Below are 49,450 nucleotides of genomic sequence, written 5' to 3'. Positions count from 1 at the left end.
AAGGCGTTGGTGCCGCCCGAAAACGAGGTGTTGCGGTAGGCGCCCGACAGGCGGTAGGTCTTGTCGTAGAGGCCGGTTTGTGCCGGGTTGAGCAGCAGCGGGGTGTTGTGCAGCTGCGAGAGCTGGGCGTCCTGGGCGGCCGCCGACAGGGTGCCGGCGCTCAGGATCGATATGGCAAGAAGTTTTTTCATGTTCGTGTTTTTACGCATTACTCATTGATCATTACTCGTTAACGAAGCAGGCTTACATGACCCGTCTTCTTCATCGGGTTGCCTTTCTGGTCGTAACCATCGGCCACCCAAACGTAGATGTCGGAGGGAGCATTCTTGCCGTTGATAGTTCCGTCCCAGCCTGGGTTGATCGTGGTGCTGTTGAACACCTCGCGGCCCATGCGGTCGTATACGCGGAAGCTGCGGAGCGTGGACAGACCGACCAGCATCGGGCGCAGGCGGTCGTTCACACCGTCGCCGTCGGGCGAGAAGGCGGTCGGAACGAAGATGTCGTAGTCGCGGAAGATGCGCACCAGCAGGGTATCCACGGTGATGCAACCGGAGGCTTTGGTCGTCGTGATCGTGTACAGCTGCTCGCGCTGGGCGGTGATGACCGGGTTGCGCACGGTAGCCGAAGAGATCATGACCGGGGGATCCCAGATGTAAACGGAGCCGGGACCGAGATCGCGGGCGAAGATCTGCGTAGGCTCGTTGAACTTCACGTTTACGGTCTCCAGTTGAGTACCGGGGGTGAAGGTCTCGATGCGGATGGGGTGCGTAACCGAGTCGGCCAGTACGGCGCAGCCGCCGGGAGTAGCCACCAGCTTCACATTGTAGCTGCCGGTGTCGGCGTAGGTAAACGTCGCCGTGGACCCGGTAGCATTGAGCGCGCCCGGCACACCGAAGTTATAGCTGTAGCTGACGTTGTTGCCGGCTGTATTGGTGGTTTGGCTGGTGAAGGTCACCGGCTTGCCCTGGCAGTAGGTGTTGAATGTGAAGGCAGCCGTGGGGCGCGACAGCGCCGTCAGCACGATACTGTTGGTGGATGCCTGCTGGCAGCCGCCGGCGCCCGTAGCCGTTACGGTGTAGGTACCGGGCTGCGTAGCGGCGTAGGTAGTGCCGGTGGCGTTGTTGATCGGGTTTCCGTTGAGGTTCCACTGGTAAGCTGTGCCTGTGCCCGTAACCGTGAGGTTCGTGGGCGTGCCGGGGCAGACGCCCGTGCTGGCCGGGGTGGCGATGGTAGCCTGCGCGCACACGTTGGTGGTGTAGCGGAAGGCGTCGATGCCTACGTAGTTGGAGTTGTTGCCGTTGCCGCCACCGTCGGTCACGAAGTACCGGAAGGCAAAGCGGCCGCTGACGCCGGCTGCGGGCAGGCCCGAAAGTGTCGCCGTGAACTGGGTCCACGTTTTCGGGAATACACCGGTGATGAGCGTCGGGTTGATGGATACGAGCAGCGTGGTGAAATCACCGACGGACGTTTCGCTGGAGCCTACATCGGTGCTCGTGCCGTTCTGGCTCAGGCGCAGCTCAATTCGGTCGGGGTATTCGGTGCCGGCGGGAATGCGGGAATAAAAGGTGATGACGTCGCCGTTGCGGAAGCTGCGGTTGGGCCCGATGAGCCAGTTGCTGATCGTACCAACGCCATTGGCATCCGTGCTCTGGAAGTTGACGCCGATGTAGGCGTTGCCCGCGCCGTTGAAGGCGGTGAACGACGCCGTGTTGCCCTGGAACCAGGAGCCGGTACCGAGCGGGTTACTGTTGTTTTTCATGGACCAGCCGTTGGCCGTAAGGGTAGTGATGTTGTCGAAGTCTTCCGAGATCGACTGGGCACCCGCAGGCAGATGCAGGGCCGAAGCCAGAAGAGCGACCATACCGGTTCTCTTCAGTAAAGGACTCAATAGCATGTTAGATGGTTTTAAAAGAAGTACGGACGCCGGGAGCATGGGCTGCCCATCGTGCGTGCTTCACTCCTCAATATTACCGATTTGACGATAGGCCGCCAAAAAAATGCAGGCCCGGAGCGGCTCCACGGCATTAAAAAAGGGCCCGAAGGCCCTTTCCTAAAACGGTATAAAATTATTCGGCGGGCGTGCCTTCGGGGCCTGTTTCCTCCGCCGCTCCTTCGAAGCGCTCGGGGCGCATCTGCGGGAAGAGAAGCACGTCCTGGATCGATACGCTGCCGGTGAGCAGCATGCACAGGCGGTCGATGCCGATGCCGATGCCGGCCGTGGGCGGCATGCCGTATTCGAGGGCACGCAGGAAGTCGTAGTCGATGAACATCGCTTCGTCGTCGCCGCGCTCCATCAGGCGCACCTGCTCCTCGAAGCGTTCGCGCTGGTCGATGGGGTCGTTGAGCTCGGAGTAGGCGTTGGCGATCTCCTTGCCGTTGATCATCAGCTCAAAACGCTCCACGAGGCCTGGCTTGCTGCGGTGCTTTTTCGTCAGCGGGCTCATCTCCACCGGGTAGTCGGTAATGAAGGTGGGCTGGATATAATGGTGCTCGCAGCGTTCGCCGAAGATCGTGTCGATCAGCTTTCCTTTGCCCATGGAGGGCGCCACTTCCAGGCCCAGCTTGCCGCACACGTCGCGCAGGCCCGCTTCGTCCATCTCGCTTACGTCGAAGCCCGTATGTTCTTTAATGGCGTCGTAGATGGGCACGCGCTTGAAGGGTGCCTTGAAGGAGATCGTCCGCTCGCCGATGACCGACTCGTCGGAGCCGTTCACGGCCACGCAGGTGCGTTCGAGCAGCTGCTCGGTCACGTTCATCATCCAGAAATAATCTTTATAGGCCGTATACCATTCCAGGATGGTAAACTCGGGGTTGTGCGTGCGGTCCATGCCTTCGTTGCGGAAGTTGCGGCTGAACTCGTACACCCAGTCGAAGCCGCCCACGATGAGGCGCTTCAGGTACAGCTCGTTGGCGATGCGCAGGTAGAAGGGAACGTCGAGCGCATTGTGGTGGGTGATGAACGGGCGCGCAGCGGCACCGCCGGGGATGGCCTGCAGCACCGGCGTGTCTACCTCGAGGGCACCGTGCTCGTTGAGGAAGTCGCGGATGGCGTTGATCATCTTCGTGCGCTTCAGGAAGGTCTCCTTTACGGTGGGGTTCACCACGAGGTCGGCATAGCGCTGGCGGTATTTGAATTCCGGATCGGTCACGGCATCGAACACCTTGCCTTCGGCTTCGCGCACCACGGGCAGCGGCTTCAGCGACTTGGCCAGGAAGGTGAGCTCCTGCACGTGCACGGAGATCTCGCCCATCTTGGTGCGGAACACAAAGCCTTTCACGCCCACGATGTCGCCGAGGTCGATCATCTTTTTCCAGACGGTATCGTAGAGCGTCGTGTCGCCGTCTTTGGCGATGTCGTCGCGGCGCACGTAGATCTGGATGCGGCCTTCGGCGTCCTGCAGCTCTGCGAAGGCGGCCTTGCCCATGTCGCGCACGCTCATGATGCGGCCGGCGAGGCACACGGCGGCGAAGGCTTCTTTATGTTCGTCGGTAAAAGTCGCCTTGATGGCTGTCGAGTGATGACTTACGGGGTAGAGCTCGGCGGGATACGGATCGATGCCCAGGCGCTGCAGCTCGGCGAGCTTCTCGCGGCGGATCAGCTCCTGCTCGGAAAGGTGTTGTGTACTCATGATGGGAAAAGTGCCGCAAAGGTACGGGCGGCAAGCGGGAATCGGCAATCGGCAATGGGTGCCCGGGGCCCGGGTTGGCACATTACGGCGGCGGCGGCTTATATTTAGCCGACAAAAACACTACGCATATGTCCATCATGAATTCCGGAAAGAAAGGCAACGACAAGCAAAGCGGCAATAGCAAGAACAAGCCGGGGGGCAATGGCTCCAAATTCATGAAGCCCAATTCGAAAGGCAACATTGTGAAGCCCGTGCGCTCTACCGGCGCTAACCGCGGCAGCTAGGCTTCGGCTGCGCTCAGCCCGACAGACTGCTTCAGGCAGCTTGAATAACATCTATGGAATATAGGTGCCCGGTTACCGGCACACGCGGGCTTCGATCCGCAGGGCGATCTCGCGGCAGGCGGGACCGCTGCGCCGCGTCCACGCCATCCAGGGATTGCGGAAATACATCGACCCGCCTGCGTGGGCCGCAAAGGCAAACCCGTATACCTCCGGAACCGCCTGCGGACTCGCATCCGGCGGCAACGATACGGGCCACCAGTAATCCGGCCCTGCATCAAATAACTCGAAGGCCACGAACACCCCCTCCGGCGGTAAGGGGATGCGCTGCGCTTCCAGCGCAACCGGGAACGCCCCGAAGCCGGCGGCGGCCACGACGATATCGTTGCGCCCCAGCTCCTCACCGGGCATCCCGTCGGCCCCGCGCGCAAAAAAGCGCAGCCGCACCGGCGTGTTGGCGTGCCCAAGGTATTTTTTGTTGTGGAAATAAGGATGTACCCCAAAGGTCAGGCTACGCATCCAGCCCGCCTTCCCGGTCGGGTTTTCAATCCAGTGCGCCATCTGTGCGCCGTCTACCGGCCCCGTCCAGCGCAGGTCCTGGTCGTCCACATCGATTCCTCCACGCAAGCGAATCTTCCGCTCCAGCTCGCCAGCCGCCGCCGTACCGATTGTGAGCGGTTGTGTGGCTGCGCAGCTTTGCACCAGCACCGGGCTAAGCGGCGGCAATGCCGCCAGCGCCACATCGCCGCCCCCGGTCAGGGGCAGCACTTTCGGGTAGTGACCAGCGAAAGTCAGGGTGAACACTTTTCCCTGCAGGCTGTCCGGGACGGTCATCCGCCCCAGCGAGTCGGCAAAGCGCAGCCAACGGGCTTCCGCGCACAGCACCGTGGCATATGGAAGCGGCGCGCCGGAAGCGCTGTCCACCACGCGCAACGGCAACTGCGCGAAGGCCGAAGGGGAGAAACAGGCAACCAGTAAGTGGAAGGAGAACCGGAGCATGGAAGTAGCTTAGAGATAAAGGCGGAGCGCCAGGGCCGCAAACGGTTGGCGCCCGGCCGGCGTAGCGCCGGTTTCACTTTTCAGCAGCACGGCGGCTTTGCGTTTGTTGCGCCCGGAGGCAAGGAACAGGGGTACGCTGCCCGCGATCAGGGCAAGGCCGCCGAAGGCGGCCACTTCGCTCCCGCTGGTGCTTTTGTCCGGCTTGCTGTTGCCCGACAGGTCGATGTCGAAATCACTGGCGGCGGTGGCCGCACCGATGACGGCTGCCAGCGTTCCCGCGCCCAGCATTACCCAGGCCGCCGTTTTCTGGTGCTTGCTCCGCTCCAGGTAGAATGCGCGCGTGTTGGGCGCCGGGCGGTCGTCGGGGAGCTCCTGGGCACAGAGGCCGGCGCCCAGCGCCAGCATCGGGATCAGCAAATAAAAGCGCATGATCTTACGGTTTGGTGTATCCTGAATGTACACCCTTACCAGGGATTTTCCAATGTCAGCAGCACCTGCCACGCGTCGTCTACGCGGCCTTCGTCCAGCAGGCGCGCGGCATAGAGATGCGTTTCCTTTTCCAGGTCGGCAGGGTTGAGCGAATAGTATTGCATGATCTGCTTCAGGTGGTCGTCGGCGAAGGAAGGCTGCAGCACCGGGGGCTCGTGCACGTTGGCCAGTGCGCCGAGGTGGTTGCCGCTGAGGTAGCGGCTGCAGCGGATGGCGGCCGGAAGAGCATCGATGCCGATACCGAGCTTCGTATTGGGCTTCGGCACCTGGAACAGGCTGTCGGCGGAGGCGCGGCAATACCAGTCGCCGCCGAGGCGGGCCACCAGGTCGAGGTCGGCCTGGTTGATCTTACGGTCGGCGTCGAGCAGGCGGTCGTCGATGTGCAGCACGAGCACCTCGCAAATCACCAGCTGCCCCGCACCGCCGCTTTCGCCGAGCGACTTCACCTCCAGCACGCGGCATTCCATCTTCGCGGGGCTTTCCTTCACCATTGGCGGGCGGACCTGCGTAGCGGCTTCTTTAGTAAAACCCGCTTTCAGAAATTCGTCGGTACCGCGCGGGTAGTCGCAGCTCGTGAGCGAGGCCTGCTGCACGATGTCGTACGACACCATGTTGATCACCACCTCGGGCACGGCCAGCACGTTCTCGAGCGTATGCTTCACGGTGTTGTCGCGCACACGGCGCGCCGGCGAGAACACCACGATCGGCGGCTGTGCCGAAAACAGGTTGAAAAAAGAAAACGGACTCAGGTTGGGAATCCCTTCCGCATCCACGGTCGATGCGAAGCAGATGGGGCGCGGCGCCACCACGTGCTGCAGGAAGTATTGCGTTTCGGAAGCCTTGAGCTCGGCCAGGTTGAGGATCATGTGGCAAAGATGCGGAAAAGAAAAAGCCGTCGCGGCCGCCCTTCATCCACATTACCGGCCGCTTATCCGAAAAGGCGACCCCATTGTAACAAGCGCTTGCCCCTTTCCGTCTTACGAAAGACTTCGTTTATTTTTAGAAACCATTAAACCGATTTGAAATGACGAGAACCCTCCTGCTGGCCGCCGCCCTTTTCGTAGCCGCGCCCGCCGCTTTTGCGCAAGACAATGAATCCATCACCGGCAACGGCAAAGTGGTCACCGCCAACGTGCCCGTGCAGCCCTTCGAATCGCTGGAGGCCAGCGGCGTATACGAGCTCAAGTTGAGCCAGGGCGATAAGGAATCCGTAAAGATCGAGGCCGACGAAAACCTGCAGGCCCTTTTCCACGTGCGCAACGAAGGCACGAAGCTGGTGATCGATATGGGCAAGCGCAAAAATTTCAACCTGAAGAAAAGCACGAAGCTGACGGTATACGTCACCTTCCGCAACCTGAAGCGCATGGACCTCCAGATGGTGGGCAGCGTGCGTTCGGAAGAAGCGCTTTCATTCACCGACATCAAGGTAAAGAACAACAGCGTGGGCAACGTAAGCCTGAAACTGACGGCCAACAGCTTTGACCTCGACAACAACGCCGTGGGCAACGTGACGCTCAGCGGCAAAGCACAGAACGCCGTATTCACCAGCAATGCCGTGGGCGCCCTCCGCGCCGGCGACTTCGTGGTGCAGACCGTCACGATCAACAACGAAGGCGTGGGCTCGGCCGAAGTGAACGCCGAAAAGTCGCTCAGGGTAAAAGACTCCTTCCTGGGCAAGGTGCACAACAAGGGCGCAGCGAAGGCAGCGAAGAAAGAAGTTATCTGAAGCCTTTTCGCATCTGGCGATGCGAAAACGAACGTGCAAACAATACAAACGTCCCGCCGATGGCGGGACGTTTTATTGCAATCAGAAATAGGTCTTATTGAAAAAAGAGACGCGCATCATGCGTCTCTACTTAGCGTACCAACTTCTTTTCTTCTTCTCTTCGCGGTTAAAAACCTTAGTTCCTTACTGCAGCTTTCTTCAGCTTCAGGATGCTCCAGTCCGTTTCCTCGGGCACCATCGTATTCTCCAGTTTTCCAAGGCCATCGATCTCCAGCACCACTTCGTCGTTGGGCTGCAGCCATTGTTCGGGGTAGGCCGGGTCGGAAAGTTTACCGGTGCCGTTGAGTTCGAGGAAGCAGCCGGTGCCTACCGTGCCCGAGCCGATGACATCGCCGGGGTGCAGGTCCACGCCGTAGGAGGCGCGCTCTACCAGCTCGGCGAAGGTCCAGTCCATATCGCCCAGGTTGCCGGCGCTCACCTGCTTTCCGTTGACGGTGCAGGTCATTTTCAGGTTCCAGTTCTTGCCCACGTGTCCTTCCTTGGCGGCGATCTCGAATGCCTGCAGCTCGTCGAGCGTCACCAGCCAGGGGCCGATGGTGGTGGCGAAGTCCTTCCCTTTGGCCGGGCCGAGGTTGAGCAGCATTTCCTCCATCTGGAGGCGGCGGGCGCTGAGGTCGTTCATGATCATCAGTCCACCGATGTATTCGTCGGCCTCCCCGGCTTTGATATTCCGCCCGTGCTTGCAAATAACGATGGCCGCCTCGAGCTCGAAGTCGAGCTTTTCAAAGTGGTCGGGCATGCAGCGTACGGGGCCGGGACCGTACACCGCGTGGTGGTTGGTCATGTAGAAGATGGGGTACTGGTCGAATTCGGGGATCATGTCCACCTTACGGTTGCGGCGGGCGGCGGCCACGTGCTGGCGAAAGGCGTAGCCGTCGCGGCAGGAAGTGGGGCGCGGCACCGGCGCCAGCAGCTCTACGGAATCAAGTGCGATGCCTTTCCCGGCGGCGATGCGGCCTTCGCGGATCATCGCTTCCCCGTGTTGCGCCACGGGCAGCAGGTCTTCCCAGTAAGCCAGGAACATATCCATCGAGTTGGGCAGGTCGGGGTGCAGCAGCTCCATGTCGTACACGAAGCCGTCGATGAGCACGGCCAGTTGGTCCTGGCCGTCCTTGAGGTAGGAAACGAGTTTCATATCACAGTTGTTGAGGGGCCAAAGATAGGCCGCCCGGGGAGCCGGTTGCCGGGCGGGTTTGTTTCGTATATTAGGGGACACCAAAACCTTAGCATATGGAATGGCAACCAGAGCAACTGCTGGCCGAGATCCGGCGCCTCGAGCTGCTGACGCAGGCGCTCAGCGCCCGCAACGGGGTCCTCGAATACCTGCTCCGGCAGCCGGGCATGGATGGGATGGCGCAGGCACCGCACCCACCCATGCCATTTTCAGACAGGAATACGCATCCTCATCCCACACCCATCCCGCCTTCAGACAGGCATACGGACCCCCTGCTCCTACCCATTCAAAAAACAGAGGGGCATCCGCAGGAGCCGGTCCTACCGCTCCAATTCCCGGATCGGCATACCCCACAGCTGCATCTTCCCACCCGGGTTTCGGACCGGGCGGCGGCGGAGGATCCCCGGCCGCTCCGGCCTAGCGACGGGCCGGAGCGGGAACGTCCGGCGCGGGCCGGCGGAGGGCTGGCGGCCTGCTCCGTGCGGGTGCTGGCACCGTCGGCGCCGTCGGGACCGCTCCCGGGCTGCGCGGAGCTGGTGGCGGTGCTCAAAAAGAACGGCATGGCCGGCACCAAGACGGGCGGCGTGATCCGCGCGGCCCGCCTGCTGCTGTTGGTGGCGGCCGGCGGCGGGCCGGTATCGACGCCGCGGATCTGCTCCGAGCTCGGCCTCAGCCCCAGCGGGGCCGCCAAGCTGCTGGCCTCCCTGCGCCGGCGGCACTGGCTGCTGCGCACCGGCACCTACGGCCTGATGCTCAGCACCGAAGCGAAGGCCTTGCTCGCCCTTGCCGCCCGCCCGACACAAACGCCGTCACATCAAGCGTTAAACGCTTAAATTTGCCCCGGAAACACCGTGTAGCATGAAATTCGAAAAGATCCATAATAAAGGGCAGGCCCAGCTGTTCCGCAACCCCGTGCTGGAAATGCTGACGAAAACCCACCCGCTGGTGATCTGGGGGATGTACCTCCCCGTGATCATCGGATTTCCCATTTGGGCCCACAACCAATACGGCTTCGACGCGGCGCGGATCGCGGCCCTTTTCCTGGCCGGCGCCTTTTCCTGGACCCTCTTCGAGTACATCGCCCACCGCTTTATGTTTCACGCCATCGCCGACAGCGAGCGCGCGCGCCGCGTGGTTTATGTGATGCACGGTAACCACCACCACTTTCCCCGCGACCGCCAGCGCCTGTTCATGCCGCCGGTACCGAGCCTGATCCTGGCCTCGGCCATCTTCGGGCTGCAGTACCTGGGCCTGCACGGCAATACGTTCGTGTTCTTCCCGGGCTTTATGCTCGGCTACCTGATGTACGGCACGATGCACTACGCCATCCACGCCTGGAACCCACCCTTCAAATGGATGAAGCCCCTGTGGCGCAACCACCACCTGCATCATTACAAAGATGAAGGCAAGGGCTATGGTGTGAGCACCACCATCTGGGACCGTGTATTCGGCACCATGTTCGACCTGAAGAAAGAGAAGGAAGACAAGGAGAAGGTGAAAGAATTAATGTTCCAGAAATAACGCTTCGACTACGCTCAGCGTGACAGTGGAGCAACCTCTTTTTTGACTCTTTTCTTCTCACCCGGTTGACGGCTTATGTCAGGCTGAGCGCAGCCGAAGCCACCCCATTACCCCATCAATCCCATGGGACATAAAAAGCTCATTCGCTTCGCAGAAATTGAAACCTTTCCCAACGTGCTGCAATACCCCGAGGGTATGGCCGGGAAATGGAAGGACTTCTTTCAAAACGAGCACCCGCTGACGCTGGAGCTGGCCTGCGGCAAGGGCGAATACACCCTGGGCCTCGCCCGCATGCACCCGGAGCGCAATTTTCTCGGCGTGGACCTGAAGGGGAACCGCATCTGGGCCGGCGCCCGCAAGGCCCTTGCGGAAGGATTGAAGAACGCCGCCTTCCTGCGCATCCTCATCGACGGCATCGAAGGCTTCTTCGCCCCTGCCGAAGTGAGCGAGATCTGGATCACCTTCCCCGACCCGCAGCTGCGCACCGGTAAGGCCAAAAAGCGCCTGACCCACCCGCGCTTCCTGCGCCGCTACCAGCAGATCCTCGCACCCGGCGGAAAGATCCACCTCAAGACCGACTCGCCCAACCTGTATGCCTTCACCCGGAAGGTGTGCGACCTATACGGGTGCACCGTGCTGGAGCATACCGACAACGTGTATGCCGAGCCCGACATAAAGCCGGAGCTGCAGATCAAGACCTACTACGAATCGCTCGACATCGCCGGTGCGGCCCGCGTGCACTACGTGTGCTTCACGCTGCCGGCCACGCTCCCCGGCACGGAACTGGATGCGCAACTCCAGCAACAATTGTTTGAAGATGAACAACCCGCTGGTTGAGGGCGAAGATTATTACTGGAATGAGCAGGGCTACGTGGTGCTTACCGAAAAGCACCACCTGAGGCGCGGCTACTGCTGCGGCATGGGCTGCAAGCATTGTCCCTACGAGTACGAATCCGTGCCCGAGCCCCGGCGCAGCGAGCTGCTGGCGGAGAAAAGGAAGCGTGAGGCGTGAGCCGTGAGCCGTGAGCCGTGAGGCGTGAGCCGTGAGCCGTGAGCGTGAGCGTGAGGCGTGAGGCGTGAGGCGCCGTTAGCCGGCAATACGATATAAAGAAAGGCTGCCAATGGCAGCCGTTCTTCGTTACGGGCGCCAGCATTGCCGATTGCCGACGGCGTCAGCATTCACGCCTCACGCCTCACGCCTCACGGCTCACGTACCCGAATGCCCTTACCTTTCCGGTATGAAAAAGACGCCGCTCAAAAAGGTCACACCTTCGGGTCAGACCGACAAGGAGTCGTTCTTTGCGCAGGTATACGACGTGGTGCGGCAGATACCCAAGGGCCGCGTAACTTCCTACGGCGCCATCGCCGCGGCCCTCGGCACGCGGGGCTCTTCGCGGATGGTGGGCTGGGCCATGAACAACTGCCACCACATCCGGCCCAAAGTGCCCGCGCACCGCGTGGTGAATCGCCTTGGGCTCCTCACCGGCAAGGCCCACTTCGGCGAACCCGACCGGATGCAGCAGTTGCTGGAAAAAGAAGGAGTCAACGTGGTGGACGACCAGGTGCAGGACTTCGCGCAAAAATTCTGGGATCCCGCCCAGGAGCTATAGGCCAACGGCTTCATCCGCAGCTGCCTTCGGTATTCAATCGTCCTTATTGGCTGGTCATTCCATAGAAAAGCCGCGAAAAGGGTCCTTGCACCATTTCTTGATCTATGTCAATGTTCTAACATTGAATTGCGTGTAGGTTTGCTTTCTTTTAAACAAACCACATGAAAAAACTGTTCGTAGCCGCCGCGCTTTTGCTGAGCACTTCCGGCCTCTTTGCCCAATCGACCTGGAACGTAGACCCCGTTCACTCCAACGTCCGCTTTACCGTTTCGCACCTCGTGATCTCCGAAGTGGAAGGATCCTTTAAGAAATTCAACGGTTCGCTGCAGAGCGCAAAGCCCGACTTCACCGACGCGAAGATCAACTTCAGCGTGGACGTCAACAGCATCAACACCGACAACGAAGGGCGCGACAAGCACCTGAAAGGCGACGACTTCTTCAATGCCGCCCAATACCCGGCCATGAACTTTACCGGCACCTCGTTCCGCAAAGTGTCGGGCAACCAGTATGAGCTGAAAGGCAACCTCAGCATCCGTAACGTGACCAAACCCGTCGTGTTCAAAGTCACCTATGGTGGCACCGTGAAAGATCCCTGGGGCAACATCAAGGCCGGCTTCAAGGCGTCGGGCACGATCAACCGGTTTGACTACGGCCTCAAATGGAACAGCCTCACCGAAGCTGGTGGCGCCGTAGTGGGCAACGAGATCGCCATCGACCTCCGCCTTGAGTTTGCACAAGCCAAATAATTAAGTACTTAAGTCGGAAGTCCGAAGTGGGAAGCAGAGCCAATGGTTCCGACTTCCCACTTCGGACTTTTTTACTTTCCCCGTAAGCCCGCCCTTACTTTTGCGCTAATACGGTACGCATGAAACTTTCCCACCTTTCCGAGACCCTGATCGGTTCCGAGATCGTCAAGCTTGGCGGCGAGATCCGCGAGCGCATCCGCCAGGGTGAGACCATCTACAACTTTACGGTCGGCGACTTCGACCCGCAGATCTTCCCGATCCCGCAGGAACTCGAAGACGGCATCGTGGAGGCGTATCGCCAGCATTTCACCAACTACCCGCTTGGCGAGGGCAACCTCGATCTGCGCGAATCGATCGCGGCGTTCAGCCGCCGTTTCCAGAACCTCGAATACGGCCTCGACGAGATCCTCGTCGCCTCGGGCGGACGCCCGCTGATCTACGCCCTGTACCGCGCCATCTGCGACAAAGGCGACAAGGTGATCTACGCCGTTCCGAGCTGGAACAACAACCACTATACGCACTTCGTGGGCGGCAATCACGTTATCGTGGAAGCCACCGCCGAAAACAACTTCATGCCGACGGCCGAAGACCTGCGGCCGCACCTTGCCGGCGCCGCGCTGCTGTCGCTCTGCTCGCCGCAAAACCCCACGGGCACGACGTTCCGTCGCGAGGAGCTGCAAGCCATCTGCGACCTGGTGGTGGAAGAAAACGCGCGTCGCGGCGCGCAGGAGAAGAAGCTCTATGTGCTGTTCGACCAGATGTACTGGCAGCTTACGTACGGCGACATCCGTCACTACAACCCGGTGTCGCTGCACCCGGGCATGCGCCCCTACACCGTGTTCGTGGATGCGGTGAGCAAAGTGTTTGCCGGCACGGGGGTGCGTGTGGGCTGGAGCCTCGGGCCCGCGCATATTCTCAATAAGATGAAGGCGATCCTGTCGCACGTGGGTGCCTGGGCGCCGATGGCCGAGCAGAAGGCCGTAGCCCGTTACCTCGTGCAGTTCGATGCCATCGAGCGTTACCTCGCGCATTTTAAAAAGGAGCTGGAAGAGCGGCTGCGGCGCATTTACGACGGCTTTATGCTGCTGCGCAGCGAGGGGCTGCCGGTGGATGCCGTAGCGCCCGAAGCGGCCATTTACCTCACCATCAAGATCGATGCGGCCGGACGCACGACTGCCGACGGCAATGTGCTGCAAAGCCAGTCGGATGTAACGTCGTATATTTTAAAGGAAGCGAAACTGGCAGTGGTGCCATTCTATGCATTCGGTGCGCCGCGTACGACCCCCTGGTATCGTCTGAGCGTGGGCACTTGCCGGAAAGAAGAGATCGATGAGATGATTGGAAAGCTGGGCGCTGCCCTGCGGGCGCTGCGCGCTTAATTCTTGTTGATCAGGAAATAGAAAGGTTTCAATTCAAAGGTCGCAACGGCCTTCAGGATCTTGCGCGGCTTTTGGGTGATGTGGTTGCGGGCAACGAGCTCGTGGGCTCCGCAAAAGACCTCGTTGCATTCTACCTGCGACAGGATCTTGTTGAGGCAATCCACGGTCCGATTCAGTGCTTGCTGGCTCTGATTCTGCTCCTTCAGAAGGACCAAGAGGTCTCGTTTACCGTTTTCCATATAGCATTCCCTTTATGTGTTACATTCCACGTTGACTCGGGCATCCGCACTTACTGCCGCGGCCACTACCTGAGTAATAATTCCGCTGGCAACTGGTCGTCACAGTAACCAATGTCAACAACAATGCCACATATACCGACAACTTTCTCATAGATTCGTTTGTAAACTAACTAAGTTAGGACCCTTTTGGTATGCGTTTCGGCCAAAGGCGTAAAATTTAACATGAGCTCCGATTCTGCATCGTCCGGACCCGCTATTCTCGTCGCACCACTGGATTGGGGGCTCGGTCACGCAACGCGTTGTTTTCCAATCATCCGCAACCTGCTGGCCCGCGGCCACGCCGTGCACCTCGGGGGCAGCGGCGCTTCGGGCCGGCTTCTCCGCGATGCCTTCCCGGACCTGCCTTACCACGAGCTGCCCGGCCATAACGTGCGCTATGCCCGCAGCCGCCGCGGCTGGCTGTGGAAAATAATGCGGCAACTGCCTCAGCTCCGCCACAGTGTCCGGGCCGAACACAGGTGGCTCACGGCCTTCCTGCGCCGGCAGCCGCTCGCAGCCGTTATTTCCGACAACCGCTATGGCCTGTATCACCCGCAGCTTCCCTGCGTCCTCATCACCCACCAGCTGGACATCCGCACGCCTTTTGGCGCCGCCGGCAACCGCGCCCTGCGCGCCCTGCATTACCGGCTCATCGAACGCTTTCGCAGCTGCTGGGTTCCCGATGGGGAACATTTCTCCCTCGCCGGCGCCCTGTCGCACCCCAGTGCCCTGCCTGCCGTACCCACCCAATACATAGGCCCGCTCTCGCGCTTTTCCGACTCCGCTGAAGCTTCGGCGGACGGGTCCGCTTCGAATACGCCGAACTACAAACAACAAACTTCAACCTACCAACTCGTTGTTTTGCTCTCCGGCCCCGAGCCGCAACGCTCCATCTGGGAAGCACAGTTGCTGGCCCAGTTGCACTTGGTGGAAGGCCCGGTGCTGCTGCTCCGCGGGCTTCCGGGCAACAGCAGCAACAACCCACCGGCGCCGCCGCAGGTTACGGTGCGCGCCCACCTTTCAGCCGAAGCGCTGGAAGCCGAGTTGCGCAACGCCCGCTTCGTGGTGGCGCGCTGCGGCTACAGCACCGTGATGGATCTCGCCGCCCTCCGTGCCCGCGGCATCCTGGTGCCCACGCCCGGGCAAACCGAACAGGAATACCTCGCCCGCCATGTAACGGAGCAAGGCATCGCCCCCTGCTACCGACAGGAGGACTTCGACCTGCGAGCCGCCCTCGCCGCCGCCGAAACTTTCCCGTATCGTTTTCCACCTGCTGGAGGTGCCGGGGCACTTGACACGGCAATCGACGAACTGGAAGGGGCCATTGCACAGGAAAAGCAACGGAGTTGAAAGAGCAGCAACCCCCGAGAGCATGAACGCAGATTTTTATGATTCGTACGATTGACGCAGATCAGACGCTTGGCTTAGTAAATACCACCGGTATGATTAGCGGTTCGATTAAGAGGTAACTTACGTACCCACATACTTCCGACTTCCGACTTATTTTGCGGCCCGATGCGTCCCCGAACCCTGGCACACCTCGCGGTGCTTGCCACTAACCTTTTCTTCGCCGCCAATTTTAGCTTTGTAAAGATGATCGCCCCGCGGCTGGTGCAGCCTTTCGGGCTCAACGTATTTCGCGTGGGCGGCTCGCTGCTGTTGTTCTGGGTGCTCTGGCTCTTTTCAAAACGAAAGACGAAGCTGCGCCGCGAAGACTGGGGCCGCGTGCTGGCCTGCGGCCTTGCGGGTGTAGCCATCAACCAGATGCTGTTCATCCGCGGGCTGACGCTCACCAGCGGCATCCACGCCGCCCTGCTGATGCTCACCACGCCGCTGCTCATCACGGTGTTTGCCCTGTGGGTGCTGAAAGAAAAGCTTCGTCCGCTGCAGCTCCCGGGCCTGGCCCTCGGTATCGGCGGCGCGGCCTGGCTCATCTCCGGCGGCGCCCGCAGCAGCAGCGCCAGCAACCCGCTGCTCGGCGACGTGCTCATCCTCGTCAACGCCATCTTCTATTCGATCTATTTCATCCTGGTAAAACCGCTGATGGAACGCTACCGCCCACTCGAAGTGGTACGCTGGGTATTTACCGCCGGCTTCCTGTTCATGCTGCCTTTCGGCTGGCGCGAAGCGATGGCCACGCCTTTCGATCAGTTTACGGCGGTCGACGGGGCCACGCTCGTTGCGGTCGTCTTCACCGGTACGTTTCTCGCCTATTGCTTCAATGCTTACGGAATCCGCCACCTCGGCGCGGGCACCACCGGGGCTTACATCTATACGCAACCGGTATTTGCGGTGCTCATTGCCACGATCATCCTGCACGAAAATTTTTCGTGGCAAAAGGCGCTGGCGGCAGCACTCATCTTCGCGGGCGTGGCCCTCGCTACGTGGAAGGGCACAAAAAAAACGGGCTGATTCTTTTTTTTCCGGAGAAATGCGTAGCTTGGTGCTTAATCCAATCCAACATGAAAACCGTACTCCGGCTTACGGCACTCCTGTGCCTGCCCCTCCTCTTCAGCTGCGGCCGCGAAGCGCAAGAGCAAAACGACAACCCCGTTCCTTACCTCACCCTCGGACAATGGAAAGTGCGTGAATGCAATGGCCCCTCTGTGCCCAACAACACGCTCTCCGGCTACGATGTGACGTTCACCGAGAACGGTGGCCTGACGCTGCGCTACAACGGCGCTTCCTTCAGCGGCAACTGGAGCCTGCACCAGAAAGTAGAAGGCAAGTCACTCACCCTGCGGGTTAATGGCGCCAACAGCGATGCGTCGGTGCTCAGCAACGAATGGGACCTCCAATATTTCGATCCCAATACGGTGAAGCTCGAACAGGGCAGCACGCACCTCAGCCTCGGCCGCCCCTAAGCGATCGGGTTCTTCGGGTAATCAAAAAACAGGAAACGCTTGTCCGCCGATGCAAAGGCGGACCAGCTTTTTTCGTCCGTAGCCACCGCAAACACAGCACCCGTGGGCATATCGTCGATGCGGACATTGGTGAGCAGGTTCACATATTCGGTGATGGCGGGATTGTGCGAGAAAAGCGCCACTACGTCCTTGTTGTCGGGAAGCGCGGCCACCGCGTCTACAAAGGCCTGCGGCGTGGGCTCGTAGAGCGGCTCCACCAGCACGAGGTCGTCCTTGCCGAAGCCGAAAGCTTCCGCGAATGCGCGCGCCGTCCGCTTCGCGCGCTTCGCCGGACTGGATACGAAATGCTCTACTTTTACTTTCTCTTTGACGCGCTCGGCCATTTCGGACGCGTCTTTTTTACCGCGCTCGGTGAGCGGCCGGTCGAAGTCCTTCATCGAAATGTCGTCCCAGGAAGCCTTGGCGTGGCGAATCAATAAGAGCACTTTCATGTGAACTGGTTTATTGGTTAATTGGTTTATTGGTAACAAAACACCTACCAACGACCCTTTTATCGTTGCTGATCACTCAATAGTTACGGCGATCGCAACCGAAGCTCATTTCCCTACTACCCCATTATCCCATCACCCCATTAATAACCGCGGGTATTTTTCCCTTCCATATAGTTCATAAAGGCCTTGTTGACCACGCGGTTGCCACCGGCTGTGGGGTAGTTGCCCGTAAAGTACCAGTCGCCGAGGTTGTTGGGGCAGGCCTCGTGCAGGTCTTCGATGGTCTGGAAGATCACCGACACCGGGATGTCGAGCTCGGGGGGCGTGATGAGCTCCGCGATCTTGTTGGTGATCTCGCCATTGGTAAAGGGCTTGTACACCTGCTTCACGAGGTTCACCGTATGCAGGTCGCCGCGCTCGTTGAGGGTCACGCATTCTTCGTACAGCTTCTGCAACAGTTCCTCGTGCCCGCGTTCTTTCAGCAGCGACACGGCGGCATTAAAGGCGATGAAGTCGCCGAGCTTGCTCATGTCGATGCCGTAGCAGTCGGGGTAGCGGATCTGCGGCGACGAGGATACGACGATGATCTTTTTCGGCTCGAGGCGCGCCAGCATGCGGATAATGCTTTCCTTGAGCGTGGTGCCGCGCACGATGGAGTCGTCGATCACCACCAGCGTATCCACGCCGGCGCGCACGGTGCCGTAAGTAATGTCGTACACGTGCTGCACCATCTCGCTGCGGCCGGTGTCGGCGGTGATGAAGGTGCGCATCTTCACATCCTTGATCGCGATCTTTTCCATCCGCACCTTGCGGCTGATCATCTCCGTAAGCTTCTCGGGGTCTACGTTATTGCCCCAGCTCCGGATGCGCTCGATCTTGATCTGGTTGAGGTAATCCTCGCAGCCTTTGAGCAGCCCGTAGAAGGCCACTTCGGCGGTGTTGGGAATAAAGGAAAAGATCGTGTTGCGCAGGTCGTAGTCGATGCATTCGAGCACGGGCTTGCTCAGGTTGTAGCCGAGGCGCTGGCGCTCCTTGTAGATCTTTTCGTCGGAACCGCGCGAGAAGTAGATGCGCTCGAAGGAACAGGCTTTCCGCTCCCTGGGCTCCGCTACCGCCTCGATCACGTAGCGGCCGTCGGGATAGACCACGATGGCGTGGCCGGGCATCAGTTCCTGCACCTCGTTCTCGCCTACGTTGAACGCCGTGCGGATGGCGGCGCGCTCCGAGGCGGCCACCACTACTTCTTCATTGATATAATAATAGGAAGGACGGATGCCGTGGGCGTCGCGGAACACGAAGCCGGTGCCGTTGCCGGTGATGCCGCCCACGTGGAAGCCTCCGTCGAAAAGGGGCACGGCCTTCCGCAGCGCCGACAGCACGTCGGCGCCCTGCGGCGCGGCTTCGTCGGCCTGCACCAGGAAGTAGTGCAGCACTTCCATCATTGCCGCCAGGTCGCTTTGCTTCTGGAAGGCGCCGGGATCGACGCCCACGAGCGAAAAGAGCTCCTCGGTGTTGACGAGGTTGAAGTTGCCCGCCAGCGCCAGGTTGCGCCCGGGTATGGTATGCTTCTTTACAAAGGGGTGGCAGAACTCCACGTTGTTCTTGCCCTGGGTGCCGTAGCGGAGGTGGCCCAGCAGCAGCTCGCCGAGAAACGACAGGTGTCCTTTGAGCAGGCCGGGATGGTGGACGATATCGGGATTGAATTTCTGGAGCTCGTTGTATTCCTCGCCGATCTGGCGAAAGAGGTCGGCGATGGCCTGCGGGTGACTGCTGCGGAGGCGGGCCAGGAAGGGATAACCGGGCTCTACGGAAAGCTTTACCGCCGCCACTCCCGCGCCATCCTGGCCGCGGTTGTGCTGCTTTTCCATCAGCAGGTAAAGCTTGTTGAGCCCCCAGAGCACAGACCCGTATTGTTGCTGGTACCAGGAGAAGGGCTTACGAAGGCGGACGAAAGCCAGGCCGCACTCGTGTTTGATGGCATCGCTCATAAAAGAGAATGAGCCGCAAAGGTAGGCGCCTGCGGCGCATTGAATAGTGAATAATGACTATTGAATATTGTATAAGGAGGGATAAGCCATTTATTCAATATCCAATATTCAATAATCATTATTCAATGGTTTCCGGCACGGAAACCGTCAGCGTACATCCTTTTCCGGGCGCGGAGTCGATGTGCAGGCTCCCGCCGAACATTTCGGCCCGATTGCGCATGCTGGTCAGGCCGAGGCCGCGGCGCACAGTGGCGGGGTCGAAGCCGACGCCGTCGTCGCGCACTTCCATCTGCACGCCCGGTGCTGCCTGGCGCAGCGTTACGGTCACCTTGCGGGCGGAGGCGTGCTTGGCGATGTTGTTCAACTGTTCCTGCAGGATGCGGAACAGCATCAGCTTCTGGTTGTCGGGCACCCGCTCCTCGTCGAAGCCGGCGGCGATGAAACGGATGTGGAGCTGCCGCGTGCGGGTGAAGGTGTGAATGAGATCGGTGACCGATTCTTCGAGACCGAGGTCGCCGAGGGTGGAGGGAATGAGGCTGCGGCAGAGCGCGCGGATCTCGTTGATGACGTCGGAGATGTTGCGGGTGGCCAGCGAGATCATCTCGGCCGTTTCCTCGTCGGCGGTGGAGCGCGCGAGGTCGAGGTACAGCTTGATGGTGGTCAGCTGCTGGCCGATGTTGTCGTGGAGCTCCTTGCCGATCTCGGTACGTTCTTTTTCGGAGGAGTCGATGGTGGCCTGCGTCAGCGCGCGCTGGTGGGCGATCCCTTCGGCCAGGAGGCGCTGCTCGAGGTCGCGGCGATAGGTGATGTCGGAGAAGGAGGCGATGATGTTGCGGAGGCCGCCGCGCTCGTCGAGCACGGGGTCGGCGTTGACCAGCAGCCAGATCCGGCGCCCGCTGCGGGGCTGCACGTGTCCCATCAGGAAGTCGCGCACCGGCTTGCCGTGCTGCAGCACCTGGAAGGCGGGCGTATCTTCCATACGCAGGGGTTGCCCGTTTTCAAAAACGGCCTGCCAGCGCTCGTGGGGCGCGCCGCTCTGCAGCAGGTCGCCCTCGCTGAGCTCCAGGATGCGCGTGGCCGCTTCGTTTACGTCCACCACGGTGCCGCTCGGGTCGAACATCATCACGCCTACCTGGATATTGCGCACCAGCATGCGGTAGCGCTGCTCGCTTTCGCGCAGGGCTTCGGCCGCATGCTTCCGCTGGCTGTCGTCGTGAAAGTAGATGGCGATGCCCCCCACCGCGGGGTTGGCCAACAGGTTGTGGCCGCGCACGAGGCACCAGCGCCATTCGCCGGTCTTGCACAGCAGGCGCACGGTAATGAACTTCACCTCCGGGTTTTCGTGCACCTCGAGCGCAAACGAATCCGCGGCCTTGAGCCGGTCGTCGGGGTGTACGAAAAGAAAGGCGTTTTGCCCCAGCAGCTCCTCGCCCTCGTAGCCCAGCACGTGCCGCACCGAAGGCGAGGCAAAGGTGATGAGGCCCTGGGGATCGAGCAGGAGGATGCCGTCGAGGGCGTCGGCGATGAGGCCGTGGAAGAAGCGCTCGCGGCGCAGCTGCGCTTCTTCGGCGTCGCGCGCGGCGGTTACGTCGCGGCCGATGGCGTAGAACCCGTCGGGCAGGCCGGCTCCCTGGGGCAGGCGCTGCAGGCGGAAGTGGTAGTAATAGTGGCGGCCCGAGCGGGTGGTGAAGCCGAGGGTTCCCTCCCATTGCCCCTCTGCCACCAGGAATTGCCGCAGGGCCTCGATGCCCTGCTCGCCGGGGTCGAAGCGAACGAGGTGGTCGATCCGCTGGCCGACGACCTCCGACTCGGTGAGCTCGAAGCAGCGCAAGGCCGCTTCGTTGATGGAACAAATGCGTTGATCGGTCGAGTCTGCCACCAGGACCATGTCCTGGATCTGCCCGATCAGGTACTGGTCGAGCCCGCTGTTGCCGGGAAGAATAGTGGGTTGGGAGGATATAGGATACACGATAGGAGGATTGTGGGATGGTCCCACCAAGATACAAAATTAGCGGGCGGCGGTGTGGGCACCGGCCGTCCAGCGCTGGAGCTGGCCGCAGTGATTCAGGTCGGGGTCGAGCATGATGTAGTGATCGGCGATGTGGCTGTTGAGCCACTTGTCGAGCGTCTGCATCTTTTTCTCTTCGAGGGCGGCCGTGGAAATACGGTTGAAGTCGTCCTTCAGGTTCATGCGGTGCGGCTCGGTGCGGGTTTTCAGGTAGATGATGCGCACGCCTTTGTCGCCCCGCTCGTTGGTGAAGGCGAAGGGCTGCGACAGGTCGCCGACACGCATGCGGGCCAGCTGGGGCACGATGTCTTTTTCAAGTTCGTCGATGGTTACGAAGTTGCCGTTGCGGCCCTGGATGAAGGGGCCGGTAAACTTGGAGGTTTCGTCGTCGCTGTAGCGGCCGGCGGCGGTGGCGAAGTCGATGGTGCCGGCTACGAGGCGCGAGCGCACGGAGTCGAGCTTGCGGGTGGCGCTGTTGATCTCTTCGTTCGTTACGGGCGCCTTCATCAGGATGTGGCGCACGAGGGCGTCGTCGCCGTTGCGCTGCAGCAACTGAATGAGGTGGAAGCCGAACTTGGAGCGGACCACGTTGGAGATCTCTCCTTCCTTGAGGCGGAAGGCGGCGGCAACGAAGGCCGGGTCCCAGCTCTTGTCGGTGCGGTTGATCTGGTACTGGCCACCGCGGTCTTTGGAGCCGGGGTCTTCCGACTTCTGGCGCACCACTTCTTCAAAGGTGATCTGCTTCGACTCGATCTGGCGCTTGAAGTTGTTCATCTCGCTCATCACGTAGGCTTCCAGGTCTTTGGAAGGCTTCGGGTAGATCACGATCTGGCCGATCTCCAGCTCGCTTTCGAACAGGGGGAGGCTATCGGCGGGGATGCGGTTGAAATAGGCGTTCACTTCGGTGGGCGTGATGCGCACGTTGTCGACGATCTTGCGCTGCATCTGCTGCGCCAGCTTCGTTTCGCGCACGGCCTCGCGGGCGTCGTCCTTGATCTGGTAAATGGTTTTGCCGGCGATGCGCTCCAGCTCGTCCTGCGAACCATACTGGCGCACGAAGTAGCGGATGCGCTGGTCGAGTTCCGATTCCACGTCCGACTCGTCTACCTTGAGGGAGTCGCGCTCGGCTTGCAGCACGAGGATCTTCGACACGAGGGCCTGCTCCATGATGGCGCATTCGGCGTTTTCGGGGAGCTGCTGTCCCTGGCGGAGGGCGTCGGCGAGGGCATTCTTGACGTCGGATTCCAGTACAATGCGGTCACCCACCACGGCGATGACGCGGTCGGCTACCTGCTTTTTGGGTTGGGCGAAGGCGCCGGCGGCCAGCACGGTGGACAGGAGGAAAAGGAAAGCTTTTTTCATACGAAGTGCCTCAAAAGTAACCCATTGGTGGGGCTTTGCCGGGGGCTGGGAATATTTTAACACTCTCCGTCGACCCATCCCCCGGCCCCTTCCCTAAGGGAAGGGGAGCAGACCTCACCCCTAACCCCTCTCCAAGGGAGAGGGGAACCATCCTCACCCCCTACCCCCTCTCCAGGAGAGCGCGGAAGATCGTTCCCGGTTGCATCCGTTCACAATTTTGCGAGGGTCGTAGCGCAGCAGATCTATGCCCCTCACAGTTTTGTGAAGGCCGTGGCACAAAGGATCCATGCCGGTCACAGTTTTGTGAGAGGCGTGGCGCAAAGGATTTATGCCGCTCACAGTTTTGTGAATGCCGCAGATCGCCTGCCGGGGGTCGGTCACAATTTTGTGAATGGGGTAAATCGGTCGCGGGATGCCGGTCACAGTTTTGTGAGGTGCATGGATCAATCGCGGGATGCCGGTCACAGTTTTGTGAGGTGCCTGAAGCGGGCGCGGGATGCCGCTCACAATTTTGGGAATGGCTGAAGGCATGGGTTGCCCCCCTCTCCTTTGGAGAGGGGCCGGGGGTGAGGTCTGCTCAACGCCGGCCGAGGAAGGCCAGCAGGGCCAGCGCCCCCAGCGCGCCCAGCGCGATCTTTTTTGCCGGCGGCTTCCGGGTGCCGCAGCCGGCCCGCCAGCCGCCATCCACGGCATTGCCGTAGTCGACCGTATGCAGCACGTTGCCGGCGGTATGCACGGTACTGTCGGCGGCCTTCAGGTAGTGGCGGATGGCGCCGCCGGTAACCCGGCGCGACAGTGCCGGGAAGAGGCTGTAGGCCGCATGCAGCAGGTGCGGGAAAATTGCGAGGGCGCGCGCGCGGCGCGGGTGCAGGATCGTTTGCACCACGCCGTCGGCCACCAGCCGCGGGTCGTAGAGCGGCGGCGCGGGGCGCAGCACCTTGCCGGTATAATTGGCGGCGTGCTGGATGCCGGGTGTGTCGAGAAAACCGGGAAAGAGGTCGCACACGTGGATGTCGGGGTAAGCCGACAGTTCGCCGCGCAACGCTTCCGAAAAGCCTTTCAGCCCGAATTTGGACGCACAGTAGGCCGCCATGTAGGGCGTGGGCAGCCAGCCGCCGACGGAGATATTGTTGATGAGGATGCCATGGCCCTGGTATTTGAACAGGGGCAGCACCGCCTGCGCGCCGTGCACATAACCGAGCAGGTTGGTGCGGATGACGCCTTCGTTGATTTCGGCCGGCACGTCTTCAAGAGCGCCGGCGGCGAGCACGCCGGCATTGTTCACCCAGGCGTCGATGCGGCCATAGGCGCTGCGGGCGGCTTCCGCGAGGGCCAGCTGCTGCGCCGGCTCCCGGGTGTCGGTGGGCACCACTAGGCAGTCGCCGCCAATGCCGGCGATCTCGCCGCGGAGCCCTTCGAGGGCTTCGCGGTTGCGCGCCGCCAGCACGGTGCGGGCACCCCGCGCCGTCAGTGCCAGCGCTATCGCGCGGCCCGCGCCCGACGAGGCGCCGGTAATCACAACGACCGTTCCTGCTAAGCTTTCCCCGTTGCGTTTCATGGCCTGCCTTTTCCTTTCGGGCGCAAGAATAGCGCCGCAAATGACCCGGCGGAATGTCGCAGGCGCACCGCGCTTTTACCGCCTGCAAAGCCGACCTTGCCCGCCCCATCAATCCCAGAAACCATGGACACCATTACCCTCGAAACCGATATCCCGCTGCTTTGCCTCGAAGCCGCTTCCTTCCCCGACGGCGTGCTGCGCGCCCACGAAGAGCTCCGGCGCCTTGTGCCGCCGGCGCGGGAGCGCAGCTATTTCGGACTGTCGAGACCGGAGGGGCGCGGCGGCATTGTATACCGGGCCGCTGCCGAGCAACTCACCCCCGAAGAGGCGGTCTTCGCACCGCTCGAAAGGATCGTGCTCCGCCGCGGACGCTACCTTTGCCGCTTCGTCCCCGACTTCAGGAAAGACGTATCGGTGATCGGGAACACTTTCCGCGAGCTGCTGCGGCATCCCGCCCTCGACCCGCAGGGCTATTGCGTGGAATGGTACGGCGAGGAAGGCCGGAACGTGACGCTGCTGGTGCGGCTGCGGGATGATGGTCATTGGACGCATTCGGGATAACGTGCATCCCGGGGGGGCGCCCTCGATACCAACACCTTTTATTTCGCGCTATTTCGTGCCGGGCTACCGGGCGCGCATCCCTATGGGATGCTTTCGTTTGCCAACAAAAAGGCCCCGTATTTCTACGGGGCCTCGAGATTTATTGCGGAGACGCAGATGCTGCGTCGTTCCTACAGTGTACGCTTCACTTCTTCGAGCTCGTAGGCTTCTACGATGTCGCCGACCTTGATGTCGTTGTAGTTCTTGATCGTCAGACCGCACTCCATGCCGTTGAGCACTTCCTTCACGTCGTCTTTGTAACGCTTCAGGGAGCCCAGTTCGGCGTTGGCGTTCTCGCCCGTGGGGTATACCACGATACCGTCGCGGATGATGCGGATCTTGTTGTCGCGCTTGATGCGACCGTCGAGCACCACGCAACCGGCAACGGTGGCCTTGTCGAACTTGAACACTTCGCGGATCTCCACGTTGGCCACGATCTTCTCCTGCGTCTTCGGTTCGAGCATGCCCTCCATGGCGGAGCGCACTTCGTCGATGGCCTGGTAGATAACCGAGTAGGTCTTGATCTCGATACCGGCATTCTCGGCGAGGCGCGAGGCCTGCATCGAGGGACGGACGTTGAAGCCGATGATGAGGGCGTCGGAGGCTTCGGCGAGCACGATGTCGGATTCGTTGATCTGGCCTACGCCTTTGTGGATCACCGATACGAGGATCTCCTCCGTCGACTGTTTCTGCAGCGAATCGGAAAGGGCTTCCACCGAACCGTCCACGTCGCCCTTGATGATGACCTTGAGCTCCTTGAAGGTGCCCAGGGCAAGGCGGCGGCCGATCTCGGCGAGGGTGATGTGCTTCTTGGCGCGCATACCCTGCTCGCGCAGGATCTGGGCGCGGCGGTTGGCCACTTCTTTGGCTTCGGCTTCGTCTTCGTATACCTTGAACTTCTCACCGGCCTGGGGGGCGCCGTTGAGGCCCAGGATGACCACCGGCACGGAAGGCCCGGCGTCTTTCATTTTCTTGTTGCGCTCGTTGAACATCGCCTTCACGCGGCCATAGTGCTGGCCGGAGACCACGAGGTCGCCGTTGCGGAGGGTACCATTCTGTACGAGTACGGTCGTTACATAGCCGCGGCCTTTGTCGAGCGAGGCTTCGATCACGTTGCCCGAGGCTTCGCGGTCGGGGTTGGCCTTCACGTCGAGGATGTCGGCTTCGAGGAGGATCTTTTCGAGGAGGAGCTCCACGTTGGTGCCCTTCTTGGCCGAAAGCTCCTGGCTCTGGAACTTACCACCCCAGCTTTCCACCAGCAGGTTCATCTGTGCGAGCTGCTCGTAGATCTTGGTGGGGTTGGCGCCGTCCTTATCGATCTTGTTGATGGCGAAGATCATCGGAACGCCCGCGGCCTGCGCGTGGCTGATGGCCTCGCGGGTCTGGGGCATGATGGCGTCGTCGGCCGCAATCACGATCACGGCGATGTCGGTCACCTTGGCACCGCGGGCACGCATGGCGGTAAACGCTTCGTGACCGGGGGTATCGAGGAAGGTAATGTCGCGTCCGTTGGGCAGGTGCACCTGGTAGGCGCCGATGTGCTGGGTAATGCCGCCGGCCTCACCCGCTACTACGGTAGCGTTGCGGATGTAGTCGAGCAGCGAGGTCTTACCGTGGTCCACGTGACCCATGATGGTCACGATCGGCGGACGGCCTTTCAGCTCGTCTTCGGCGTCGGCATCTTCCTCTTCGTCCATCTCGAGTTGCTTCTCCATGTCGATGAACTCCACGTCGTAGCCGAATTCGGATGCTACGAGCTCGATCACTTCGGCGTCGAGGCGCTGGTTGATGGACACCATGATGCCCAGGCCCATACACTTCGAGATCACCTCGGCGAAGGAAACGTCCATCAGGTTGGCGAGCTCGCTCACGGAGATGAACTCTGTTACCTGCAGCTTGTTGTCTTCGCTGCCGTCCATATCGTCGCCGCCGCTGCTGCCGAAGCGCTTTTTGCGCTGGGCTTTGCTCAGTTTACGGCCACCGCCGGCCAGGCGGGCCTGCGTTTCCTGGATCTTCCGTTGAATTTCTTTCTCGTCAATCTGGCGGTTATCGTCGCGACGGCCACCGGGGCCACGGGCGCCACCACGCTGTCCGGGCTGGTTGCCCGAACGTCCGCGGTTGCCTTCGCCGGGGCGCTGCACGGTAAAGCGGCCACCGCCGGATCCCTGGGCGCCGCTGGCACCCGCACCGGGGCGGGGGGTATCGGGCGCTTTCTTGATGGGAATGCGGTTGCGCTTACGCTTTTCGTCCTGCTTCGGACGGGTATCGCTGTCCACGGGCAGCTCGATCTTACCCAGGATCTTGGGGCCTTCGAGCTTCTCGGCGCGGATGTTTTCAATTACGGGTTCGGCGGTCTTTTCGGGTTCAGCCTTCGCTGCTTCGGCGGCGGGGGCTTCTGCTTTGGGAGCTTCTGCCGCGGGCGCAGGGGCTTCGGCTTTGGCCGTCACCTCGGGGGCGGGTGCTTCCACTGCGGGAGCGGCTTCGGCGGCCGGTGCCGGCGCGGGTGCCGGGGCGGGCTTGGCGGCTTCCTCCTTCTTCGGGGCGCCTTTCTTGGGGCGGGTAGAAGAGTCGATGGCCGACAGGTCTACCGTGCCGAGGATGCGCGGGCCTTCCACTACGGGGGGCTCGATCTTGGCAGGGGCTTCCGCCGGGGGCGCCGGTGTTTCCGCAACAGGGGCGGGCGCTTCCGGGGCGGGAGTGGCTTCGGCTACCGCGGCGGGTGCTTCGGGCTCGGGCTTGGGTGCTTCGGCTTTGGGAGCCTCGGCTTTGGGGGCCTCGGCCACCGGGGCCGGCGTTTCTACCGGCGCGGCGGCGCTCACGGGCGCTTCCGCGGCGGGGGCGGGAGCGTCTGCAGGTTTGGGCTCCGCCTTGGCGGCGGCGCTGGGCCAGTCGGCCGCCGGCGCTGCCTTAGGCGCAGCAGCGGGTGCTGCCGCCGCGGGCTTGCGGGTGGCGAGCACGTCTTCGTCTTCCTTGCGCTTGCGTTCGGCCACGGCGCCTTTGGGCAGGTCGATCTGCTCCGCCTTGTGTTTCGCCACCTTGTCGCTCTGGAATTCCTGCTGCAAGGCGCGGTACATGTCTTCGGTCAACTTGGCCGTGGGTTTCAGGTCGTCGCGGTTGAAACCTTTTGCCGCCAGGAATTCCACCAGTGTGTCTTTACCGATGTTGAATTCCTTGGCCGCAGCCATTAACCTGGGTGTTTGAATTTCTGCCATTAATATTTTTTATACCAATTGTCGCCGTGAACGCTTTCTGCAAGAGGCACGTTCAGGGCCGTTTGTTCCTTCTTTGTTTTCCGCCATCCGGCAGAAGGTCTTCTGGTGCAATACCTGTTTCCACCAAAGGTAACCCTCCTTGACAAGCTCAGGATGACAAACGCATCCTTCGCCGGTCTTTTGGGTGGCGCGCTTTACTACCCGCGGTCGAACTCGGCCTGCAGGATCTTGCGCAGGTCGGAGATCGTTTCTTTTTCCAGGTCGGTGCGACGCTCCAGCTCTTCGGTGCTCAGGTCGAGCACGGAACGGGCGGTGTCGCAGCCAACGCGCTTCAGTGCTTCGATGATCCAGGTTTCGATCTCGTCGCTGAACTCGTCGAGGTCGATGTCGAAGTCTTCCACCTCGCCTTCGTTGTCGCGGTATACGTCGATATCGAAGCCGGTCAGTTCGCAGGCCAGCTTGATGTTGACGCCGCGGCGGCCGATGGCCAGCGACACCTGGTCGGGCTTCAGGTACACCGAGGCGCGCTTGCCTTCGTTGTCGATCTCCATGGAGGTGATGCGGGCGGGCGTCAGCGAGCGCTGGATGAGCAGCTGGATGTTGGCCGTCCAGTTGATCACGTCGATGTTCTCGTTTTTGAGCTCACGCACGATACCGTGGATGCGGGAGCCTTTCATGCCCACGCAGGCACCCACGGGGTCGATGCGGTCGTCGTAGGATTCCACGGCCACCTTGGCGCGCTCGCCCGGGTCGCGGACGATCTTCTTGATCACGATGAGGCCGTCGAAAATTTCCGGTACTTCAATTTCCAAAAGCTTTGCCAGAAACTCCGGCGCGGTGCGGCTCAGGATGATGACCGGGTTGTTATTTTTCATGTCCACCTTCTTCACCACCGATCGGATGGATTCGCCCTTCTTGAAGTAGTCCTGCGGGATCTGCTCGCTTTTGGGCAGGATGAGCTCGTTGCCTTCCTCGTCGAGGAGCAGCACTTCCTTCTTCCACACCTGGTATACTTCAGCGGAGATGATCTCGCCGATGCGGTCGCCGTATTTCTTGGCGAGGATGTTCTTTTTCAGGTCGCCGATGCGGGAGGCGAGGGTTTGCTTGGCGGCCAGGATGGCGCGGCGGCCGAAGTCTTCGAGGTTTACTTCCTCGTAGAGCTCTTCGCCCACAGCGTAGTCGGGCTCGATTTTGATGGCGTCGGAGTATTCGATCTCCTCGAGCGTATTGTAGATGTCGCCGTCTTCCACGATGGTGCGGCGGCGGAAGATCTCAAGGTCACCTTTTTCCGCGTTCACGATCACGTCGAAGGTTTCGTCGGAGCCGTATTTCTTACGCAGCAGGGTGCGAAACACGTCTTCCACGACCCGCATGAGGGTGGGGCGGTCAATATTTTCGGCCTCCTTGAATTCCTGGAAGGCTTCGATCAGGTTGATACTTGCCATAGATCTGTTTTAATGAATATTGAATAATAACTATTGAATAAGGAGTAGGGAAGCCACGGGAGCGCCGTTATACAATATTCAATAGGCAATAGTCACTATTCAATCGTTTAGAACTTTACTTGAACTTTAGTGGTTTTAATATCGCTAAACAGGATCGTCTCCTGCTTCACTTCTTTTTTCTTGCCTTTGCCGCTTTCGGTTTCGAGCACGATGCCGTCCTCGGTCGCCGCGAGCAGTTTGCCTTCGATCTTCGTAGCGGGGTCGTCGTTGAGGGTCAGCTCCACGTAGCGGCCCACATTCTTACCATACTGGCGGTGGAGCTTCAGGGGCTCATCGATGCCCGGCGAGGACACTTCGAGCGAGAAGTCGCCTTCGGGAAACAAGGCGCTTTCTTCGAGTGCTTTGTACAGCTTGCGGTTGTAGCTCACCAGGTCCGAAAGCGGGATGCCTTCGTCGCCGTCGATGAACACTTTTATGTTGTTCGTCGGCTTGATGCGCACCTCCACCAGGAAGTGCTTCGGGTCGGCCATCAGGCCTTGGATCTTCTCCGTTACGGTTTCGATGAGGTTCTCTGTTGTCATAGTATAAAAGAAGAAGGGAACGGCCTCGTTCCCTTCTTGCGTCAAATCCGGAACAAAAGTACGGAAAACAGGGCGTTTCACCCAAAAAAAACCGTTTGTTGATCCGGGGCTGGCCAATTGTTACCGGCATCCGCCGCCTTTTTAACGAATTCTCTGTCGCCGATTGCCGGCTGCCGATTCCCGATTGGAGTACCTTTGGCCTATCATGTTCCTGACCTTTCTGTTTTGGATGATCCTGGGCTACCTGGCCTTCCGCTTCGTTTTCGGTTTCCTCGTGCCGATGATCCGCACGACGCGCCAGGTACGGCGGAGCTTTCGCGAAATGAACCAACGGATGAACGACCGCTTTGGCCCGCAGGGCGGCGCCGGCAACGGCACCCAGAAAGCAGCCCCCAGCGCCACCCCCGCCCCCACCAAGGACGACTATATCGATTTCGAGGAAATCAAAGACTAAAGGGACGAAAACCGTAAGTTTGCAGCCCCACAGACAAGTAGTCAGCAAGCCGGAAGTGGGAATGGAGAAGTACATCAACCACTTCGCACGTCCAACTTCCCACTTTATTTACTTGTCTCAGGATCCTTAGCTCAGTTGGTTAGAGCGGCTGACTCATAATCAGCGGGTCGCCGGTTCAAGTCCGGCAGGATCCACAACAGGCAAGGGTTTCCGGCGATGGAAGCCTTTTTTCATCAGACGATTTTTACAAAGGCCCCGGTATCGCCGGGGCTTTTACAGTCCAGTCCGTTTGCGCGAGGGAGGGGAAGCGTTGCTATACATCGATCTGCCCCACCGGCATCGGGAAATACAGGGTAAACTCCGAACCTTCGCCCACCGTGCTGCGCGCGCGGATAATGCCCTTGTGCGCCACAGCGATCTTACGCACCAGCGCGAGGCCGATGCCGGTGCCGGGGTAAACGTCCTGGGCATGGAGGCGTTGAAACACCTGGAAGATGCGCTCTCCTACCGACACGTCGAACCCGATGCCGTTGTCGGCCACGCTGAGGCGGCAGTACGAGCTTTGCGGCGACAGCGCCGGCTCCTCCTCGGCAGTCGTTTCTTCGGCGCTGACCCGGATATGGGGCGTCACGCCGGGCCGGGTAAACTTAAGAGCGTTGTCGAGCAGGTGGTGCAGCAGCAACCGGAACTGGGCGCGCACACCGTATACCGGGCACAGCAAACCGGTTTCGAGCACGGCGCCCTTTTCGGTGATCACCGGTTCCAGGTCCGCGGTCACCTCGCCCAGCACCTCTTCGAGGTTGACGCGCTCGTATTCTTTGCCTACCGTGTTGACGCGCGAATAGGTATACAGGTCCTGTATCAGCTGCCGCATGCGGTGTGCGGCCCGCACGATCTGGTCGAAGTGCTGCTTTTCCTTGTCGTTGAACAGGCGCTCCTTGGTATCGGCGAGGCGGTCGAGCCACAGCAGCATTTTGCGCAGCGGCTCCTGCAGGTCGTGGCTCGACACGAAGGCGAAGGCCTCGAGTTCGGCGATGGCCTCCAGCAGTTCGGCGGCGCGCAATTCCTTCTCGCGGTTTTGAAAATCGAGCTCCCGGTTGGCGGCGGCCAGCTCGGCGGCGCGTTTGTCTTTTTCGGAGTTCTGGTAAGCCAGCTCGATGTTGGCGATATGCAGCTCGGCGGCCCGCCGCTCCATTTCCTGGTTTTGTGCCGTGAGCTCGTCGAGCGCATCGGTGAGGCCGCGGTTTACCTGGAGCAGTTCATCGGCCTGGCGCTCGGTGCGGATATGCTCGCGCAGCAGCTGGCGGTCGGCGAATTCCAGTTCTTTTCCCCGCCAGGTGGCCTGCTCGGTCTGGAAGGCCAGTTCGCGACGTACCTGCGCCAGTTCCGCCGCCAGCCGCTGTGCCTCCTTCGACTGCGCGGAGGCTTCCGCGGTGGCCTGGTGCAACGCCGCACGAAGTAACTCGATCTCCGGCGCTTCGTGGCCGCCGGTTAGAAAGGAGGCTGTACGCGGTGATGGGTTATCCATACGATTCCGGTTTGAAAATGGCGAAAAAGACCTACTTCAAGGTACACCAATTCTTCGTGGAAAGCCGAATAAATAGGGACAGGAAGCTGCGGCACAGCTGGCCTGCGCACCGCATCGGGGCATCCGCACCACAACCCTGCAGGAAAAGTGACCGCTTCCGCGCCTTCCTGCGAAAAACCACGGCCCATCCCCCGCTGGACGGCCACATTAACGGAAAGTGGCACGGAATTGCACCTTTATGAGAAACACCTTTATGAGGCCTACCCAACAGATTCCCAACGGTGAACAACAAATGACCGATACGTTTCGAACCGTACCGGCCGTGACCACCGGCATCCTCGTACTCCTTTTCTTCGTGGCCATCCTCTACGTGCTGGTCAGTTCTTTCTAACCATTGCATCAAGAAGCCTTCCGCATCTGGCGTGCCTGCCCGGTGGGACAGAGCGCCAGCAGCACGCAGTGCGCGCAATCGGGCTCGCGCCAGTGACATATTTTTTGTCCGTGCTTCATCAGCAACTGGTGGTGATCGTATACATCGTGGGCGCTGAAATCCGCCGGCAGCAAATCTTCCAGCACCCGGTGCGCCCGCGCCTCTCCCAGCTTTTCCTCAATTATCCCCAGGCGCACCGCTACGCGAAAATGGTGCGAGTCTACCGGCATCGCCTTGCCGCGCAGCGTACTGAACGAGATCACCGCGGCGCTGGTTTTGGGGCCTACACCCGGGAGCTCTTCCAGCCAGGCCCGCGCCTCGGGCACCGGCATTCGTTCCAGGAAATCGAGGGTAAGATGGCCAATGCGCTCCGTGACCAGACGCAGCACCTGCCGAATGCGGGGTGCCTTTTGCTCAGGCCAGGTGCAGGCGCTGATCGCGGCCTCGACTTCCGCCACCGGTGCGTCGCGCACCGCTTCCCAAGAGCCGAAAAGACGCCGCAGGTTGCGGAAGGCCAGGCCGCTCTGGCTGTTGCGCGTACGGTGCGACAGCAGGGCCGACACCAGCTCGCTCAGCGGGTCGAGGTCGTGAAAATAGCTGATGGCTGATCCGTACACCTCCGCCAGCCGCCGGTGCACTTCCAGCACAAATTGCCGCTTATTTTCCGGGGTACCAATCATTTGCGCTTTTATCCACATCGGGCGAAGACCGTGCCGTGTGGCTTCGTACCGTATTATTACGGGAAGCGTTCAACAAACGGGCAATGCTATAGCCAGCGCTTGCGCCTGAAAAACCAAAGGAAAAGCAGCGACGCTGCTACCATCAGTCCCAACGCGAACGGGTAGCCCCCGCGCCAGCCCAGCTCGGGCATATGCCGGAAGTTCATTCCATAAATGGACGCGATCAGCGTGGGCGGCATAAAGATAACCGTCACCACCGTGAAGATCTTGATCACCTTGTTCTGCTCAATATTTACAAGACCTAAAAACGTATTTTGCAGGTACTCGAGGCGCTCGAAGTTGAACTGCGTATGCTGCAGGATCGAGCCGATGTCTTTGATGATGACGCGCAGCCGCTCTTTGTCGGACTCCTCCACGTTGTGACTCTTGAGCAGCGACGACACGAGGCGTTGCTTGTCCACAATGCTTTCACGCGCGAGGATCGTGTTTTCCTGCAACTCGGTGATGTCGATCAGCACCTGCTCTTTGAAGGAGCGCTCTTTGGTCAACTTCCGGCTGATGTCGGTGGTAAGGCGGGACAGGTGCTCAATAAAATCAGCATCCAGGTCGATCTGGAATTCGATAAGCGTAAGCAACATGTAGAGGCCGTCCACTTCCTTGGCGGCGCGCAGTGTCTTCAGGCGCTTCACCGTCAGTGCAAAGGCTTTCAGGTCGGCGTTGCGGAGGGTGAACAGCACACCGCGCTGTACAATGAACGATACCTGCTCGGTTCCCAGGCTGCGGTCGGAATAAAGTATGAAGCTGTTGTTGCCTTCGAGGTAGTCGTGCCCTTCGAAAAAGCGCGAGCTGCTTTCGATCTCTGCAGCTTCCTGCGCCGTGAATAGCTCGATTCCGAAGTGGCGCTCCACCGTGGCCTTCTCCACCGCCGAGCTCTCCTGCAGGTCTACCCAAACGATGCGCTGGCAGTCGGTGGGCTGGAGCAGGCCGGCCCCTTTCTCCCAGGTCAGGCGGCCCTGCTCGTTGATATAAAAAAGGCGGATCATGGATAGAAAACTTGGGTGGTGGTGGATCAAAAATAGCGTGCGTCGGCGCTACTCCGCAGGATGGCGGTCGGTGTCCGTTGCCTCGGCAGCCGGTGCTTCGTAGTGTTCGCGCACGTCCACCGGCGGCACCTTCCCGCCTTTCATACGCATCTGCAGAATGTCTACGCCGAGGGCAAACGCCATCGAGAAATAGATATAGCCCTTCGGGATGTGGTAGCCGAGGCCTTCTCCCATAAGCGACACGCCGATGAGCAGCAGGAACGACAGCGCCAGCATCTTGAAGGCCGGGTGGCGGTTGATGAACGAGCTGATGGGACCGGACGCAAACAGCATGATCGTAACGGTTACGATTACCGCCACATACATGATCCACAGCTGGTCGACCATACCCACGGCAGTGATGATGGAGTCGACGGAAAACACGAGGTCGAGGACCAGGATTTGGCCGATAACGCTGCGGAAGCTGTTGGCCTTGATGTTCTTCGTCTCATCACCTTCCTCGCCTTCCATTTTGTACCAGATCTCTTTCGACGCTTTGTAGATCAGGAACAGGCCGCCGGCGATGAGAATGAGGTCTTTGCCCGAGATGCCCTGGCCCATAAAGCGAAAGAGGTCGCCTTCAAGTTTAAGAATGAGCGAGATCACGCCGAGCAGGGCCAGGCGCAGGAACATGGCCAGGATGAGACCAAGACGCCGCGCTTTTTGTTGCTGCGCCGCGGGCAGGCGAGCGGCGACGATCGAGATAAAGATCACGTTGTCGAGTCCCAGCACGACTTCCAGCAGAATGAGCGTTAAAAGGGCGATGACCTGTTCCATAGTGGTTGCGGGGATGCTGCAATTCCGGTGCCGCCGGCAGTTGCAAGGGTTTTTACCGAAAAGTCATCCGGCCGCCAAAGGCAATGTGTATCTTTAACACAATGAAGCCCCGCACCCTACTCCTGCTGGCGGCCCTCTGGCTGCTCGCTGCTTGCTCCAAGAAAGATACGAATCCCGCGCCGGCACCGGCACCCACACCGACACCCGTGGTCAGCACGCCGTTTACGCGTGCGGACAACGAAGACCTCGTACTCTACGAAGTGAACACTCCCGCCTTCAGCGCCTCACGCAACATCAACGGCGTCACGGCGCGCCTCGACGCCATCAAGTCGCTGGGCGTCAACACCCTCTGGACGATGCCCATTCAACCCGTGGGACAGGTAAATTCGATCGGGTCGCCCTATTGCGTGCGCGACTACTACGGCGTCAACCCTTCGCTGGGCAACCTCAATGACCTCAAGAACCTCGTAAATGGCGCCCACGCCCGGGGCATGGCCGTCATCCTCGACTGGGTGGCCAACCACACCAGCTGGGACCATCCCTGGCTTGCCGCCAACCCGCAGTGGTACACGCAGGTAAACGGCCAAGTAGTGTCGCCGCAGGGCACCGGCTGGAATGATGTAGCCGATCTCAACTACGCGAACACCGATATGCGCCAAGCGATGATCAGCGCCATGAAATACTGGGTGCAGCAGGCCGGCGTGGACGGTTTCCGCTGCGATGCCGCCGACTATGTGCCCGCCGACTTCTGGCAGCAGGCCATCGACTCGCTGCGCCGCGTGCAGCCCCGCCTCATCATGCTGGCCGAAGGCGCGCGCGCCGATCACTTCAGCGCCGGGTTTGACCTCAATTTCAGCTGGAACTACCTGGGAGCGCTTTACGGCGTGTTTCACAACGGGCAGAACGCATCCAACCTGTTCACCGCAAGCGCCGCCGAGTGGAGCACCGTGCCCGCCGGCAAGCGCAAACTGCGCTTCATTACCAACCACGACGAAATGGGCAACAGCACGCCGGCCACCAGCTACGGCGGACCCACCGGGGCACTTGCTGCTGAAGCGGCCACGCTCTTCCTGCCCGGCAACCCGCTGTTGTACGGCGGACAGGAAGTAGGTGTTCCGAGCAACTCGGTGTATACCGGCGGCACGATCGACTGGAACGCTAATCCCGCCACGCTGCAGGCCTATACGAAGCTGATGGCCGCCTACAGCAGCTCCGATGCAGCCCGCCGGGGTACGCTGCAAACCTATCCCGACAACAACGTACTTGTGTATACGCGTGGCTACAACACGCAGCAGCTGCTGGTGCTGGTCAACACGCGCAACAGCGTGCAGACGGTCAGCCTGGATGCTGCGCTGGCAGGCTCCTGGAACAACGCGCTCGAGAGCGGCACCCTGACGGTAGGCAGCAGCATGACATTGCAGCCGTACCAATACGTGGTGTTGAAAAAATAGCGCTCAGATTGGTACGCCGCACATGGAGAAAGCAGCCCAGGAATAAGGATCGGGCTGCTTTTTTTTGTACTCCAGCACCGCGCGGCGCAAGGCTTCGTAGGAAAAATAGGTTTGCCCCTTTCCTTCGTTGACCAGGTAGCGGGTGAACAGCGCCATGAGCTCGGGGGTTTGTCCGTCGCTGATCTCCCAGAGGCTCATCAGCACATTGCGCATCAGCCGGCAGGGGCGCCCGGTTACTGGGCGCAGGTTAATAGGGGGCCGAGCACCAGCAAACGAAGCAGTCGCATAAACGGTTTTGTGAAATATACACTTTCCCGCGGTTCGGGGCGGGCACCGGTGCCTAGTTTTGTGCCCCATGCGTTTGCTCCGACAGGTATTCCGATCGTATCGCCAGTCGTTCTCCGGCCTCAGCCGCGAAACCTGGCTGCTGGCCACGGTGATCCTCATCAACCGTTGCGGCTTTATGGCCGTGCCGTTTATGAGCCTTTATGTGACGCAACACCTGCACCGCCCAGCCACCGATGCGGGGCTTGTCATTACCCTGTTCGGCGTCGGCTCCATCGCCGGCGCAGCCATCGGCGGACTCCTCACCGACCGCGTCGGCTACCGCCCCGTACAGGTGGGCGCCCTCCTCCTCGGCGGCACGTTGTTTCTGCTCTTCGCACGGGTCACGCATTTTCCTACGCTGTGCGCGCTCTCGCTGGTGATCCCGTTTTTTACAGAAGCTTTCCGGCCGGCCAACTTCGCGGCCACGCATGCCTATGCGAAGCCGGGCACCAATACCCGATCGTACGCGCTCAACCGCCTCGCCATGAATATCGGTTGGGCGGTAGGCTCGGCGCTGGGCGGCCTCCTGGCATCGGTCGACTACCGCCTGCTGTTTGTGGTAGACGGAGGCATTTCGGTGCTGGCAGGCATTACGCTCTGGATCCTGCTTCCGCCGCTGCGGGCGGCGATGAAAGCGGCGCGCGCCGCGGTACGCAAGGGCGCACACATCTGGCACGACGCGCTGTTTCTCCGATTCATGGCCGTCACCACCCTGTTCGCTACCTGCTTCTTCCTGATGTTCCGCATCGGCCCGCTCTTCTTCAAAGAACAATGGGGGCTGCGCGAATCCACCATCGGGCTGGTGCTCGGGTTCAATGGTATCCTCATCGCGCTGTTCGAGATGGTGCTGATCAGCCGCATTGAGAAAAGGCGCGCCCCGCTGCAATTCGCCATTCTCGGCGCGTTGCTGCTCGGCGCCTCCTATCTTTTCCTGTTGCTGCCGGCGACGACCGCACTGCTGAATGCCTTACTGTCGATGCTGTTCTTTACCGCCGGCGAGATGTTCGCGCTGCCCTTTATCAATGCCTTTGTGAACAGCCGCGCCCGGGAAGGCAACCGCGGGCAATTTGCCGCCGGCTACACGCTTTGCTGGAGCTGCGCCCAGGTGATTGGCCCGGCAGGCGGGTTCTTCCTTGCCGAACGCTGGGGCTATGGCTTGCTTTGGGTGCTGCTGACGCTGTTGCTGGCGGGCGCCGGGCTTGGCTACCACCGGCTCAACGGGCGGATTGCAGCCGAACGCGCCGGTGTAGAACAGGCCGCCTGATCGGGATTCTCCACTTACGCAAAGCACAGCTTTTCCTGCGGCGCCAGCGCGCGGGCGCGGATGTCGGCATAACGCTGTTCGTTCAGCAACATACCCTTCTCAAATACCGGGAGTAATTCGTTGTTGAGCGCGGGGCCGGCGCCTTCGCGCACCGTGCGATAGCGGCCTTCATCGAGCACCAGCTTCAGGCGCCCGCCCTTCGACTCTTTAAAGGAGCGATGCAGCGAGCCTTTCGCGTCGAGTTCAACCGGCTGCTTGCGTACGTCGCGGCCGCGGCCTGCCACTTCGGCCCAGGAACATTTCAGCGCAAACTTTTGCGTGTCGCGATCCACCTTTTGCAACAAGGCGCCGCCCATGCCGAGCACCAGGTTTTCGGCACTGATGCCGTTCAGTTGCAGGGCACCGTAGATGGCCCGGATGGACTCGGGGTTGATGCCGTCGCCCTGCAGCACGCGCACCTGCGGCGGCAGCACCTTGTAGCCTTTTTCATTCACGGTAAAACCGAAGCGCTCCAGCAGCAGGTCGAACACACGGAGCAAGGTAAATACGGGATCGCCGCTGTCGGGGCGGATCACCAGCGTTCCCTTGCGGGCCAGCACCTGCTCGCGCAGGGCGCCGCCCCAGTAGTCGGTGCAGGCGCGGAAGATGTCGTATGAGTCGGATACCACCGAAAGGATGCCATCCGGATACGTGTTGAGCGCGTGGCGGAATACGTCGAGCTCGCCTTCGGCGCCCAGCAGCGTGCACACGGAGTGCTCGGTGGCGGGCACCGATTGCCCGGGCATGCCTGCCGCGCCGTAATAGCGGCGCAGCAGCATCGAGCCGGCCAGCGTGTCGCTGCCCTTAAAGTGCAGCAGGTGCGCCGCCGCGCCGAGACCGGCGCTTTCCACCGACGACACACCGCGAAAGCCGAAGTCGTTGAGCACGTAGTCGATACTGTCTTGCGCGCCCGCCGAGGACGTCGTATCGAAGTAGTGTTGCACGATGGCACGCACGGCGCCCGACAGGGTGGCCACGGTGGACGGGTACCAAACCTGCATCAGCAGCGATTCCAAAAAATTCGTGAGCCAGAAACACTGCGGGTCGGTATTCTCAATTGTCATCAGCACGTTGTGCACCGGGATGCGGCTGCCCTCGGGCACCGCGTGGATGCGCACCGGGAGGCGGCCACCATGTCGCTTCACGATATAGTCGAAGCGCGCGCGCTCGAATACGTCGGCCCGGCCAAAGACCTGCGGGAGGAGCTCCGCGGCCTCGTCCACTTTTTCGGTGGTCAGCACCGGGCCTTCGAGGTAGTGCTTCAGGAAATACTGGAGCCCGAAGAAGACGGTGGCATCGAAGGCGCCGCCGCGGCTTTCAAGGTACGAGTAGATCCGCGTAGTGCCGGGTGCGTACAACTTGTGGTGTGCGTACTTGTAGGCGTCGGCGAGCAGGGCGATGTTCTCATTCGTTTTCATATCAAACCTTTTGAAGTGAGGAATCGGGTTGTTGGGTCAGCGCACCGCGCAGCAGCGCAAAGAGGGGTGCGTGTTCGGAAGCCAGCGCCCCGGAAACGTCCCGTGCATCGAGCTCCGCGAGCGGGAACCAGGAAAGTGCCTCGAGGTCGTCGGCGGCGCGGGGCGTGCCATACAGGAGGTCGGTGGCGAAAAGGAGCGTCACGATCTTGTCGGGTACCGGGCGGTAGCGCCAGTCGTCGATGCGGGCCGAGCCGAGGTATTGAAACGTGCCGGTTTCGAGGCTACCGCATTCTTCGGCAAGCTCGCGGCGGGCCGCTTCTTCAAAGGAGGCATCGGCAGGGTCGGCGAAGCCGCCGGGAAAGCGCCATTCCTTCCGCCCGGCCTTGCGGCCCAGCAGCACTTCGCTGCGGCCGCGGCGCAGCAGCGCCACATCAACGGTTGGAAACACCTGCAGGTACCTGTTCTGGCAGGCATAGTTGACGCCGCAGCGGAAGTCTTCGCTGTCGCGAACCTCGCCGGCAAGATCGCGGCGGAGCTCGGTGGCCGAGGGTCCTTCCTGCGCGGGCAGCTCGCACACGGGCAGGCTGCCCGAGTAGTGCGGAAGAAAGGAGTCGCGGCTGCCGTAAAGCAGGAAGGACTCGCCGGGAAAGGCCTGCTGCAGCAGGCGGTCGAGGCCCTGCGACCAGGCGGCATCGCTGGGATGATCGGGCAGCGGCAAAACGGTGAGCGAGGGCCAGGCGGCGCGGAGCATGCGCTCGCGGGTGAAGAAGTCGAAGGGATCGCGGCGGGAGCCTTTCAGGGGTGCCACGCCCAGCACTACCACCAGCTTGCGGTGGCGCGCCCCTACTGTTTCTACCAGGAAGCGGTGGCCTTCGTGGAGGCGGGGTGTTTGAAAGCGGGCGACAATCACAGCTGCGGGTTCCATTTTGCGTATATTTTACACTAAATTAGAACGGAACAAATTGCCGGCCAAATTTTGCGTCATTTTTACGCTAAATAGAGAAGGAACCCCGCCTCCTGCGGGGCACGGAGCAGATTCGGAGGATTCTTCGGATTACCGCAGGTTTTTACCAGCTTTCCAGCGCAGGCAAACGTGCCCATAATCGATGTATGGGTACGAAAATGAGCACCGATGAATCATTTATCATCTTACTAATCCTATAAGATCTGCGTTCGCTAGATCTCGAAGGAGATGCCGCTCCGCACAAGCTCTTCGTAGCGCTTGCGGTTGAACCGAAACAGCTTGCTGGGACGGCCTTTGCCTTCGGCGGGCGCTACGCCGCCGGTTTCATCGAGCACATTGAGGGCATGGATCTTCTTGGCAAAGTTGCGGCGGTCGATAGGGCGGTCGAGCAGGGCGCTGTACAGCCGCTCGAGGTCGGAGAAGGGAAAGGTCTTGTCGAGCAGCTCGAAGCCGATCGGCTGGTAGCGGATCTTGGCCCGCACCCGCTCCACGGCGCAGCGCACGATGTCTTTGTGGTCGAAGGCCAGCTTGGGCAGGGCGCCGATCGGGAACCATTGCGCTTCCTCGGCATCGGTGCTGGCGCGCAGCTCCTGGTAGCGGCTGCTTTTTACGAGGGCGAAATAAGCCACCGAGATAATGCGCTGCCGGGGGTCGCGGCCGGGGTCGCCGAAGGTGAAAAGCTGCTCGAGGTATTGCACCCGCACCCCCGTTTCCTCTTCCAGCTCGCGGCGCACCGCCGTCTCGAGCGATTCGTCGGGCTGAACGAAGCCGCCGGGCAGCGCCCAGCGGTTCTCAAAGGGCGCGTATTTACGGCGAATGAGCAGCACCGACACGCCCTCAGTTTTGGCATAACCAAACAACACGGCGTCTACCGCCACCTGTATCGCGCTCCGGGAAGGCATGGCGGCAAGATAACGGCAAAACGGCTATCTTGTCCGCCAGCACCACTTTGCGCCCCTTCGTATGTACCTGCTCTTCCCCGGACGACACCACCTGCTCACTGCCTTTCAGCACCAATACCTGCGCAGCCTGCTGGCGCCCGGCGCCGCCTGGACCGACATAGATGGAAATACCTTTCGACCGGGCGGTGCCGTGGAAGCGATCCTCTTCGCCGTCACTTCGGCAAATCACTCCAACACCCGCCGCAACCCACTGCCCTTTTATCTCCGTGCTATTGCCCTCGAGGCCTTTGGCACCGGGCTCGGCGTGCCGGTGTATCTCTACGGGATCGACGACGTAGGCAGCCTGCCCAACTTCGCTACCTACACGCTCAAGCGCATCCGCCACGAAAGCGAGGGCCGCTTCGACCTGACACCCGACAATTGCGCCGTCGTATGCTCCACCGGCGTGGGCGCCGGCTATGAAGAACTCGGCTTCCGCATCCTCCCCGCCGAGCTCGAAGACGCCGCCAGCGGCCGCTGCCGCGCCGAGATGCCCTGGGATCTCGTGGAAGCCGTGGCCGCCAGCGCCGACTGGCGCGCCGATGCGGCGCTGCGGGCAAAGATCCACCCGGCCTCCTGGCGCGTGTGGGACAACTATCGCCTCGGCGACAAGGTGCAGCTGCTGTTCCGCGACGCCATGATCGGCTCCGACGGCGACCTCACCGCCACGCGCGACTACAATGTATATGTGCGGCAGATGGACGAGATCGCCGAAACGAAATACCGCGACACGGCGCCTTTTGTGCAACCCGGCCGCATCGGCGACATCGGCTGCGCCGTGGGCTCCTGGATCCGGCAGGCCTGTGCCGACGAGCGCTTCCGCGAATCGGATTTTTACGGCGTGGAAGTATCGCGCCCGCTGTACGAGATCTGCCTGCAGCGCAAGGCCAACGGCGACTTCCGCAATCCCTTCGTATTCTTCGCCCAGCGCAACGCCGTAACCGGCCTTTCCTTCGATGCGGCGTCGATGAATACAATCCATACCTCTTCGCTCACGCACGAGATCGAATCCTACGGCTGCCGCGCCGACCTGCTGCAGTTCATCCGCAACCGCTACGCCGAGCTCGTGCCCGGCGGTGTGTGGATCAACCGCGACGTGCTGGGCCCTGAAGGCGGCGACGAGCCCGTACTGCTGTGGCTCGATGACCGCGACGGAACCAATGACGTAGCCGCCTCCTTACCCGCCGATGGCGCGGCCCTCAAGCAGCACCTCGACGGCCTCAGCACCCGCGCCCGCTTTCGTGTATTTGCGGAGGGCTTTCGCAAAGCCGAAAGCTATGTGCTTTCGTATGAAGAGGTGACGGTCGCCGGCCGTGCCCTGTTGCGCCTGTCGCGCCGCGATGCCGCCGAATTCCTGCTGCACAAGGACTACACCGACAACTGGCGCAGCGAGCTGCACGAAACGTATTGTGCCTGGAGCTTCAGCGACTGGGACGAGCGGATGACCGAAGCCGGCTTTCGCATCCACCCTGATTCCAAAGCCTTTACCAACGACTGGATCCGCAGCAATCGTTGGGAGGGCAAGGCTGTCCTGTACCGCGCGCATGGAGCCAACCTGCTGGAAGAACCCTTTCCCGTGACCACGATGATCTTCATCGGCGTAAAAAGCTGAACGGGCCGGTCTTCCCAGGGCGAGAGCGGCTTTAGGTTTGCCTGGCCCGGTGCAGCGTTCCAGCGAAGCTGACAGCCGAACGGCCGTACCCGCCGGAAGCCCCATTCTACCTATCTTTGCGCGGTTCCGGCGACTTAACCTTTCATTAACCCTTCGCCGCATACATTTGAATTTTAACAACGACGAATGAGAAAATCTTTCCTGGTAGCGCTTTCCCTGCTGCTTTCTGGTATCGTGATGGCGCAATCTGACTCTACGGTAAAACGCAGCATGCTTTCCAGCCGCGGCCTGCCCAAGGGCAACGATCACTTCCTGGTTCAAGGCGGTATCACCCAGTGGTCCGGCCGCCCCGACACCCTCAGCACAACCGGGATATCGCGCTCGCTCAACATCTATTTCATGATGGCCTTCCCCTTCCGCACCAACCCGCACCTTAGCGCGGCCATCGGCCTGGGCGTCGGCTCCGACAATATGTTCTTCAAGAACACCGACATCCGCATCCGCGATAACGTCAACACCATCGCTTTCCGGAATGTGGCCGATACGAACCACTTCAAGAAATACAAGCTCACCACCGATTACCTCGAAGTGCCGCTGGAGCTCCGCTGGACCTCGCGCCCCGACGACGACGCGCACAGCTTCAAGGTGGCGCTTGGCGTAAAAGTGGGCACGTTGCTCAACGCGAAGACCAAAGGCAAGAACCTGCTGGACCGCGCCGGCACCTCCATTTCCGATTATAAAGAGAAGGAATTCAGCAAGCGCTTCTTCAACAGCCAGCGCTTTTCGGCGACCGGCCGCATCGGCTACGGTCACTTCGGCATCTTCGCTTCCTACCAGATCTCGCAGGTATTCAAGGAGAACAACGGCCCCAACGTGCACCCCTTCACCGTTGGCCTTAGCCTGACCGGCCTCTAACCCAATCCCCCAAGGGGTACTAAAGCGGTATTGCGCCTTTTAGTGGCAACAATATGTTACCCGAAAGCCCGGAACACAATGTGTTCCGGGCTTTTTGTTTTGACCCGATGGCTTTAGGAATGATTACTGTATAAACAACCGGTACACCCTAAGTGCCCCCTTTGGGGGACAGGGGGCTTATATTTGGAGCGATGATCGATAACAGGAATAAAATTCAGGAAGAAGAAAAGGCCGTGCTGGTAGGCGTGGTGCAGAAAGAGCAGACCGAAACCCAGGTAACCGAGTACCTCGACGAGCTGGCCTTCCTGGCCGAGACCGCCGGCGCCGTCACCGTGAAGCGCTTTGTGCAGAAGCTGGCCCGGCCGGAGCCCAAGACCTTCGTAGGCAAGGGAAAGCTCCAGGAGATCGCCGCCTACGTGCAGACCCACGGCATCAACCTCATCATCTTCGACGACGAGCTCACCGGCGCGCAGATCGGCAATATTGAAAAGGAAACAAAGGTGAAGGTCATCGACCGCTCCGACCTCATCCTCGACATTTTCGCCCGGCGCGCCAAAACCGCCCAGGCCAAAGCCCAGGTGGAGCTCGCGCAATACCAATATATCCTGCCCCGCCTCCGCGGTATGTGGACGCACCTCGAGCGCCTTGGCGGCGGCATCGGCACCCGCGGTCCGGGTGAGACCGAGATCGAAACGGACCGGCGGATTGTGCGCGAGAAGATCTCGCTGCTGCGCAAGCGCCTGCAGGAGATCGACAAGCAGGCCTTTACCCAGCGCAAGGAACGCGGCGAGTTCATCCGCGTATCGCTCGTAGGCTACACCAACGTGGGCAAGAGCACGCTCATGAACCTGCTCAGCAAAAGCGAGGTGCTGGCTGAAAACAAACTATTCGCCACGCTCGATACGACCACCCGGAAGATCGTGTATGAAACGACGCCCTTCCTGCTTTCCGACACGGTCGGTTTCATCCGCAAGCTGCCGCACCACCTCGTGGAGAGCTTCAAGAGTACCCTCGACGAGGTGCGCGAGGCCGACATCCTGTTGCACGTAGTGGACCTGAGCCACCCGCAGTATGAAGACCAGATGGGCACCGTGAACAAGACGCTGCAGGAACTCAAAAGCTTTGAAAAGCCGATCCTCATCATCTTCAACAAGCTCGATGAATACGTAGCCAAAACCTTCGACGCCTGGCTCGACGACGCCACCAAGGCCGACCTCCTGCGCGAGCTCGAGGAACGCTGGCAGCGCGAAACGAACGGCAACGCCCTCTTCATCTCGGCCCTGCAGCGCACCAACATCGAAAAGCTGCGCGAAGTGATCCTGGAAAAAGTGCGCGAGCTGTACCGCATTCGCTATCCTTATAAAACGGAGTTCTTCTATTAAGTCGAAAATGAAGGATGAATGCCCGGCAGACGCCTGCTCTTTTGACATTTTAATTTTGACGTTTGAATTGGATCAAGATCGCCGAATCGCCGGATGAACTTCCCTGGAACGACCGCAACCTGGCAGAGATCGAGGCGGCCGGCCGCTCGTTTTGCCTGGCGCGCCACGAGGGGATCATCTATGCCGTGGCCCCGAAATGCCCGCATGCTTCGGGGCACTTTGTGCACGGCACCATCGACGCGCGCGGCAACGTGGTATGCCCGCTGCACCGCTACAAGTTCTGCCTCGCCAACGGCCGCAACGTCAGTGGTGAGGGCTATTACCTGAAGCACTGGCCCGTGGAGCAGCGCCCCGACGGCTTGTACGTGGGCATGCCCCCCGGGTTTGCCGGCTTCGACTGACCGCTTACCGAATCCTTTGCTATGGCGGCACAGGATTCGCTACTTTGCAGGCGGTAATTTTCAAAGCCAACATGAACCTTGCCCGCTACCTGGAACGAACGGGCCGTCTCGTGGCCGCCGTCGCACTGTTCTGCGCATTGCTGCTCTTCCTTGTGTGGAATGTCATCCTGCGGCAGATCGCCGAAAGCAGGCAGTCCGCCATCAACGCGGCCATCCAGCGCAACAACAACCTCGTAGTAACCCTCGAGCAGCACGCCCTGCACAGCATCCGCAATGCCGATGCGCTCATGCAGCTCGTACGCTACGAGCACGCCAAAGCCGGCAACAGACTCGACCTCAACGCATTGCTTTCGCAAGGAGTGATCGACAGCAACAACCTCGCGGGCGTCAGCATCATCGATGCCCAGGGGCACCTGCGGCTGAGCAACCGCGCCATTCCCAAAATGCCCATCGATGTTTCGGACCGGGAACACTTCCTCGTGCACAAGACGCACCGCGATACCTTGTATATCGGAACGCCGATCCAGTCGCGCACGCTTGGCCGCCCGGTGATCGTGCTGAGCCGGCGCCTGCCGGGACCCGGCAACAGCTTCGGGGGCACAGTAACGGTGCAGATCGAGCCGGTCACTTTCACCCGGTTTTACGCCCAAGCCGCCCTCGGGCCGCATGACCTCATCTCGCTCATCGCGCCCAACGGCATTACCTACGCCCGGCGCACCGGCTCACTGGAAAGCTCGGGCGAAGACATCCATAAGAGCCCGCTGTTCCAGCACGTAGCACAACAGCCGATCGGCTACTACTACGCCCGCGACGCCATCCACGGCATTCCCAGCTGGTTCAGTTACCGCAAGATGAAAGACTACCCGATGATCGCCACCGTGGGTTCCTCGGAAGAAGATATGCTGATGGAGCACCATGCGGCCGCCCGGCGCGAGTACCGCTTCGGTGCGGTGATCAGCCTGCTCCTGCTGCTCTTTTCGGGGATGGTGTGCGCCGTGCTGCTGCAGCGCCGCAAGCGTATCCTCGAGATCCAGGACGCCGAGCAGCGCCGCCGCCGCGACCAGAAGCGCAACCAGCGCCGCCTCACCCAGCAGATCATCGCCGCGCAGGAACGCGAGCGCGAAAACATCGGCCGCGAACTGCACGACAATGTCAACCAGGTGCTGACCACGGTGAAGCTCAACATAGAGCTGGCGCAATCCGACGAGCGCCTGGCACCGGGCCTGCTGGCCAACTCGGTGCGTTACCTGCAGCAGTGTATTTCGGGCATCCGCAACCTGTCGCGCGAATTGTCGGCGCCCACCCTGGGCACCCGCTCATTGATCGACTCGGTGACCGCACTGGTGGAGATGGTGGCGCCTTCCTCCGGCCTCGACATCCGCTTTCACCACGAAACCTTCCGGCAAATCGTGCCGATGGAGCAGAAGCTCGCGTTCTACCGCATTTTGCAGGAGGCGCTCAACAACATCATGCGCCACGCCTCCGCCACCCATGTGGAGATCGAGTTGTCGCAGGCGGCCGGTATTTCGACGCTCACCATCACCGACGACGGCTGCGGCTTCGATACGGCGGGGAAGCACAGCGGCATCGGCCTCACCAACATGCGGAGCCGCGCCGCCGTACTCGGCGGCACCCTGCACGTGCAGTCGGGCCTCCACCGCGGCTGCCAGGTGGTGGTGCGCATTCCGCTTCCTTCCACACCGGTAGTGGTGGCACCCAAACCGGGCGTCTGAGCCTTTCCCCTTTCGGTTTTTTGTAGGCGCGCCTAAGGGAAATCCGTTACGACGCAAAAAAACAATGTTGCAACAAAAACCAAAGTTTTGCGGCTACGTATGTTGTAGTAAATCCGATCCTCTGAAAGCCATCCGGGTCCTTCGAAAAACCAGTTCCGATCTTATGAAAGCCAGTCCGAATCCTTTGAAACCGAATCCGATCTTATGAAAGCCTGATCCTGTCTTATGAAAACCTGTCCAGTCCTGAAAAACCAAAGTTGAAATCCAATCCTGCGAAAGCCCTGACCCGGAATTTTTGTAAATCGAAAAACCTAAGAAAAGCGACCAACTCCGACTTCCCGTATTGATCCCTCCACCCCCCGGTGGAGGGATTTTTTATTACCGGCCCGGAGCCCCACGCCAGGAGAAAGGGAGCCGCTGGTTACAACTCCCCGGGTATTCGCCCCGACCGGGGCCGCCGGCAATGCCTTCTGCCAGAATCATTTAGAAAAATATTTTTCCGCGGGCGCGGTATGTTTTTGCAGAATCCCCTATTTTTGCTCTCCCAAAGCAAGAAACTACCGGCTCCACGGTGGTGGAAAGTGGCGGGAAATTCCTCCTTAGCTCAGTTGGTTAGAGCATCTGACTGTTAATCAGAGGGTCTCAGGTTCAAGTCCTGAAGGGGGAGCTGAAAGGTCTGAAAGTCATTGATTTTCAGGCCTTTATTGTTTTTATACCTCCCTGATTTTGCCCCTTTCGTAAGGCTGCGAGGTTTCTAATTGGTTACCCATTTTCAAAAAGCAGGTTACCACTTTTTCTTTTGAAACCCGCCACAGGCCTGCATTTCAGAAATCCCATTCTGCTTACCTCCAAAAATCAGGTTTCCTATGGCAAAAAACAATCTGACCATACTCTTCTGGCTGTATAAGGCCAAGTCCAACAAACAGGGAGAGGCTCCACTTTACCTGCGGATCAGCTACGATAATAAAAGAAAGAATATCTCTACCGGCTTTGCCATTACCCCAGAGCGATGGGACGCGCTACGCGGGCAGGTCAAAGGTTCAAAGGAAGATGCCCGACTAATCAACACGTATATAACCGAAAGCCGAGGCAAGCTAATGGAGCTCTTCAACTCCATGCATCGGGAAAGGAATATAGACTTGGATGTTCTCGTTGAACGCTTTTTCGGTAGGGATGCGAACCAAATGACCCTAATGGAGCTTATCACTTATCACAATAAGGAATTTGAGAGCCGGGTAGGGATAGACTTCAGCTATTCAACGTTCGAGAAGTACGACATCTTACGCCGAAAAGTGGAAACGTTTATTGCTCATAAGTACCAAAAGAAGGACATCAAGCTCAAGGATCTTTCTCACGGTTTTATGGCCGATTTTGAGTTTTACCTGAAAAGCAACGACAAGAATGAGCACAATACCTCCACTAAGTATTTAAAGAGCCTAAAGAAGATCTTGAACATGGCCGTGCTTAACGGATGGATAGAAGAAAACCCGTTTAAGAATTACAAATCCAATTACAAGGACGTCGAAAGGGTTTATCTCACGCAAAAAGAACTGGATAAGATTGAAAGTAAGACCTTCAAAATAGAACGGCTTCGCCTCGTCAGAGATATGTTTCTATTTCAATGTTACACAGGGCTTGCGTATAGTGATATGGCTAAGCTGAAACACGGAAACCTTTTGCCGGGCATCGACGGAAAGACGTGGATATTTACGCGCCGAAAGAAAACGGATGTGCGGGCTGCGATTCCCCTCCTTTCAAAAGCAGAACGAATTATTAAGGCCTATGACCTTGGCGAACCCAATCCTGCCAAACCCCTCTTTCCAGCTTATAGCTGCAAACGCCGGCGATATTGACCACCCTGCGCCGGTGGAAGTTGACCACCTGGCGCCGGAGCAAACTGACCACCCCGCGCCGGAGTAAATTGACCACTTCCGCCGGAGCAAATTGACCACCCTTTCACTGACGCTTTACTAATCCCTGAGCCGGGCATCTGCGGCAACCATTGATCTGCTGCCACCTTTAGAAAAAAGGGCAGCACCGATGGCTAATCA

The 49,450-nt window shown here is 60.2% G+C and carries 46 protein-coding genes, 2 tRNA genes and 1 pseudogene; 25 read left to right on the top strand and 24 right to left on the bottom strand.

All coding sequences use genetic code 11. The features are described 5' to 3' along the window. From E0486_RS12130 to lysS, 3 genes and pseudogenes are all read right to left on the bottom strand, one after another. A pseudogene (locus tag E0486_RS12130) lies at nucleotides 1–191 on the bottom strand (type IX secretion system membrane protein PorP/SprF); the annotation flags it as partial. 38 nt (nucleotides 192–229) lie between these two features. Further along, nucleotides 230–1,861, bottom strand: coding sequence for a choice-of-anchor J domain-containing protein (locus E0486_RS12125; RefSeq protein WP_165917309.1), 1,632 nt, complete (start codon nucleotides 1,859–1,861; stop codon nucleotides 230–232). A gap of 205 nt (nucleotides 1,862–2,066) precedes the next feature. Continuing rightward, entirely contained in the window at nucleotides 2,067–3,629 is a 1,563-nt protein-coding gene (gene lysS, locus E0486_RS12120; RefSeq protein ID WP_131852448.1) for a lysine--tRNA ligase, read from the bottom strand. A 128-nt stretch (nucleotides 3,630–3,757) separates the two neighbouring features. Here lysS and E0486_RS18905 point away from each other — a divergent pair, with 128 nt between their 5' ends. Beyond that, a complete protein-coding gene (locus E0486_RS18905) occupies nucleotides 3,758–3,913 on the top strand; it encodes a hypothetical protein (protein WP_165917308.1) in 156 nt (51 codons plus the stop codon). A gap of 72 nt (nucleotides 3,914–3,985) precedes the next feature. Here the strand turns inward: E0486_RS18905 and E0486_RS12115 are convergent, their stop codons facing one another. Genes E0486_RS12115 through E0486_RS12105 form a run of 3 tightly spaced genes read right to left on the bottom strand, consistent with a single transcriptional unit; the run spans nucleotide 3,986 to nucleotide 6,264 of the window. Continuing rightward, nucleotides 3,986–4,909: a hypothetical protein gene (locus E0486_RS12115; RefSeq protein ID WP_131852447.1), complete on the bottom strand. Its 924-nt coding sequence runs from the start codon at nucleotides 4,907–4,909 to the stop codon at nucleotides 3,986–3,988. A 9-nt stretch (nucleotides 4,910–4,918) separates the two neighbouring features. Next, nucleotides 4,919–5,338 carry a hypothetical protein gene (locus E0486_RS12110; RefSeq protein ID WP_131852446.1) on the bottom strand — a complete coding sequence of 140 codons (420 nt, stop codon included), beginning with the start codon at nucleotides 5,336–5,338 and terminating at the stop codon, nucleotides 4,919–4,921. A 35-nt stretch (nucleotides 5,339–5,373) separates the two neighbouring features. After that, entirely contained in the window at nucleotides 5,374–6,264 is an 891-nt protein-coding gene (locus tag E0486_RS12105) for a flavin reductase family protein (protein ID WP_131852445.1), read from the bottom strand. Between the two features lie 158 nt (nucleotides 6,265–6,422). Here E0486_RS12105 and E0486_RS12100 point away from each other — a divergent pair, with 158 nt between their 5' ends. After that, nucleotides 6,423–7,124 (top strand): head GIN domain-containing protein, encoded by a 702-nt coding sequence (locus tag E0486_RS12100; protein WP_131852444.1) that lies wholly within the window; start codon nucleotides 6,423–6,425, stop codon nucleotides 7,122–7,124. A 175-nt stretch (nucleotides 7,125–7,299) separates the two neighbouring features. Here E0486_RS12100 and E0486_RS12095 read toward each other — a convergent pair whose 3' ends face one another. After that, nucleotides 7,300–8,319: a fumarylacetoacetate hydrolase family protein gene (locus tag E0486_RS12095; protein ID WP_131852443.1), complete on the bottom strand. Its 1,020-nt coding sequence runs from the start codon at nucleotides 8,317–8,319 to the stop codon at nucleotides 7,300–7,302. A gap of 95 nt (nucleotides 8,320–8,414) precedes the next feature. Here E0486_RS12095 and E0486_RS12090 point away from each other — a divergent pair, with 95 nt between their 5' ends. The 7 genes from E0486_RS12090 to E0486_RS12060 all read left to right on the top strand — a co-directional run bounded on the left by E0486_RS12090 (nucleotide 8,415) and on the right by E0486_RS12060 (nucleotide 13,614). Then, a complete protein-coding gene (locus E0486_RS12090) occupies nucleotides 8,415–9,191 on the top strand; it encodes a helix-turn-helix domain-containing protein (RefSeq protein WP_131852442.1) in 777 nt (258 codons plus the stop codon). Nucleotides 9,192–9,216: 25 nt separating this feature from the next. Continuing rightward, nucleotides 9,217–9,879 carry a sterol desaturase family protein gene (locus E0486_RS12085; RefSeq protein ID WP_131852441.1) on the top strand — a complete coding sequence of 221 codons (663 nt, stop codon included), beginning with the start codon at nucleotides 9,217–9,219 and terminating at the stop codon, nucleotides 9,877–9,879. A gap of 123 nt (nucleotides 9,880–10,002) precedes the next feature. Then, nucleotides 10,003–10,716 (top strand): tRNA (guanosine(46)-N7)-methyltransferase TrmB, encoded by a 714-nt coding sequence (gene trmB, locus E0486_RS12080; protein WP_131852440.1) that lies wholly within the window; start codon nucleotides 10,003–10,005, stop codon nucleotides 10,714–10,716. Beyond that, the gene (locus E0486_RS12075) at nucleotides 10,697–10,891 is read left to right on the top strand and encodes a C1orf53 family protein (protein ID WP_131852439.1); all 195 of its coding nucleotides are present in this window, start codon (nucleotides 10,697–10,699) and stop codon (nucleotides 10,889–10,891) included. The genes trmB and E0486_RS12075 overlap by 20 nt, the downstream gene beginning before the upstream one ends. A gap of 226 nt (nucleotides 10,892–11,117) precedes the next feature. Beyond that, nucleotides 11,118–11,489 (top strand): MGMT family protein, encoded by a 372-nt coding sequence (locus E0486_RS12070; RefSeq protein WP_131852438.1) that lies wholly within the window; start codon nucleotides 11,118–11,120, stop codon nucleotides 11,487–11,489. Between the two features lie 161 nt (nucleotides 11,490–11,650). Further along, complete coding sequence (locus tag E0486_RS12065; RefSeq protein WP_131852437.1) at nucleotides 11,651–12,235, top strand: YceI family protein; 585 nt, start codon at nucleotides 11,651–11,653, stop codon at nucleotides 12,233–12,235. A 119-nt stretch (nucleotides 12,236–12,354) separates the two neighbouring features. Continuing rightward, nucleotides 12,355–13,614 carry a pyridoxal phosphate-dependent aminotransferase gene (locus E0486_RS12060; RefSeq protein WP_131852436.1) on the top strand — a complete coding sequence of 420 codons (1,260 nt, stop codon included), beginning with the start codon at nucleotides 12,355–12,357 and terminating at the stop codon, nucleotides 13,612–13,614. Here the strand turns inward: E0486_RS12060 and E0486_RS12055 are convergent. Beyond that, nucleotides 13,611–13,829 (bottom strand): hypothetical protein, encoded by a 219-nt coding sequence (locus tag E0486_RS12055; RefSeq protein ID WP_131852435.1) that lies wholly within the window; start codon nucleotides 13,827–13,829, stop codon nucleotides 13,611–13,613. The two genes, E0486_RS12060 and E0486_RS12055, sit on opposite strands and share 4 nt — an antisense overlap. Nucleotides 13,830–14,075: 246 nt before the next feature. Between E0486_RS12055 and E0486_RS12050 the strand changes: the two genes are divergently transcribed. The 3 genes from E0486_RS12050 (at nucleotide 14,076) to E0486_RS12040 (ending at nucleotide 16,756) form a co-directional block, all read left to right on the top strand. After that, nucleotides 14,076–15,242 (top strand): glycosyltransferase, encoded by a 1,167-nt coding sequence (locus E0486_RS12050; protein WP_131852434.1) that lies wholly within the window; start codon nucleotides 14,076–14,078, stop codon nucleotides 15,240–15,242. 165 nt (nucleotides 15,243–15,407) lie between these two features. Next, nucleotides 15,408–16,304: a DMT family transporter gene (locus E0486_RS12045; protein WP_131852433.1), complete on the top strand. Its 897-nt coding sequence runs from the start codon at nucleotides 15,408–15,410 to the stop codon at nucleotides 16,302–16,304. Between the two features lie 50 nt (nucleotides 16,305–16,354). Continuing rightward, nucleotides 16,355–16,756, top strand: a complete 402-nt coding sequence (locus E0486_RS12040) for a hypothetical protein (RefSeq protein WP_131852432.1) — start codon at nucleotides 16,355–16,357, stop codon at nucleotides 16,754–16,756. Here E0486_RS12040 and E0486_RS12035 read toward each other — a convergent pair. The 5 genes from E0486_RS12035 to E0486_RS12015 form a co-directional block, all read right to left on the bottom strand. Beyond that, a complete protein-coding gene (locus E0486_RS12035; RefSeq protein WP_131852431.1) occupies nucleotides 16,753–17,247 on the bottom strand; it encodes a SixA phosphatase family protein in 495 nt (164 codons plus the stop codon). The two genes, E0486_RS12040 and E0486_RS12035, sit on opposite strands and share 4 nt — an antisense overlap. A gap of 140 nt (nucleotides 17,248–17,387) precedes the next feature. Beyond that, nucleotides 17,388–19,235: an amidophosphoribosyltransferase gene (locus tag E0486_RS12030; RefSeq protein ID WP_131852430.1), complete on the bottom strand. Its 1,848-nt coding sequence runs from the start codon at nucleotides 19,233–19,235 to the stop codon at nucleotides 17,388–17,390. 118 nt (nucleotides 19,236–19,353) lie between these two features. Then, on the bottom strand, nucleotides 19,354–21,204 hold the full coding sequence (locus E0486_RS12025) for a PAS domain S-box protein (protein ID WP_131852429.1): 1,851 nt from the start codon (nucleotides 21,202–21,204) through the stop codon (nucleotides 19,354–19,356). Nucleotides 21,205–21,243: 39 nt separating this feature from the next. Then, nucleotides 21,244–22,605, bottom strand: a complete 1,362-nt coding sequence (locus E0486_RS12020) for a peptidylprolyl isomerase (protein WP_131852428.1) — start codon at nucleotides 22,603–22,605, stop codon at nucleotides 21,244–21,246. A 577-nt stretch (nucleotides 22,606–23,182) separates the two neighbouring features. Beyond that, complete coding sequence (locus E0486_RS12015; protein WP_131852427.1) at nucleotides 23,183–24,163, bottom strand: SDR family oxidoreductase; 981 nt, start codon at nucleotides 24,161–24,163, stop codon at nucleotides 23,183–23,185. Nucleotides 24,164–24,286: 123 nt separating this feature from the next. Between E0486_RS12015 and E0486_RS12010 the strand changes: the two genes are divergently transcribed. Beyond that, a complete protein-coding gene (locus E0486_RS12010) occupies nucleotides 24,287–24,724 on the top strand; it encodes a hypothetical protein (protein ID WP_207906249.1) in 438 nt (145 codons plus the stop codon). 170 nt (nucleotides 24,725–24,894) lie between these two features. Here the strand turns inward: E0486_RS12010 and infB are convergent, their stop codons facing one another. The 3 genes from infB to E0486_RS11995 form a co-directional block, all read right to left on the bottom strand. Beyond that, on the bottom strand, nucleotides 24,895–27,975 hold the full coding sequence (gene infB, locus E0486_RS12005) for a translation initiation factor IF-2 (protein WP_131852426.1): 3,081 nt from the start codon (nucleotides 27,973–27,975) through the stop codon (nucleotides 24,895–24,897). Nucleotides 27,976–28,172: 197 nt separating this feature from the next. Next, nucleotides 28,173–29,420, bottom strand: a complete 1,248-nt coding sequence (nusA, locus tag E0486_RS12000; RefSeq protein WP_131852425.1) for a transcription termination factor NusA — start codon at nucleotides 29,418–29,420, stop codon at nucleotides 28,173–28,175. A gap of 107 nt (nucleotides 29,421–29,527) precedes the next feature. Continuing rightward, nucleotides 29,528–30,001 carry a ribosome maturation factor RimP gene (locus E0486_RS11995; RefSeq protein WP_131852424.1) on the bottom strand — a complete coding sequence of 158 codons (474 nt, stop codon included), beginning with the start codon at nucleotides 29,999–30,001 and terminating at the stop codon, nucleotides 29,528–29,530. 205 nt (nucleotides 30,002–30,206) lie between these two features. On the opposite strand from E0486_RS11995, the gene E0486_RS11990 reads away from it, so the two are divergent. Together E0486_RS11990 and E0486_RS11985 are read left to right on the top strand one after the other, a co-directional pair. After that, on the top strand, nucleotides 30,207–30,455 hold the full coding sequence (locus E0486_RS11990) for a hypothetical protein (RefSeq protein WP_131852423.1): 249 nt from the start codon (nucleotides 30,207–30,209) through the stop codon (nucleotides 30,453–30,455). A gap of 120 nt (nucleotides 30,456–30,575) precedes the next feature. Continuing rightward, nucleotides 30,576–30,649, top strand: a tRNA-Ile gene (locus tag E0486_RS11985). Between the two features lie 119 nt (nucleotides 30,650–30,768). On the opposite strand, the gene E0486_RS11980 is transcribed toward E0486_RS11985, so the two are convergent. Beyond that, nucleotides 30,769–31,983: a sensor histidine kinase gene (locus E0486_RS11980; protein WP_131852422.1), complete on the bottom strand. Its 1,215-nt coding sequence runs from the start codon at nucleotides 31,981–31,983 to the stop codon at nucleotides 30,769–30,771. A gap of 253 nt (nucleotides 31,984–32,236) precedes the next feature. Here E0486_RS11980 and E0486_RS18900 point away from each other — a divergent pair, with 253 nt between their 5' ends. Then, nucleotides 32,237–32,374: a hypothetical protein gene (locus tag E0486_RS18900; RefSeq protein WP_165917307.1), complete on the top strand. Its 138-nt coding sequence runs from the start codon at nucleotides 32,237–32,239 to the stop codon at nucleotides 32,372–32,374. 8 nt (nucleotides 32,375–32,382) lie between these two features. Here the strand turns inward: E0486_RS18900 and E0486_RS11975 are convergent, their stop codons facing one another. The 3 genes from E0486_RS11975 to E0486_RS11965 all read right to left on the bottom strand — a co-directional run bounded on the left by E0486_RS11975 (nucleotide 32,383) and on the right by E0486_RS11965 (nucleotide 34,952). Then, on the bottom strand, nucleotides 32,383–33,093 hold the full coding sequence (locus E0486_RS11975; RefSeq protein WP_131852421.1) for an endonuclease III domain-containing protein: 711 nt from the start codon (nucleotides 33,091–33,093) through the stop codon (nucleotides 32,383–32,385). Nucleotides 33,094–33,179: 86 nt separating this feature from the next. Further along, entirely contained in the window at nucleotides 33,180–34,136 is a 957-nt protein-coding gene (corA, locus tag E0486_RS11970; RefSeq protein WP_131852420.1) for a magnesium/cobalt transporter CorA, read from the bottom strand. A gap of 48 nt (nucleotides 34,137–34,184) precedes the next feature. Further along, a complete protein-coding gene (locus tag E0486_RS11965) occupies nucleotides 34,185–34,952 on the bottom strand; it encodes a TerC family protein (protein WP_131852419.1) in 768 nt (255 codons plus the stop codon). A 101-nt stretch (nucleotides 34,953–35,053) separates the two neighbouring features. Here E0486_RS11965 and E0486_RS11960 point away from each other — a divergent pair, with 101 nt between their 5' ends. Next, the gene (locus E0486_RS11960) at nucleotides 35,054–36,403 is read left to right on the top strand and encodes an alpha-amylase family glycosyl hydrolase (protein WP_165917306.1); all 1,350 of its coding nucleotides are present in this window, start codon (nucleotides 35,054–35,056) and stop codon (nucleotides 36,401–36,403) included. A 3-nt stretch (nucleotides 36,404–36,406) separates the two neighbouring features. Here the strand turns inward: E0486_RS11960 and E0486_RS18895 are convergent, their stop codons facing one another. Continuing rightward, entirely contained in the window at nucleotides 36,407–36,616 is a 210-nt protein-coding gene (locus E0486_RS18895) for a CHAT domain-containing protein (protein WP_165917305.1), read from the bottom strand. 142 nt (nucleotides 36,617–36,758) lie between these two features. Here E0486_RS18895 and E0486_RS11950 point away from each other — a divergent pair, with 142 nt between their 5' ends. Then, complete coding sequence (locus tag E0486_RS11950) at nucleotides 36,759–37,994, top strand: MFS transporter (protein ID WP_131852416.1); 1,236 nt, start codon at nucleotides 36,759–36,761, stop codon at nucleotides 37,992–37,994. A gap of 14 nt (nucleotides 37,995–38,008) precedes the next feature. Here E0486_RS11950 and E0486_RS11945 read toward each other — a convergent pair whose 3' ends face one another. The 3 genes from E0486_RS11945 to E0486_RS11935 form a co-directional block, all read right to left on the bottom strand. Continuing rightward, entirely contained in the window at nucleotides 38,009–39,451 is a 1,443-nt protein-coding gene (locus E0486_RS11945) for a nicotinate phosphoribosyltransferase (RefSeq protein WP_131852415.1), read from the bottom strand. Between the two features lies 1 nt (nucleotide 39,452). Further along, nucleotides 39,453–40,376 carry an NUDIX domain-containing protein gene (locus E0486_RS11940; RefSeq protein ID WP_131852414.1) on the bottom strand — a complete coding sequence of 308 codons (924 nt, stop codon included), beginning with the start codon at nucleotides 40,374–40,376 and terminating at the stop codon, nucleotides 39,453–39,455. Between the two features lie 251 nt (nucleotides 40,377–40,627). Then, nucleotides 40,628–41,317: an NUDIX hydrolase gene (locus tag E0486_RS11935; RefSeq protein WP_131852413.1), complete on the bottom strand. Its 690-nt coding sequence runs from the start codon at nucleotides 41,315–41,317 to the stop codon at nucleotides 40,628–40,630. Nucleotides 41,318–41,378: 61 nt separating this feature from the next. Between E0486_RS11935 and E0486_RS11930 the strand changes: the two genes are divergently transcribed. The 7 genes from E0486_RS11930 (at nucleotide 41,379) to E0486_RS11900 (ending at nucleotide 49,252) form a co-directional block, all read left to right on the top strand. Further along, entirely contained in the window at nucleotides 41,379–42,968 is a 1,590-nt protein-coding gene (locus E0486_RS11930; RefSeq protein WP_131852412.1) for a class I SAM-dependent methyltransferase, read from the top strand. A gap of 186 nt (nucleotides 42,969–43,154) precedes the next feature. Beyond that, nucleotides 43,155–43,883 (top strand): outer membrane beta-barrel protein, encoded by a 729-nt coding sequence (locus E0486_RS11925; protein ID WP_131852411.1) that lies wholly within the window; start codon nucleotides 43,155–43,157, stop codon nucleotides 43,881–43,883. Between the two features lie 191 nt (nucleotides 43,884–44,074). Continuing rightward, nucleotides 44,075–45,265, top strand: coding sequence for a GTPase HflX (gene hflX / locus E0486_RS11920; RefSeq protein ID WP_131852410.1), 1,191 nt, complete (start codon nucleotides 44,075–44,077; stop codon nucleotides 45,263–45,265). Nucleotides 45,266–45,327: 62 nt separating this feature from the next. Beyond that, nucleotides 45,328–45,666: a Rieske (2Fe-2S) protein gene (locus E0486_RS11915; RefSeq protein ID WP_131852409.1), complete on the top strand. Its 339-nt coding sequence runs from the start codon at nucleotides 45,328–45,330 to the stop codon at nucleotides 45,664–45,666. A gap of 71 nt (nucleotides 45,667–45,737) precedes the next feature. Further along, a complete protein-coding gene (locus E0486_RS11910) occupies nucleotides 45,738–47,399 on the top strand; it encodes a cache domain-containing sensor histidine kinase (protein WP_131852408.1) in 1,662 nt (553 codons plus the stop codon). A gap of 593 nt (nucleotides 47,400–47,992) precedes the next feature. Continuing rightward, nucleotides 47,993–48,066 (top strand) — tRNA-Asn (locus tag E0486_RS11905). A gap of 199 nt (nucleotides 48,067–48,265) precedes the next feature. Continuing rightward, on the top strand, nucleotides 48,266–49,252 hold the full coding sequence (locus E0486_RS11900; protein WP_131852407.1) for a site-specific integrase: 987 nt from the start codon (nucleotides 48,266–48,268) through the stop codon (nucleotides 49,250–49,252). The last annotated feature ends 198 nt before the right edge of the window (nucleotides 49,253–49,450 follow it).

Source organism: Flaviaesturariibacter aridisoli, assembly GCF_004343705.1.
GTDB classification, from domain to species: Bacteria; Bacteroidota; Bacteroidia; order Chitinophagales; family Chitinophagaceae; genus Flavisolibacter; species Flavisolibacter aridisoli.
Note: the sequence above shows the minus strand (reverse complement) of the source record. Positions and strands in the feature narration are given on the sequence as shown.

Coding starts and splice junctions, on each gene's coding strand:
- E0486_RS11935 (WP_131852413.1), bottom strand. CDS start 41,317: ATGCCTTCCCGGAGCGCGATACAGGTGGCGGTAGACGCCGTGTTGTTT.
- E0486_RS11995 (WP_131852424.1), bottom strand. CDS start 30,001: ATGACAACAGAGAACCTCATCGAAACCGTAACGGAGAAGATCCAAGGC.
- E0486_RS11990 (WP_131852423.1), top strand. CDS start 30,207: ATGTTCCTGACCTTTCTGTTTTGGATGATCCTGGGCTACCTGGCCTTC.
- E0486_RS11940 (WP_131852414.1), bottom strand. CDS start 40,376: ATGGAACCCGCAGCTGTGATTGTCGCCCGCTTTCAAACACCCCGCCTC.
- E0486_RS11925 (WP_131852411.1), top strand. CDS start 43,155: ATGAGAAAATCTTTCCTGGTAGCGCTTTCCCTGCTGCTTTCTGGTATC.
- nusA (WP_131852425.1), bottom strand. CDS start 29,420: ATGGCAAGTATCAACCTGATCGAAGCCTTCCAGGAATTCAAGGAGGCC.
- E0486_RS11975 (WP_131852421.1), bottom strand. CDS start 33,093: ATGATTGGTACCCCGGAAAATAAGCGGCAATTTGTGCTGGAAGTGCAC.
- E0486_RS12110 (WP_131852446.1), bottom strand. CDS start 5,338: ATGCGCTTTTATTTGCTGATCCCGATGCTGGCGCTGGGCGCCGGCCTC.
- E0486_RS18905 (WP_165917308.1), top strand. CDS start 3,758: ATGTCCATCATGAATTCCGGAAAGAAAGGCAACGACAAGCAAAGCGGC.
- E0486_RS12100 (WP_131852444.1), top strand. CDS start 6,423: ATGACGAGAACCCTCCTGCTGGCCGCCGCCCTTTTCGTAGCCGCGCCC.
- trmB (WP_131852440.1), top strand. CDS start 10,003: ATGGGACATAAAAAGCTCATTCGCTTCGCAGAAATTGAAACCTTTCCC.
- E0486_RS12065 (WP_131852437.1), top strand. CDS start 11,651: ATGAAAAAACTGTTCGTAGCCGCCGCGCTTTTGCTGAGCACTTCCGGC.
- E0486_RS11910 (WP_131852408.1), top strand. CDS start 45,738: ATGAACCTTGCCCGCTACCTGGAACGAACGGGCCGTCTCGTGGCCGCC.
- E0486_RS11950 (WP_131852416.1), top strand. CDS start 36,759: ATGCGTTTGCTCCGACAGGTATTCCGATCGTATCGCCAGTCGTTCTCC.
- E0486_RS12085 (WP_131852441.1), top strand. CDS start 9,217: ATGAAATTCGAAAAGATCCATAATAAAGGGCAGGCCCAGCTGTTCCGC.
- E0486_RS11930 (WP_131852412.1), top strand. CDS start 41,379: ATGTACCTGCTCTTCCCCGGACGACACCACCTGCTCACTGCCTTTCAG.
- hflX (WP_131852410.1), top strand. CDS start 44,075: ATGATCGATAACAGGAATAAAATTCAGGAAGAAGAAAAGGCCGTGCTG.
- E0486_RS12040 (WP_131852432.1), top strand. CDS start 16,355: ATGAAAACCGTACTCCGGCTTACGGCACTCCTGTGCCTGCCCCTCCTC.
- E0486_RS12060 (WP_131852436.1), top strand. CDS start 12,355: ATGAAACTTTCCCACCTTTCCGAGACCCTGATCGGTTCCGAGATCGTC.
- E0486_RS12115 (WP_131852447.1), bottom strand. CDS start 4,909: ATGCTCCGGTTCTCCTTCCACTTACTGGTTGCCTGTTTCTCCCCTTCG.
- E0486_RS12030 (WP_131852430.1), bottom strand. CDS start 19,235: ATGAGCGATGCCATCAAACACGAGTGCGGCCTGGCTTTCGTCCGCCTT.
- E0486_RS12010 (WP_207906249.1), top strand. CDS start 24,287: ATGGACACCATTACCCTCGAAACCGATATCCCGCTGCTTTGCCTCGAA.
- E0486_RS18900 (WP_165917307.1), top strand. CDS start 32,237: ATGAGGCCTACCCAACAGATTCCCAACGGTGAACAACAAATGACCGAT.
- lysS (WP_131852448.1), bottom strand. CDS start 3,629: ATGAGTACACAACACCTTTCCGAGCAGGAGCTGATCCGCCGCGAGAAG.
- E0486_RS12095 (WP_131852443.1), bottom strand. CDS start 8,319: ATGAAACTCGTTTCCTACCTCAAGGACGGCCAGGACCAACTGGCCGTG.
- E0486_RS12075 (WP_131852439.1), top strand. CDS start 10,697: ATGAACAACCCGCTGGTTGAGGGCGAAGATTATTACTGGAATGAGCAG.
- E0486_RS12090 (WP_131852442.1), top strand. CDS start 8,415: ATGGAATGGCAACCAGAGCAACTGCTGGCCGAGATCCGGCGCCTCGAG.
- E0486_RS12105 (WP_131852445.1), bottom strand. CDS start 6,264: ATGATCCTCAACCTGGCCGAGCTCAAGGCTTCCGAAACGCAATACTTC.
- E0486_RS12070 (WP_131852438.1), top strand. CDS start 11,118: ATGAAAAAGACGCCGCTCAAAAAGGTCACACCTTCGGGTCAGACCGAC.
- E0486_RS11900 (WP_131852407.1), top strand. CDS start 48,266: ATGGCAAAAAACAATCTGACCATACTCTTCTGGCTGTATAAGGCCAAG.
- E0486_RS12035 (WP_131852431.1), bottom strand. CDS start 17,247: ATGAAAGTGCTCTTATTGATTCGCCACGCCAAGGCTTCCTGGGACGAC.
- E0486_RS12125 (WP_165917309.1), bottom strand. CDS start 1,861: ATGGTCGCTCTTCTGGCTTCGGCCCTGCATCTGCCTGCGGGTGCCCAG.
- infB (WP_131852426.1), bottom strand. CDS start 27,975: ATGGCAGAAATTCAAACACCCAGGTTAATGGCTGCGGCCAAGGAATTC.
- E0486_RS12015 (WP_131852427.1), bottom strand. CDS start 24,163: ATGAAACGCAACGGGGAAAGCTTAGCAGGAACGGTCGTTGTGATTACC.
- E0486_RS11945 (WP_131852415.1), bottom strand. CDS start 39,451: ATGAAAACGAATGAGAACATCGCCCTGCTCGCCGACGCCTACAAGTAC.
- E0486_RS18895 (WP_165917305.1), bottom strand. CDS start 36,616: ATGCGCAATGTGCTGATGAGCCTCTGGGAGATCAGCGACGGACAAACC.
- E0486_RS11980 (WP_131852422.1), bottom strand. CDS start 31,983: ATGGATAACCCATCACCGCGTACAGCCTCCTTTCTAACCGGCGGCCAC.
- E0486_RS11960 (WP_165917306.1), top strand. CDS start 35,054: ATGAAGCCCCGCACCCTACTCCTGCTGGCGGCCCTCTGGCTGCTCGCT.
- corA (WP_131852420.1), bottom strand. CDS start 34,136: ATGATCCGCCTTTTTTATATCAACGAGCAGGGCCGCCTGACCTGGGAG.
- E0486_RS11965 (WP_131852419.1), bottom strand. CDS start 34,952: ATGGAACAGGTCATCGCCCTTTTAACGCTCATTCTGCTGGAAGTCGTG.
- E0486_RS12020 (WP_131852428.1), bottom strand. CDS start 22,605: ATGAAAAAAGCTTTCCTTTTCCTCCTGTCCACCGTGCTGGCCGCCGGC.
- E0486_RS12045 (WP_131852433.1), top strand. CDS start 15,408: ATGCGTCCCCGAACCCTGGCACACCTCGCGGTGCTTGCCACTAACCTT.
- E0486_RS12050 (WP_131852434.1), top strand. CDS start 14,076: ATGAGCTCCGATTCTGCATCGTCCGGACCCGCTATTCTCGTCGCACCA.